The organism is Cytobacillus oceanisediminis (assembly GCF_003182355.1).
GTDB lineage: Bacteria > Bacillota > Bacilli > Bacillales > Cytobacillaceae > Cytobacillus > Cytobacillus oceanisediminis_A.
In genome coordinates this window covers 57,672-115,342 of record NZ_QGTW01000007.1, presented here as the reverse complement: position 1 = coordinate 115,342, position 57,671 = coordinate 57,672, and the positions used below count along the sequence as shown (strand labels likewise).

The 57,671-nt window shown below is 40.6% G+C and carries 53 protein-coding genes and 4 pseudogenes (2 of these 57 cut by a window edge); 38 read left to right on the top strand and 19 right to left on the bottom strand.

From position 1 onward, the window contains the following. Nucleotides 1-746, bottom strand: a pseudogene (locus DFO73_RS14355) (hypothetical protein); its annotated part reaches 307 nt to the left of the window's first position; the annotation flags it as partial. A gap of 86 nt (nucleotides 747-832) precedes the next feature. On the opposite strand from DFO73_RS14355, the gene DFO73_RS14350 reads away from it, so the two are divergent. Continuing rightward, complete coding sequence (locus DFO73_RS14350; protein ID WP_110065438.1) at nucleotides 833-2,314, top strand: recombinase family protein; 1,482 nt, start codon at nucleotides 833-835, stop codon at nucleotides 2,312-2,314. Nucleotides 2,315-2,331: 17 nt separating this feature from the next. Continuing rightward, nucleotides 2,332-2,580 carry a hypothetical protein gene (locus tag DFO73_RS14345; RefSeq protein WP_110065437.1) on the top strand — a complete coding sequence of 83 codons (249 nt, stop codon included), beginning with the start codon at nucleotides 2,332-2,334 and terminating at the stop codon, nucleotides 2,578-2,580. Nucleotides 2,581-3,372: 792 nt separating this feature from the next. On the opposite strand, the gene DFO73_RS14340 is transcribed toward DFO73_RS14345, so the two are convergent. Beyond that, on the bottom strand, nucleotides 3,373-4,119 hold the full coding sequence (locus DFO73_RS14340; protein WP_110065436.1) for a phospholipase D-like domain-containing protein: 747 nt from the start codon (nucleotides 4,117-4,119) through the stop codon (nucleotides 3,373-3,375). A gap of 673 nt (nucleotides 4,120-4,792) precedes the next feature. On the opposite strand from DFO73_RS14340, the gene DFO73_RS14335 reads away from it, so the two are divergent. From DFO73_RS14335 to DFO73_RS14310, 6 genes are all read left to right on the top strand, one after another. Further along, nucleotides 4,793-5,251 carry a replication initiator protein A gene (locus tag DFO73_RS14335; RefSeq protein WP_110065435.1) on the top strand — a complete coding sequence of 153 codons (459 nt, stop codon included), beginning with the start codon at nucleotides 4,793-4,795 and terminating at the stop codon, nucleotides 5,249-5,251. A gap of 16 nt (nucleotides 5,252-5,267) precedes the next feature. After that, nucleotides 5,268-5,540 (top strand): helix-turn-helix domain-containing protein, encoded by a 273-nt coding sequence (locus DFO73_RS14330; RefSeq protein WP_110065434.1) that lies wholly within the window; start codon nucleotides 5,268-5,270, stop codon nucleotides 5,538-5,540. A gap of 901 nt (nucleotides 5,541-6,441) precedes the next feature. After that, nucleotides 6,442-7,089 (top strand): hypothetical protein, encoded by a 648-nt coding sequence (locus DFO73_RS14325; protein ID WP_110065433.1) that lies wholly within the window; start codon nucleotides 6,442-6,444, stop codon nucleotides 7,087-7,089. A gap of 47 nt (nucleotides 7,090-7,136) precedes the next feature. Then, on the top strand, nucleotides 7,137-7,661 hold the full coding sequence (locus tag DFO73_RS14320) for a terminase small subunit (protein WP_181396026.1): 525 nt from the start codon (nucleotides 7,137-7,139) through the stop codon (nucleotides 7,659-7,661). Then, entirely contained in the window at nucleotides 7,658-7,915 is a 258-nt protein-coding gene (locus DFO73_RS14315; RefSeq protein WP_110065431.1) for a hypothetical protein, read from the top strand. Before DFO73_RS14320 ends, DFO73_RS14315 begins: the two co-directional genes overlap by 4 nt. Next, nucleotides 7,915-8,109 (top strand): hypothetical protein, encoded by a 195-nt coding sequence (locus DFO73_RS14310; protein WP_110065430.1) that lies wholly within the window; start codon nucleotides 7,915-7,917, stop codon nucleotides 8,107-8,109. The genes DFO73_RS14315 and DFO73_RS14310 overlap by 1 nt, the downstream gene beginning before the upstream one ends. Before the next feature lie 426 nt (nucleotides 8,110-8,535). Here DFO73_RS14310 and DFO73_RS14305 read toward each other — a convergent pair whose 3' ends face one another. From DFO73_RS14305 to DFO73_RS14295, 3 genes and pseudogenes are all read right to left on the bottom strand, one after another. Continuing rightward, on the bottom strand, nucleotides 8,536-8,757 hold the full coding sequence (locus DFO73_RS14305; RefSeq protein WP_110065429.1) for a hypothetical protein: 222 nt from the start codon (nucleotides 8,755-8,757) through the stop codon (nucleotides 8,536-8,538). 73 nt (nucleotides 8,758-8,830) lie between these two features. Further along, nucleotides 8,831-10,477: a hypothetical protein gene (locus DFO73_RS14300; RefSeq protein WP_110065428.1), complete on the bottom strand. Its 1,647-nt coding sequence runs from the start codon at nucleotides 10,475-10,477 to the stop codon at nucleotides 8,831-8,833. Between the two features lie 360 nt (nucleotides 10,478-10,837). Then, nucleotides 10,838-11,194: pseudogene (locus tag DFO73_RS14295) on the bottom strand (hypothetical protein); the annotation flags it as partial. Between the two features lie 257 nt (nucleotides 11,195-11,451). Here DFO73_RS14295 and liaF point away from each other — a divergent pair. From liaF to DFO73_RS14280, 3 genes are read left to right on the top strand one after another with little or no spacing between them, the layout of a single operon-like run. Further along, a complete protein-coding gene (gene liaF, locus DFO73_RS14290) occupies nucleotides 11,452-12,276 on the top strand; it encodes a cell wall-active antibiotics response protein LiaF (protein WP_110065427.1) in 825 nt (274 codons plus the stop codon). A gap of 10 nt (nucleotides 12,277-12,286) precedes the next feature. Then, complete coding sequence (locus DFO73_RS14285; protein WP_110065426.1) at nucleotides 12,287-13,324, top strand: sensor histidine kinase; 1,038 nt, start codon at nucleotides 12,287-12,289, stop codon at nucleotides 13,322-13,324. 1 nt (nucleotide 13,325) lies between these two features. Next, the gene (locus DFO73_RS14280) at nucleotides 13,326-13,964 is read left to right on the top strand and encodes a response regulator (RefSeq protein ID WP_110065425.1); all 639 of its coding nucleotides are present in this window, start codon (nucleotides 13,326-13,328) and stop codon (nucleotides 13,962-13,964) included. A gap of 41 nt (nucleotides 13,965-14,005) precedes the next feature. Here DFO73_RS14280 and DFO73_RS14275 read toward each other — a convergent pair whose 3' ends face one another. Beyond that, nucleotides 14,006-14,518, bottom strand: coding sequence for an antibiotic biosynthesis monooxygenase family protein (locus tag DFO73_RS14275; RefSeq protein ID WP_110065424.1), 513 nt, complete (start codon nucleotides 14,516-14,518; stop codon nucleotides 14,006-14,008). 603 nt (nucleotides 14,519-15,121) lie between these two features. Here DFO73_RS14275 and hemE point away from each other — a divergent pair. The 5 genes from hemE to DFO73_RS14250 all read left to right on the top strand — a co-directional run bounded on the left by hemE (nucleotide 15,122) and on the right by DFO73_RS14250 (nucleotide 21,669). After that, nucleotides 15,122-16,168, top strand: coding sequence for a uroporphyrinogen decarboxylase (gene hemE, locus DFO73_RS14270; RefSeq protein ID WP_110065423.1), 1,047 nt, complete (start codon nucleotides 15,122-15,124; stop codon nucleotides 16,166-16,168). 144 nt (nucleotides 16,169-16,312) lie between these two features. Next, a complete protein-coding gene (gene hemH, locus DFO73_RS14265; protein WP_110065422.1) occupies nucleotides 16,313-17,251 on the top strand; it encodes a ferrochelatase in 939 nt (312 codons plus the stop codon). Nucleotides 17,252-17,277: 26 nt separating this feature from the next. Then, a complete protein-coding gene (hemY, locus tag DFO73_RS14260; protein WP_110065421.1) occupies nucleotides 17,278-18,717 on the top strand; it encodes a protoporphyrinogen oxidase in 1,440 nt (479 codons plus the stop codon). A gap of 138 nt (nucleotides 18,718-18,855) precedes the next feature. Further along, nucleotides 18,856-19,428 (top strand): TetR/AcrR family transcriptional regulator, encoded by a 573-nt coding sequence (locus tag DFO73_RS14255; RefSeq protein WP_110065420.1) that lies wholly within the window; start codon nucleotides 18,856-18,858, stop codon nucleotides 19,426-19,428. A gap of 72 nt (nucleotides 19,429-19,500) precedes the next feature. Continuing rightward, on the top strand, nucleotides 19,501-21,669 hold the full coding sequence (locus tag DFO73_RS14250) for a YhgE/Pip domain-containing protein (RefSeq protein ID WP_110065419.1): 2,169 nt from the start codon (nucleotides 19,501-19,503) through the stop codon (nucleotides 21,667-21,669). A 42-nt stretch (nucleotides 21,670-21,711) separates the two neighbouring features. On the opposite strand, the gene yhfH is transcribed toward DFO73_RS14250, so the two are convergent. Then, on the bottom strand, nucleotides 21,712-21,846 hold the full coding sequence (gene yhfH, locus DFO73_RS14245; protein ID WP_110065418.1) for a protein YhfH: 135 nt from the start codon (nucleotides 21,844-21,846) through the stop codon (nucleotides 21,712-21,714). A gap of 415 nt (nucleotides 21,847-22,261) precedes the next feature. On the opposite strand from yhfH, the gene DFO73_RS14240 reads away from it, so the two are divergent. The 7 genes from DFO73_RS14240 (at nucleotide 22,262) to DFO73_RS14205 (ending at nucleotide 30,078) form a co-directional block, all read left to right on the top strand. Next, nucleotides 22,262-22,996, top strand: coding sequence for an MBL fold metallo-hydrolase (locus DFO73_RS14240; RefSeq protein ID WP_110065417.1), 735 nt, complete (start codon nucleotides 22,262-22,264; stop codon nucleotides 22,994-22,996). A 14-nt stretch (nucleotides 22,997-23,010) separates the two neighbouring features. After that, a complete protein-coding gene (locus tag DFO73_RS14235; protein ID WP_110065416.1) occupies nucleotides 23,011-24,000 on the top strand; it encodes a lipoate--protein ligase in 990 nt (329 codons plus the stop codon). Nucleotides 24,001-24,193: 193 nt separating this feature from the next. Continuing rightward, nucleotides 24,194-25,750: a fatty acid--CoA ligase family protein gene (locus DFO73_RS14230; protein ID WP_110065415.1), complete on the top strand. Its 1,557-nt coding sequence runs from the start codon at nucleotides 24,194-24,196 to the stop codon at nucleotides 25,748-25,750. 369 nt (nucleotides 25,751-26,119) lie between these two features. Then, nucleotides 26,120-26,896, top strand: coding sequence for an enoyl-CoA hydratase-related protein (locus DFO73_RS14220; protein ID WP_110065413.1), 777 nt, complete (start codon nucleotides 26,120-26,122; stop codon nucleotides 26,894-26,896). A 312-nt stretch (nucleotides 26,897-27,208) separates the two neighbouring features. Then, nucleotides 27,209-28,219 (top strand): ABC transporter substrate-binding protein, encoded by a 1,011-nt coding sequence (locus DFO73_RS14215; RefSeq protein ID WP_110065412.1) that lies wholly within the window; start codon nucleotides 27,209-27,211, stop codon nucleotides 28,217-28,219. A 58-nt stretch (nucleotides 28,220-28,277) separates the two neighbouring features. Beyond that, nucleotides 28,278-29,309, top strand: coding sequence for an ABC transporter permease (locus DFO73_RS14210; RefSeq protein WP_110065411.1), 1,032 nt, complete (start codon nucleotides 28,278-28,280; stop codon nucleotides 29,307-29,309). Beyond that, a complete protein-coding gene (locus DFO73_RS14205) occupies nucleotides 29,284-30,078 on the top strand; it encodes an ABC transporter ATP-binding protein (RefSeq protein ID WP_110065410.1) in 795 nt (264 codons plus the stop codon). The genes DFO73_RS14210 and DFO73_RS14205 overlap by 26 nt, the downstream gene beginning before the upstream one ends. Before the next feature lie 185 nt (nucleotides 30,079-30,263). On the opposite strand, the gene DFO73_RS14200 is transcribed toward DFO73_RS14205, so the two are convergent. Beyond that, a complete protein-coding gene (locus DFO73_RS14200; protein WP_110065409.1) occupies nucleotides 30,264-30,815 on the bottom strand; it encodes a helix-turn-helix domain-containing protein in 552 nt (183 codons plus the stop codon). Between the two features lie 138 nt (nucleotides 30,816-30,953). Between DFO73_RS14200 and DFO73_RS14195 the strand changes: the two genes are divergently transcribed. From DFO73_RS14195 to DFO73_RS14185, 3 genes are all read left to right on the top strand, one after another. Continuing rightward, nucleotides 30,954-31,682, top strand: coding sequence for an AzlC family ABC transporter permease (locus DFO73_RS14195; RefSeq protein ID WP_110065408.1), 729 nt, complete (start codon nucleotides 30,954-30,956; stop codon nucleotides 31,680-31,682). Continuing rightward, a complete protein-coding gene (locus DFO73_RS14190; protein WP_110065407.1) occupies nucleotides 31,675-31,980 on the top strand; it encodes an AzlD domain-containing protein in 306 nt (101 codons plus the stop codon). Before DFO73_RS14195 ends, DFO73_RS14190 begins: the two co-directional genes overlap by 8 nt. A gap of 480 nt (nucleotides 31,981-32,460) precedes the next feature. Continuing rightward, the gene (locus DFO73_RS14185) at nucleotides 32,461-33,750 is read left to right on the top strand and encodes a M48 family metallopeptidase (protein WP_110065406.1); all 1,290 of its coding nucleotides are present in this window, start codon (nucleotides 32,461-32,463) and stop codon (nucleotides 33,748-33,750) included. Nucleotides 33,751-33,848: 98 nt separating this feature from the next. Here DFO73_RS14185 and DFO73_RS14180 read toward each other — a convergent pair whose 3' ends face one another. Together DFO73_RS14180 and DFO73_RS14175 are read right to left on the bottom strand one after the other, a co-directional pair. Continuing rightward, entirely contained in the window at nucleotides 33,849-34,484 is a 636-nt protein-coding gene (locus DFO73_RS14180) for a Type 1 glutamine amidotransferase-like domain-containing protein (RefSeq protein WP_110065405.1), read from the bottom strand. Nucleotides 34,485-34,548: 64 nt separating this feature from the next. Then, complete coding sequence (locus tag DFO73_RS14175) at nucleotides 34,549-34,785, bottom strand: IDEAL domain-containing protein (RefSeq protein ID WP_110065404.1); 237 nt, start codon at nucleotides 34,783-34,785, stop codon at nucleotides 34,549-34,551. 200 nt (nucleotides 34,786-34,985) lie between these two features. Here DFO73_RS14175 and DFO73_RS14170 point away from each other — a divergent pair, with 200 nt between their 5' ends. Next, nucleotides 34,986-35,555: a competence protein ComK gene (locus DFO73_RS14170; protein ID WP_110065403.1), complete on the top strand. Its 570-nt coding sequence runs from the start codon at nucleotides 34,986-34,988 to the stop codon at nucleotides 35,553-35,555. A gap of 101 nt (nucleotides 35,556-35,656) precedes the next feature. On the opposite strand, the gene DFO73_RS14165 is transcribed toward DFO73_RS14170, so the two are convergent. Next, entirely contained in the window at nucleotides 35,657-36,046 is a 390-nt protein-coding gene (locus tag DFO73_RS14165; RefSeq protein WP_110065402.1) for a hypothetical protein, read from the bottom strand. Nucleotides 36,047-36,313: 267 nt separating this feature from the next. On the opposite strand from DFO73_RS14165, the gene DFO73_RS14160 reads away from it, so the two are divergent. From DFO73_RS14160 to lepB, 4 genes are all read left to right on the top strand, one after another. Continuing rightward, nucleotides 36,314-38,299: a S9 family peptidase gene (locus tag DFO73_RS14160; RefSeq protein WP_110065401.1), complete on the top strand. Its 1,986-nt coding sequence runs from the start codon at nucleotides 36,314-36,316 to the stop codon at nucleotides 38,297-38,299. A gap of 400 nt (nucleotides 38,300-38,699) precedes the next feature. Next, entirely contained in the window at nucleotides 38,700-39,635 is a 936-nt protein-coding gene (locus DFO73_RS14155; RefSeq protein WP_110065400.1) for an LCP family protein, read from the top strand. Nucleotides 39,636-39,792: 157 nt separating this feature from the next. Then, nucleotides 39,793-40,413 (top strand): TVP38/TMEM64 family protein, encoded by a 621-nt coding sequence (locus tag DFO73_RS14150; RefSeq protein WP_110065399.1) that lies wholly within the window; start codon nucleotides 39,793-39,795, stop codon nucleotides 40,411-40,413. A gap of 31 nt (nucleotides 40,414-40,444) precedes the next feature. Continuing rightward, a complete protein-coding gene (gene lepB / locus DFO73_RS14145) occupies nucleotides 40,445-40,999 on the top strand; it encodes a signal peptidase I (protein WP_110065398.1) in 555 nt (184 codons plus the stop codon). A gap of 579 nt (nucleotides 41,000-41,578) precedes the next feature. Here the strand turns inward: lepB and DFO73_RS14135 are convergent. Beyond that, on the bottom strand, nucleotides 41,579-41,908 hold the full coding sequence (locus DFO73_RS14135) for a hypothetical protein (protein WP_258309491.1): 330 nt from the start codon (nucleotides 41,906-41,908) through the stop codon (nucleotides 41,579-41,581). Nucleotides 41,909-42,706: 798 nt separating this feature from the next. Between DFO73_RS14135 and fabG the strand changes: the two genes are divergently transcribed. The 3 genes and pseudogenes from fabG (at nucleotide 42,707) to DFO73_RS14120 (ending at nucleotide 45,407) form a co-directional block, all read left to right on the top strand. Beyond that, nucleotides 42,707-43,447: a 3-oxoacyl-ACP reductase FabG gene (gene fabG / locus DFO73_RS14130; RefSeq protein ID WP_110065395.1), complete on the top strand. Its 741-nt coding sequence runs from the start codon at nucleotides 42,707-42,709 to the stop codon at nucleotides 43,445-43,447. Nucleotides 43,448-43,509: 62 nt separating this feature from the next. Further along, nucleotides 43,510-44,687 (top strand): annotated as a pseudogene (locus DFO73_RS14125) (thiolase family protein). Nucleotides 44,688-45,029: 342 nt separating this feature from the next. After that, nucleotides 45,030-45,407 (top strand): VOC family protein, encoded by a 378-nt coding sequence (locus DFO73_RS14120; protein WP_110065394.1) that lies wholly within the window; start codon nucleotides 45,030-45,032, stop codon nucleotides 45,405-45,407. A 310-nt stretch (nucleotides 45,408-45,717) separates the two neighbouring features. Here DFO73_RS14120 and DFO73_RS14115 read toward each other — a convergent pair whose 3' ends face one another. Beyond that, a complete protein-coding gene (locus DFO73_RS14115; RefSeq protein ID WP_110065393.1) occupies nucleotides 45,718-46,872 on the bottom strand; it encodes an MFS transporter in 1,155 nt (384 codons plus the stop codon). A 353-nt stretch (nucleotides 46,873-47,225) separates the two neighbouring features. On the opposite strand from DFO73_RS14115, the gene addB reads away from it, so the two are divergent. The 3 genes and pseudogenes from addB (at nucleotide 47,226) to DFO73_RS14100 (ending at nucleotide 55,138) form a co-directional block, all read left to right on the top strand. After that, nucleotides 47,226-50,732: a helicase-exonuclease AddAB subunit AddB gene (gene addB / locus DFO73_RS14110; RefSeq protein WP_110065392.1), complete on the top strand. Its 3,507-nt coding sequence runs from the start codon at nucleotides 47,226-47,228 to the stop codon at nucleotides 50,730-50,732. Next, nucleotides 50,710-54,477 carry a helicase-exonuclease AddAB subunit AddA gene (gene addA / locus DFO73_RS14105; RefSeq protein WP_258309490.1) on the top strand — a complete coding sequence of 1,256 codons (3,768 nt, stop codon included), beginning with the start codon at nucleotides 50,710-50,712 and terminating at the stop codon, nucleotides 54,475-54,477. Before addB ends, addA begins: the two co-directional genes overlap by 23 nt. Before the next feature lie 350 nt (nucleotides 54,478-54,827). Beyond that, nucleotides 54,828-55,138, top strand: a pseudogene (locus DFO73_RS14100) (HNH endonuclease). A gap of 46 nt (nucleotides 55,139-55,184) precedes the next feature. Here DFO73_RS14100 and DFO73_RS14095 read toward each other — a convergent pair. The 6 genes from DFO73_RS14095 to DFO73_RS14070 are packed head-to-tail and all read right to left on the bottom strand — an operon-like array spanning nucleotide 55,185 to nucleotide 57,122. After that, nucleotides 55,185-55,403, bottom strand: coding sequence for a spore germination protein (locus DFO73_RS14095; protein WP_110065391.1), 219 nt, complete (start codon nucleotides 55,401-55,403; stop codon nucleotides 55,185-55,187). Between the two features lie 57 nt (nucleotides 55,404-55,460). After that, the gene (locus DFO73_RS14090) at nucleotides 55,461-55,832 is read right to left on the bottom strand and encodes a spore germination protein GerPE (RefSeq protein ID WP_110065390.1); all 372 of its coding nucleotides are present in this window, start codon (nucleotides 55,830-55,832) and stop codon (nucleotides 55,461-55,463) included. A 5-nt stretch (nucleotides 55,833-55,837) separates the two neighbouring features. After that, nucleotides 55,838-56,014: a spore gernimation protein GerPD gene (locus DFO73_RS14085; protein ID WP_110065389.1), complete on the bottom strand. Its 177-nt coding sequence runs from the start codon at nucleotides 56,012-56,014 to the stop codon at nucleotides 55,838-55,840. Then, a complete protein-coding gene (gene gerPC, locus DFO73_RS14080) occupies nucleotides 56,011-56,619 on the bottom strand; it encodes a spore germination protein GerPC (protein ID WP_110065388.1) in 609 nt (202 codons plus the stop codon). The genes DFO73_RS14085 and gerPC overlap by 4 nt, the downstream gene beginning before the upstream one ends. A 30-nt stretch (nucleotides 56,620-56,649) precedes the next feature. After that, nucleotides 56,650-56,886: a spore germination protein GerPB gene (locus DFO73_RS14075; RefSeq protein WP_110065387.1), complete on the bottom strand. Its 237-nt coding sequence runs from the start codon at nucleotides 56,884-56,886 to the stop codon at nucleotides 56,650-56,652. 14 nt (nucleotides 56,887-56,900) lie between these two features. Further along, complete coding sequence (locus tag DFO73_RS14070; RefSeq protein ID WP_110065386.1) at nucleotides 56,901-57,122, bottom strand: spore germination protein; 222 nt, start codon at nucleotides 57,120-57,122, stop codon at nucleotides 56,901-56,903. A gap of 277 nt (nucleotides 57,123-57,399) precedes the next feature. On the opposite strand from DFO73_RS14070, the gene DFO73_RS14065 reads away from it, so the two are divergent. Continuing rightward, a protein-coding gene (locus DFO73_RS14065) for a long-chain-fatty-acid--CoA ligase (RefSeq protein WP_110065385.1) crosses the window boundary here: on the top strand, nucleotides 57,400-57,671 show its 5' portion. 1,321 nt of this gene lie beyond the right edge of the window; the window shows 272 of its 1,593 coding nt (coding positions 1-272); its start codon is at nucleotides 57,400-57,402; its stop codon lies beyond the right edge, outside the window.

Below are 57,671 nucleotides of genomic sequence, written 5' to 3'. Positions count from 1 at the left end.
ACTTCCTTGCTTAAAGGTACGACAGAGGCAAGTCCGACACCCAAATCATTGACGATTCCGTGAGAGCCTTTTGGCAGATGGTCTCCAATCATTTGAGCAAATCCAGAATCCCCTAAATAGAAAAAAGCTGCAATTGGAATAACGGGGCCAAATACCCTGAATCCAAACTGAAAGCCTTCAATTAAATAGCTGGTTGTTTTTTCAAGCCCTTTATTTCTATGGGCTGCAAGTGTAATGATTAGCAGGATAAAGATTGAAGTCCCGCCTACTAAAGCTGTTGCGTCTCCGCCTTTCAGGTCCAGTACAAACATGGATGCCACGTCTGCCGCAAATAAAACAGGAATTAATAGGGCAAAAATCCGTTTCTGATTATGAGAAAGCAATTGTTTTTCGCTGCTATCGGCTTGAAGTTCGCTTGGGGAGTCTTTGGTAAGGCCGGTAGTGGCTGTCAATTTGCCACTTTTCATATCTCTCTTAATTAAATAGAAAGCTGTTATCGTCGTAACTGCCCCCATGACGATGACAAGCGGAACACTCGCTGAAATAACATCCCCGACATGCAGTCCGGCTGCATCTGCGGTTAATTTTGGAGCAGCCTGGATAATGAAATCACCAGACAAAGCAATTCCGTGGCCAAAAAGGTTCATAGCCATTGCAACTCCGAGTGCTGGCAGTCCTACCCTAATAGCTACAGGAAGGAGGACTGCTCCCATTAGCGCCACGGCAGGTGATGGCCAAAAAAACCATTAAAAGCATCTATAGACACCACTCTTGAAATGTTGGTATTATTGGTTTTAGGGAATGATATTAACATCAAGGAGTTGACACCGAAGTGGTAACGAATAACATCATTAAGAACGTAGCGGTGTATTTACGTATTTCAAGGGATAAAGGGGAGAACGTAGACACCCTACAGAACCATAGAGAACGTCTTGTAAGACTATGTGAGGATAGAGGATATACTTACACCATATATGAGGAAATCGTTTCAGGGCAGGCAAGAATGGAAGCAAGGGAAGCCCTTAACAGTTTATTAGATGAATTAGAGAAATATGATGCTGTTGTAGTTACAGCTATTGACCGTTTAAGTCGTGATTTAGAATACAGTATCCATATATTCAAGCGATTAGAAAAAGTAGGTATTCCAGTTATTACACCTGAAAGGATTTACACCGAACAAGACTTTACTCTTTACGCTATTGAATCAACCTTGGCACATGGAGAATACAAGCAAATTAGAAAGAGGATGTTACAAGGTAAAAGAGATAAAGCCCTTAGAGGTGAAATCGTAGCAAGCAGACCGCCATACGGTTATGATTCTGTAATGGTTGATAAGAAGCGTACCTTTGTACCGAATAAAGATGCTAATACCGTCAAGAAGATATTTAACCTTGCTATAAATGGATACGGTGGGAAATCAATATCAGACATTACTGGAAAGCCTTATAAGTCAGTTCAAAACATTATACGCAATGAAGCCTATACTGGAACGATGATTTACAAGGATATTAGGGTAGATGATGCCTTTACCGCTATTGTGGATAAGGAAACTTTTAAGAAGGCTAACAATGCAATGAAAGCAAGATTTGCGGGGGATAGGGAACAGCGTACAAGAACAAAAGGCAAGGTGAGAACTATTCTAAAGGATTTAGTTTACTGTGATAATTGCGATAGGAAGATTAGCTTCCAGTTAAAAAGAAGAGAAGTCTATGAAGATGCAATGGTAACTAAGAAGTGTGAATGCGGTATGCCAGGGGTTAAAGAAGAAACCTTGTTAGCTGAATTTTACGCACAGTTCTACTGGGTTGAATTGCATTTCAGGAAAGAATGGCAGAAGGCACTTGAAACACCGCTAGAGGATAAAAAGGGAATTATTGAAGGACAGCTTACCGAACTAACAAAGAAGCAAGAGAAGCTAAATAGAAGGCTTAAGAATGCAAGGGAAATGCGTTTAGACGGTGAACTATCCAAGGCAGAATTTGAAGAAACCAAAGCAGAATCAGAGAAGGAACTTATTGCCCTTTCCAGTAAGATAACAGAGTTAAGTGATGAACTTTCTACACTGGATACCGCTAAGTTATCACAAGGCTATCAGGAAAAGTTAAAGCTTATAGGGATAATTAAGCAGGAGTTAAATTTGCCTGAGGGTAAAGGACAGCTTAACTATACCAAGATTGAAGAATGTACCAACAAGGAAGAAGCTAACCGTCTGTTAAAATTACTGATAGATAAGATTTACTATTTCAGGGGTATTGAAGCTAATGCCTTTGGAGAGGAAGAAGAAGTAATTAAGCTAACAATAGCACCGAGATAGAGGGGAAGGGCATCAAGATGCTTAACAACAAAGAATTAAGACGTTTTTATATGTATTATGCAGAGGGAAAAACATTTAAAGAAGTAGCTAAAGAGGAAAGAGTATCGGACACAGCAATCCAGTTATCACTTAAGAAAGCAGAGAAGGCACTGGGATTCACAGAGGAAGTTAAGAGGGAAGTCTTTAAGGAAGCCATAAGCCAGTTCTTAGAGAGTAAAGGAAAGCTTCTAACGGTACAGCAGGAACTATCAAAATATAGAGATTAACCTATTCTAATGGATGGGTTTTTATTTTGCCCAATTTATGTTTTGAAAAATAAAAAATTAGAACCGCCAAGTTCATTTTAGAAAATGTTTTATAGGTTAATGCCTTACCCCATAACTTTCCACCAATAAAGCACCCCTACCACTACCTTCCAGTACCGTTGTATTTTACCGATTATAACCTCATGGAAATTATTAACATTGACAACAACAACACAATAGCAGCAATGGGTGTATGGTGTTAAATGGAAGGTTGTAGTTATAGTTATACATAATTAAGTATAAACATTAAGGTTAAATGCAGATTTATTAGTAATTATTCTAATCGTTATACAATGTATATATTATGCAGTGTTATTCATGTTTCATTTGCTACATTAAATGCACTTATAGAGACAACTATTAATTAACAGTGGAGGATGACATTACCAATTGACTTAACCAGTAGGGGATTATTCCACCGATTGTTTAATGGTATTAATAGGTAATCACTCCAGGTCGTACCATACGGTAAATATGGATAAGTTTGGTAAAAGAGTGTGGGGATAATTGGTAGTTGACAAAGGAAATTGTTTGTGAAATTGGAACAATTCAATTACCTCTAATTTCTAGTTATTTTTCCAGAAATTTACTATTAGCATACCTCTGGCGGAATGTTCATTAGGTTGGACATAATTTGACCCTCTTCCTTGTGATAAACCTTAATCCAAAAGGATTTGTGGAATCAAAAGATAAAAAGTACTAGTGTAAAGAGTGGACAAAAGTGGACAAAAAAAAGACCCTAACCGTTTAGAGTCAGTATCTTTCATAATTGTTCACGAATAACTCCATAAATTCATCTGCAAATTTCTTTACAAAATCTCGGTCAAGTGCAGTTGCCCAAGTCTCATTATTGTTTGGTGCAGTATTACTCCAATTATAAGAACCATGCATTACATACTCTAAATCAATTATGCAGAATTTATTGTGAAGTCTGTTATACCTTTTTTTCGGTACTTTTACAACTTCAAAATTACGTTCAAAATCTGCTAACAAAGTTTGGTTTGTTGGTTCATCTGAGGTGATTATTCGGATATTTAAGCCGTCAATTTTTCTTAGAATCAATTCTCTATATATATCTATATCGGTAAACCAAGCTACCGCTACCCATATAGTATATTCAGCCCTTCGGATGCCTTGGATTATTTTATCCTTTATCTCGTCAAACACAACATCATGTTCCGCTTGTGGTGGGATATTTTCAAGTTCTACTGGTTTAGGTTTAATATTTAATCCGGCATATTCATAATTTCCTGGTGACCTATATACTAATGCTGTCAATTTTTCTAAATCGTCTCTTAAAAATTCAGCCTGTTCCAACATAGGCACTGGAACTCTTAAATCTATATATTCCTCAAAATGTCGATATTTACTTGCGAAGACACCAGTTTTATCAAAATCTATTTCTGAATTTCTCAATAGGGTAAGTAATTCATTTTTGTTTGGATTTTTTCCATATTTCACCGTTTCGACCATAGTTCTCAAAAATTGTTCTTCGTTCATTTATATATCCCCCTAAACCTTCCAATATTGATAACCATAATATACCACAATTTGTATAAAGCAGCGGTGTAATAGGTGGACAAAAAGTGTACAGAAAATATAAAGGCTAACCGTTCGGATAATCCCCACTAATCTACAGTAACGTTTTGTTACCCTTAGGGTAATATTTTGTTACCCTTGTAGTATCATTTTGTTACCCGAATAAGACTTAATATAATAAGACTTAATAGAATAATACTTAATAATTAAAAGACTGTCCTAACGGACTGTGTTACTTATTAATAGATAATCACTTATAAAGAATACACCGTTATAATTGAAGGGATAGAGAACGGTAAAGAACTATAAAAGAATATTAGTATTAAAGGGAAGCCCCTGCCATTGCGGTAGGGGCTTTTTCTCATTGATAAATTTTCTAAAAAACTTTTGGTTAGAGGGGTGCATATCTGACTACTTCACTTTATTTATAAGTATAAGGATTTAAAAAACCCTAAATAAAAATAACCTGATAGGGGTGCATATCTGATGCCTCACCTCGTTATATAAGTAGAGGGTTTAAAAAGACCTAAAAACTTCACTAACAATGGGTGCATATCTGACTGTATCACTTGTTATATAAGTATGAGGATTTAATCAATCCTTATAACTCAACTTAGAAAAGGATGTGTGTCAAATGGATAATAAGCTATCCATCTCGCAACAACAGTTTGTAAAACTGCCTAAAATATTCAAGGGTCATTCCGTCTATAAGGGGTTAAGTGATTCCAGTATCATTCTTTATTCATACGGACTGGATACCCTGCAAATATCGAAACAAAATGACTGGTTCGACCATGAAAAACAAGAATACTACATTCTCTATTCGATTGAAAAAATCATGGAAGATATGAACTGTAGTAAACCAAAGGCTATCAGACTACGAAAAGAACTAGAAAAATATGGACTATGGGAAATGATTCACCAAGGGGCTAATAAGCCTACCATAATTTTTATTAGGGAACTGATACACAGCCAAGAACCTAAGAAAAAGCTTAGATATAATGTCAAGCCAAGAAATGAACCGAAGCCAGTAAACAAGACTGACATGGTTACCGTTAACGGTAAAGAAATAGATTATACAGAAATATTTTAATAGGAGTTGATACGGTATGAACGTCATTAACATCAGTAAAGGACAAGCTAAAACACTTTCAACTATTATGGCTTTGCAACGTCAGGGAAATGTGTGTCCTTCTTATAAAGAGTTATCCGTAATCACTGGATACAACGTCAGGAACGTTAGGAAGCAGGTTAGTGACCTTGTAGAAAAAGGTGTCCTGATTAAGTACCAAATGAAGCTAGATAACGGTAGAAATGCACCAAATGCCTATGCCTTATCCGAAAAGCTAAGAATGGCTTGGGAAGATAGCTTTAAAGAATAGTTTAGTTTCTTGGACTGTCGGCTTTTAATAAAAGCTTAAAGATGATAGCCCTGCTTCACCTCTTTCGATATTTAGTTTTAGAGTCTATTAAGGTATCTTACCTCCACCTTAGTAGATTCAATAAGCTGTGTATCAGCAAATAAAATGACTATAAGCAAGCCAACTAGACAGCTTATATTCTGTTCCGTATCAGGTTGGGTAGGTTGTCAGCCTATCTGTAAAACGTTGACATACTCGTTTAGTGGATTTTACGAATCTCTTTATTAACCAGGTGAGGGCTATCTTGTGTGTAGGGTAGTCTTTACCACCCTTTTTGTGGAGATCCCATCTCCACGAATAATAAACATGGGAAAAATCAGGGGAAGAAATACTAGCCTGACGGTTAAGAAGAAACAGCCTTGAAAGTATCCCGCCATTTCTAATGTGACTACTTATCGAGTCAATGTTTTTCTTTCTGCTACTGTTCCTTTTCTTGTGGAAGGGTTGAGGTCAGTACAATTTATCTTGAGTTGTCTTTTCTTTAGAGGTAGGGAACTGACGTAAAACTCATACCAAAAAGTAGAGGGAACAAGAAACCGAGACACAGACATTCCCTCTATTGCACTTTACCCGTTACAACATGATTGTAATGGCTAACCCCTATTCTCTTCGGAGGGTGGGGGAAATGTTTTTATAATCGACAACAATATCAGGAGGTTAGGAAGTGATAGGAACCAGTTACAAGGAGAAACAATAACCGTCTTATCTAAGGAGAATGAGAAGCTAAAGAGAAAATATTTCTTTGCTACTAAGGATTAAACAAACAGCTAAAAGAAGCACTGGAAGAGAATGAGAAATTGGAAACAGAATACAAACGGTTAACCGCAATGATACAACGATATGACAAGGGGAGAATTTAAACATGGATATGCAAGCATTCTTAAATACAGCAGTAGGAAGACAAATGAAGGCAATGGCAGAAAAGCATGTAGCAGAACGCAAGACAGAAAGACAGGGTTACCAAGAGGAACTAAACACACTTCTAGCCAAAGGTGGAACAAGAACAAACATAGCACAAAATAGAGGAGAAACACGTTTTGTCAAGATGGAAGGTGTACTAAGCTTTTATTCGGTAGGTGATACTGGAACGGTTAAAGACCTAAAACCACTAACAATGGAGACTTTCCAATCTATGGATAAGTTAGACCAAATGAAGTTTAAGGAAAAGTATCCTGCTGAGTACATGGCAATAGAGTACGGTTCATTCAAACAAGACTTATCAAAGGAGTTCTTTGAGGGTGCAGTAGTAGCAAATAACACAGACTATAAGGAACTGGAACTATATCTTAATCGTCCAACGGTATCTAATGAATTTGATTATCATCAGAACTTGGAAGTATCCTCCGCTTATGATTCATTTGAGGACTATAAGCAAGGGCTAACAAAGGAACTCAAGACATACCGTCAAGATAATTCTGTAGAGGGTCGAATCGAAAGACAAAACCGTATCAGTGAACTTCAAGGGAAGATTAAGGAAATAGATTCAGAGGTTGGAGGAAGTGGGGAATAACATCCCTGCTTCTTTTTTTCAAATCATAAAGGAAGGGATAGATAAAAGTGGAAAAGCAGCTAAAGAAACACGATACACGAAACGGCAAGAGTAAACCTGATTATTTATCAGAACAGCAGGAAGCTTTTTGTTATGCCTATATAGCACATGGTCAGAACTTACAGAAGGCACTTGAAGAGGTGGGTATTAAGAGTAGAACCACTGGATACAAGTATTTAAACAATCCACTGGTACAAGCCAAGATACAGCAGATTCAGGATATACACATTAAACCGTTAGTTATCCAAACCACTAAGAAAATGGAACTTCTAACTAACATAGCCAAGGGTGAAGACTACAATTATTATCCAAACTTTAAGACTGGTGAAATCATTAAAGCCCCAGTTAATGCTAGTGACAAAATTAAAGCCATTGAGTTAATGAGTAAGATTGACGGAGACTTTAACGTAAGGCATACAATCGACCAAAATAAAACCGTTTTTGTTATCGGTGGAGAAGAACTGGAAGAGGGCAGGAAGCGGAAGATAATTGAAGCAGAAATTTCCTATCTTACAGAGGGGGAAGAAGAATGATTGAAGTCTTTAACGTTTTCCCTGATGGTAATTATTCATTATCTAAAGTACCAAGGTATAGAATTAAAGCTGTTTTTAAGAAACTGGATACCAAGCCTGAAATGGTTATAGAGGGCATACCGTACAAGGTGAATCATTACACTGGAATCGGTACTAACATTTTAACGGACAATGACTGCATTAAAGTCTACTTGCAGAATTTAGAAGGGGAAGTATATCCGTACTTATTTTATCCAATTGGAGATGGTGAATAATGTACAAGGTAGTTTTCTATAATCAGTACAAAGAATACCTTTGTTTCTTTATAGTGGATGATACAAAGGAAGCTGTAACACAGTTTAAGAAAACAAGGTACTTTGTAAATCAGGGTACTTTTGCAACTGGAACTGTATATCGTCAGGATTCTAACGGGGAACATACCATAAAAGAAGGCAGGATTTTAATATAGAGGGGGATAGCCTTAATTGGTTATCTCCCTTTTCTTTAGTTATATAATTACTTCTTCTTTTTATATGGAGATACCAGTAATAAATTTGTTATTGGTTTATCTGAAATAATAAACGTTTCTTTGTAATTAGGATACTTATTAACTACTTCTTCATATGTTCCAGTATCTTTTACATATTCAGGCTTATACATAAAGCATTTAGCGTGCTGGATTTGTGTAAACATGCTGTCGGTGTTAAACTTTATCTGTTCTTTTAAAAGGCTTTAAACAAACCTGGCAATGCGGTTGTATTTTTTCCTTTAACATATAACACCTCCCTCCCCAACTTTAAAATACAGCATACGAGGGCAGAATACTTTAAAAAATCTAAATGTTCACTAACTATTCACAAAAAAAGACTTCCCTAAGGAAGCCCGCAATTTATCGTTATTTCAAAGTAGCTGTACCTCTCCCGAAAGTGTACTTATCATCGCACTCTTTACAGTTAGTATAAATATCGCTGTCTCTAAAACCTGGGATAGCATCTTTTTCATAAAAGACTTTACCTTTTCCACAAGGGCACTCGTATTCTTTATTGATTACTTCTCCACTACCTGCCCCATAGCCCTTATGGTAATTTGAAGAACTGCTAAGTTCTTTTAGCTGCATACTTTTCCACCTCGCTTTCTATTAATTATATTGTGAGATAACCAATATTTACTACTAAAATATCTGACTATTATTAAGCATGGGTTAAGACAAAGTTACTACCTTCATTAGTTTGGATTTTACGAACAATCCCTTGAACAACAATATTATCTAACTTTAAGCATGTACTCAGAATTTTATTTTTGGTTGCGTTATCATTGTTGTTTAAATGTAATCCGTCATTATACAGGGGTTGAAGTAAGAAATAATCTTCAGGTACATTTACACCTTGTCCAACAGCATAGTTCAGCTTGTTTATTGTTTTGTGTGTTTCAATATATTTCGTTCTTTCCTCATCAGTAGATAGCAAATCATATACTAACTTTTCTATCTTTACCCTAATCGCACATATTATCTTTAAAGGGTCGTAGCTTTCATCATTTAAAAATTTTTCAGTTTCATTATGTATCATTTGATAAAAAATTGAAGAATCATGGTAGTCATTATTATTAATTAAAGGTTTATCACTTGCAGAAAATTGGAAGACTTCAGGATGATAATGTAAATAATACTTCGATAAGTTATCTCCTAACTCTTGATGGGCTTTATTACTTCTAATTTTAAGAAATTCTAACATGGTCCTATCTTGGGTATATGGGTAATTTTTTAAATAATGGATTTTAGGTCTATTAAAATAATAGTTATTGAAAAGTGTTGGGTCTAAATGGGTTAATATTATTGGAAACAACACCTTACCGTTTTCTCTACATTCTTCAATCATCTTTGATAAATAATACTGTACAATCAACATGTTAGAACCATCAAGATAATCAAAGATTTCATCTATAATTAGAATTCCTATATCTTTTGTGAAATTAACCCTAAACTTGGAAAGGTTAGATATAAAACTTAAAACATCTCTTTCACCGTTAGACATTTTATTAGCAGCTAAAAATTCAATAACAAGTTTGTTTCTTGTTTCACTTGTTCTAATATTTCTTCCAGTTGTATTAAATATTTTTAGTTTATAGTCTATATCTTTACGAGTCTCAGCATATTCTAAATATGTTTTAGCTTTTTTTATATCACTACCCATTTCCTTAATTACTTCAATAATTTGGATTGCGGTTAATATTAAATCTTTTTCGTTTTCTTCTTTTAACTCGAAAGGTAGGTTTTCTAATTCCACTACAATATTTATTGCTTCTGAGAGTATTGTATTTTCTTTAAATGATGTTATTGAATCATTTGAAATACTACTTTTTATCCTTGAAGCTGAACCACTTTCCACCATTTGTTCAAAGAGTTGGTTAATTGTGTTTTGCGGTCTTACCTGTTTTGAACATTTTTTTAGAATGTCAAATTTATCACAAATTATTGTTAAATTCTTTACACTTTTAAATACTTCTACAATGTTTAGAAAAACTTTGCCTTTTCCCTCAAACTTCCCTCTAAATTCACTTATCTTATAAGGGATTTCAACTTTTGCTGGTACATTTTTATAAATTTCTAAATCTCGCACACCTAAACTTGCTGTTCCTGTAGAAAAACCTCCATGCCTTCGAGAGGTGCTTTTTGCATAGACTGGATTGTTAATCACATATGTATTAACTAACGGACTGATTTGATTCTTTGTTGTATCAGCTTCAAGAGTTTGTCTGCCAATACCATCTAGCTGAAGTTCAAGTGTTAATGACGGAAGGTTTGTTTCGTCCCCCTTATAAAAATCATCTTTATCCAATTCAATTTTGCTGGTCTTGAGTGCTTTAAAAGCCGTAGCAAGGGTGCTTTTACCAAATCCATTAGGTGCTACAAATAAATTAGGGAAATTTGCATGTAATTCATTAAAGTTTAGTTCATATAAATCCTTACCCTTAACATTTTCTATTTTTATACTCCTAATCTTATTAATTGTTCTCAGTCCTCCCCGTAGTAAATCCTTCCATTATATTACCATATGCTGGATGGTTAAGGGCAGTAAATTTATAATATAAAGTAAAGTAGATAGTTGACGCTAAAGGGTTTGATGGACAATTATTAAACCCCTCCGTTTAATTATGTTGGGGGTTAATTGGTTTTGGTATATGTAAATGCACTTAATCCACGAAATAACCATCATTAAAATTCCGATCGTCCAATAAGCCAGTGCAGGTGTCCTGATAAACCTGGCAAAAGGTGAGATCATGACATCATTGATACCGGTTGTTGTCAGCGTCCGGCTCATTGCCACTATAATTGAAATGACCAGTATAGTAGAAAGAAGCTCTGTAATGGCAAATATGAAACTTGTAAAAATGCTGCTGACCGAACTGCTTAAGGAGCCTGTTGCCGTGATGGCAATTAAGAAGATTCCTGCAATACAAACGAGTGTTGTGTCTCTTCTCATGGCCATGAAGCCAATAATAAACAAAATAAAAAGAACGTATATCCAATGTATAGCTGTTAATTCTACTCCCATTCTTTTTCCTCCTTTCATAATTCCTTAAGAGAAGCGCAGTCTAGGCGAATCACCCGGTTCGGAATGTAATACAGAATATGATGGAATGAAAAAGTTGTGATATATGATCAATCAGTCTGGAGGCGGAGACGGAAACACTCCGGGGATAGTTTCAATAAAATAGACGTTTGATAGAATAAAAGTACTTATAGGTTAAAAGGAAATAGCTTGTGGCTCAGCGAATATTAGAATAGGAGAATAGAAGGAAGGGAACGCCATTGAGATACAGATCAGTCAATCAAATACTCTTCGCGGTAAGTTTATCGGCAATTGGAGTTTTACTTCTCCTCATGAATATCGGTGTCATTTCCTTGGAAATAAAAGAGGTATTTGTCGTAATTTATCCTTTCATTATTTTTATTTTTGGTGCCCATTCCCTGATGTCAGCCATCTTTAAGAAAAATCGCAGCGGAATGTTTCCAGGTTTTTTTCTGACTGTCTTTTCTTTTCTGTTGATCCTGGATCGTCTGAAAGTGATTGAGTTTAAATTTATGGACTTATGGAAGCTTTGGCCGCTGCTTCTTGTTTTTATAGGAATAACGACTTTATTGAAAAAGGATCGTTTTAAGGTTCATTTCGAACAGGATTTTCCTTCAGACATTCATGAAAAAAGCAGAGATCAGGGCGAAAGGAAAGTCATTCATATCTCAAAACCCGAAAGCCCTCAGCCGTTAAAAAACATTAGAGGATTTTCTATTGGTGATGTTGACTTTAAACAGCCAAACTGGGCTTTGGAGCCTATGGATCTATATACCATGATCGGCGATTATTTCATTGATTTCAGCAAGGCGTTCATCCCTGAAAAAGAAACACAGGTCATTGTGCGGGGATGGATCGGGGACGTAAAAATGATTATCCCTGAAAATGTTCCCGTAATGATTCAATCCACAATCAATGTTGGAGATATCCGGATTTTTGACCAAAAAACAGGTGACATAAACAGGAGCCTTCATTATAAGTCTCCAGGTTATGATGAAGCATCAAGAAAACTAAAAATAGCTGTCCAAATAAAAATAGGGTCCATACGGATCGATAAAGTTTAGAGGTAATATCATGAAAAAAACCGGAATCAGGTATTGGTTTGTACAAAGCTTTATCATGATGGCGATTATTAGTTCACTGATTTTTTTTGTCGGTCTTCAGGTTTATTTATTTTATAATCCCGATGCACTTCTGACTATACAAAGTACATTCTGGCTTTTTTTGTACGCATTATCCATTTTATTGCTTACTGGTGGATATTTCGGGCTGAAGGGCAGCTACTTAATCAAAGGGCGGCTAGGGGATATTTTATTATTTGTCTCCACATTAAGAAGCGGAAAATATACAGACAGAATGGAATCATATGAAAAAGATGAAATAGGCTTAATATCAGAAGAACTTAATCAGCTGGCGGAAAATATTCAGGAGCAGGTATTTTCCATGCAAAGGCTGGCAGATGAAAAATCCGTACTGGCACAAACAGCCCACTCTGCCGCTGTAATGGAGGAGAGACAGCGTTTGGCAAGGGACCTCCATGATGTGGTAAGCCAGCAGCTTTTTGCTCTAAGTATGATGTCTTCAGCTGCACTTAGGGTTTTTGACCTCGACAGTGACAAAGCCAGGGAGCAGTTAAATGAAATATCGGAGATCGCCGCCAAAGCCCAGGGAGAAATGAGAGCTCTCCTCCTTCACCTGCGGCCTGTCCAGCTGAGTGATGACAAGCTTTGTGATGGAATTATTAAGTTAATACAGGAATTAAAGGCTAAGACAAATATTGATTTTCAGGCAAGCATTGATGAAATTGAAAACCTTTCGAAAGCGGCTGAAGAGCATTTGTTCCGCATTGTTCAGGAGGCATTATCAAATGTTCTCCGACATGCTGATGCAGGAAAAATAAAAATAACCCTAACAGAGGAAGAAGATTATATTTATCTTTTTATTGCAGATAACGGAAAGGGCTTTAATCCTCATAAAGAGAGAATGGCTTCCTATGGGCTGAAAACAATGAGAGAACGCTGTGAGGAAGTTGGCGGGATATTCAAAATCCGTTCCAAGGAGAATGAAGGTACCTATATAGATATCAGAATTCCAGCAAAGGGGAGGGCTTAAGGTGATTCATGTTGCTGTTGTTGATGATCATGAAATGGTAAGAAAAGGGATTATTTCCTATTTGGCAACGGAAACGGGAATAAAGGTTATTGGGGAAGCATGCAGCGGAAATGAAGCCGTACAGCTGGTTCTAAAAGAAAGGCCGGATATAGTCCTTATGGATCTGCTTATGGAAAACGGGAACGGAATTGAAGCAACCAGGGAGATATTAAAAAGCTATCCCGGCTGCAAAATCATCATCATTACAAGCTACTATGATGATGAACAGGTTTTTCCGGCCATAGAAGCGGGTGCATTCAGTTACATGCTTAAAACAGCAAATGCCACTGAAGTAGTAGCTGCCATTAAGAAAGCATCACAAGGGGAGCCTGTTATTGAATCAAAGGTAGCGAATAAGATGGTGGACCGTTTCCGTGCGCAGGAAAAAAAGCCGCATGATGATTTGACTGAACGAGAGTCAGATGTCCTCATGTGTATTGGTGAAGGAATGACAAACCAGGAAATCAGTGATGAATTATTTATTGGAATCAAAACGGTTAAAACACATGTCAGTAACATCTTGAGCAAATTGGGCGTTTCTGACCGGACTCAGGCAGCCGTATATGCCAACCGAAATGGAATCATAAAAAAGCAGGCATAAAAAAGGATGAGCGGTTCTAGCTCATCCTTTTCTTTGCACTATTATTCATCCTCCTCAGGAATATAGTATTTTGTAACATAAGAAGGGCTTGAGAATATTTGCGGCTGCTTGTCAATGCCGCTTTCAGTCCCCCGATTTTCGTGTGCTTTTTCGTAAGCTTTGGAGCTCTGCCAGTCTCTAAAGAATTTCTCATCTTTCCACAGGGTCAGGATAATATAAGTATTCGATTCAAGCGGCCGCAGTACCCGGATTGCTGCAAACCCTGGTTCATTCTCTATAAGTCCTGCCCTGTTTTTAAAGCGGTGCTCAAAAAGAGGCCTGCCTTCATCTGTAACAGGAATGTTATTCAGAACTGCAAAACCTGCATGGTCAAAGGATCCTGAAGAATCAATCACTTCATAGGAACGCGGCTCTTTAAAGAGGGTTCCGGCCGATGTTTCATGGATTAATACCGCAGTGTCAGGATTCTGCATGGTAACCATCGTTTCATTTGGATGCTTATCTTCGATCTTCTTCAAATAATCATATGTTCCGCTGGTCATATATAACTTCATTTTTTTCACCTCAATAAGCTTAGTTTTACCATTATATGCAGAGGGCAGCAGTTAAATTTGGCAATGTTAAAGCGCGGAAGGTGCGGATCCTCGTAAATGCATTCGCATTTCTTCGTGCGGTGTTAATTCGGGGATGTTGATTCAACCTCCAGTGGAAAAACGGGTCATGCCCCGAGAAGGCTTCCGGATCGCCCGCGGTTTGCACTTGGAGCGAAAATCAGCAGGCAAGTTTAACAGAGCCTAAAATTTAATTGTGGTTATAAACTTCCAATCTTTTAATTATTTCCCTTATATCAACAGTAAAAACGTCAATTTTTTGACATTTGGCCAGCAAATCTATACAAGAACAGTGAAAAAAGGATATATTCATTAAGGATAGACAATAGCGTGTTTCTAATTTGTCGCAGTCTAACGTCCAGTAAGACTCCCACTTAAGAATCAGAGGAATCGAAGGAGGATAAGTGGGATTCAAACTGCCCGTAAAGGCCCAATTGGTTCAACTAACAATCAGAGGGGGAAAACCTCCTCCGATTGAAGTTTCACTTTATGAACATATATATTACAATAAAATGCAGACAAGTCTTGAAAGGTGGATAAAATTTAATGACCAAATCATTTAACGATACATTCCTGAGGGCGGCCAGAGGTGAACAGACTGAACATGTCCCTGTATGGTATATGCGTCAGGCTGGCCGTTCACAGCCTGAATATAGAGCAATAAAAGAAAAGTATTCCCTTTTTGAAATTACCCATCAGCCTGAGCTTTGTGCTTATGTGACTAGATTGCCGGTTGAACAATATAACAATGATGCCGCGATTCTTTATAAAGATATTATGTCGCCGCTTCCGGCCATTGGCGTTGATGTGGAAATAAAGTCAGGAATTGGCCCTGTGATCTCAAACCCGGTCCGTTCCCTGGCTGACGTGGAAAAGTTAGGGGAAATAAATCCTGAAGAGGACGTGCCATATGTACTGGATACCATTAAGCTGCTTACACAAGAGCAGTTAACCGTTCCTCTAATCGGGTTTGCCGGCGCTCCATTCACTCTTGCCAGCTATATGATTGAAGGAGGACCTTCAAAAAACTATAACAAAACAAAAGCTTTTATGTATGCAGAGCCTAAAGCATGGTTTGCTTTAATGGATAAGCTTGGTGAAATGACGATTACTTACGTAAAATCCCAAATCAATGCAGGTGCAAAAGCGATCCAGATTTTCGATTCGTGGGTGGGTGCATTGAATGTTGAAGATTATCGTTATTTCATCAAGCCGGTTATGAATCATATTTTCTCTGCATTAAAGGAAGAAAATGTACCGCTTATCATGTTCGGTGTTGGAGCAAGCCACCTGGCAATGGAGTGGCATGATCTGCCGCTTGATGTGGTAGGGCTGGACTGGCGCCTGCCAATTCAGGAGGCAAGAGCAATGGGAATAACCAAAACTGTACAAGGAAACCTGGATCCTGCTATATTGCTTGCTCCTTGGGGTGTCATCGAGGAAAAAGCCAAAGCTATTTTGGACCAGGGGATGGCACAGCCTGGCTATATCTTTAATCTGGGGCACGGTGTTTTTCCTGAAGTTAACCCTGACACATTGAGAAAATTAACAGCGTTTATCCATGAATACTCTTCATCGAAACTGAGCAAGTAGCCCTTTTTCACTAGAAACAGGCTGTCTGTTAGAACAGCAGCTGCGTACCGGATTGGCACATTTCCATGAGCATTAGTTTTGGTAATCCGGCTGTTTTTTGGCACAATAAGGGACTAGAGACAGAAAAAAATAGAGGTGAATAACATGGGTAAAAAGACAGTGGGTTTACTTGTAATGGCTTATGGAACTCCTTATAAGGAAGAAGACCTGGAGCGTTACTATACACACATCCGCAGAGGGAGAAAGCCGTCTGAGGAAATGCTCGAAGATTTGCGAAGCAGGTATGAAGCAATCGGCGGGATATCTCCGCTTGCAGATATTACGAAAGAACAGGCAGAAAAGCTTGAACAGCATTTAAATGAAATCCAGGATGAATATGAATTTAAAATGTATCTTGGCTTGAAGCATATTGAGCCCTTCGTGGAAGATGCCGTTAAACAAATGCATGAGGATGGGATCGAAGAGGCTGTCAGCATTGTCCTTGCCCCCCACTTTTCTACTTTTAGCGTGAAGTCCTATAACGGAAGAGCAAAAGAGGAAGCAGAAAAGCTCGGCGGCCCTGATATAAGGTCTGTTGAGAGCTGGTATAAAGAACCTAAGTTTATTAAATACTGGGCTGATAGGGTGAAGGAAACGTTTGATAAGATGCCTTCTGAGGAAAAAGATTCCGCAGTATTAATCGTTTCTGCCCATAGCTTGCCGGAAAAGATTCTTCAATCAGGGGATCCGTATCCGAATCAGCTGCAGGAAACGGCTGACATGATTGCAGGGCAGGCTGGAGTCAGCGACTATGCTGTCGGCTGGCAAAGTGCTGGAAACACACCTGAACCATGGCTTGGCCCTGATGTTCAGGATTTGACGAGAGAACTATATAAGAAGAAGGGCTATAAGGCATTTGTGTACACTCCTGTTGGCTTCGTATCCGACCATCTGGAAGTACTCTATGACAATGATTTTGAATGCAGAGTCGTTACAGATGAACTGGGTGCAAGCTATTACCGTCCTGAAATGCCGAATTCCAAGCCTGAGTTTATTGATGCTATGTCTGATGCCATTTTTAAAATGCTGAATGGGAGCGAGTAAAAATTAAGTAAAGAAGGCGATTTATCGTGCAGGGAGAGAGACAGAAGGTTGTTATTATCGGCGGGGGAATTACCGGGCTTACTGCAGCGTACTATTTGCAGAAGGAAGCCAAAGAAAAAGGAATGCTCCTGGATGTAAAGCTTGTGGAAGCAACGCATCGTCTGGGCGGCAAGATTCAAACGGTAAAAAGAGACGGCTATGTCATTGAAAGAGGCCCTGATTCATTTCTGGCCCGCAAGCAAAGTGCGACCCGGCTTGCCAAAGAAGTTGGCATGGAAAAAGAGCTTATCAGCAATACAACAGGAAAATCCTATGTACTTGTGAGGCAGCGCCTTTATCCAATGCCAGGGGGATCCATTATGGGCATACCAACTAAAATCGCTCCTTTTATAACAACCGGACTATTCTCGTCTGCTGCAAAGGCAAGGGCAGCAGCTGATTTTGTACTTCCGCGCTCCAATCCTGCACAGGATCAATCGCTTGGCGAATTTTTCCGCAGAAGGCTGGGGGACGAAGTGGTTGAAAACTTGATTGAGCCGCTTCTATCCGGCATTTATGCAGGTGATATAGATCAATTAAGCTTAATGTCAACGTTCCCGCAGTTTTATCAGGTAGAGCAAAAATATAGAAGCCTGATCTTAGGAATGAAAAAGTCCACAGGCTTACAGGCGAAAAAAGCAGGAAGCCCCAAGAAAAAAGAGGGGATGTTCCTCACGTTTAAATCGGGGCTGCAATCGCTTGTCGATGCGATTGAAACCAGACTGGAGCCTGGCTCTGTGCTTAAAGGATACCGTGTGGAATCTATCCGTAAAAACGCCAGCCACTATACAATTGATGTATATGGGGGAGAAAAGCTGCAAGCAGATAGTATTGTTATGGCAGCTCCCCACCATGCGGTACACACCATATTTTCTGGCTGGGGACTGTTTGGCCAATTTAAAGAAATGCTGTCTACTTCCGTAGCGACTGTAGCTCTTGCTTTTCCTGAGGAAGCAATTGAAGAGGATATTGATGGAACTGGTTTTGTCGTTTCGCGGAATAGCGATTACACCATTACAGCATGTACTTGGACACACAAAAAATGGCCCCATTCCACGCCTAAAGGAAAGGTGCTTCTCCGTTGCTATGTAGGAAGAGCGGGTGATGAGGCCGTTGTTGATTTGTCAGATGATCAAATTATTAAAATTGTACTTGATGATTTAAACAAAACAATGAATATCACAATGAATCCCGACTTTGCTTACGTAACAAGATGGAAAGATTCGATGCCGCAATATACTGTAGGGCATAAAGAGCGCATCGAAGATGTCAAAAAACAGGTCAAAGAATATTTACCGGGTGTTTTTCTGGCCGGAAGCTCCTATGAGGGATTAGGGGTCCCTGATTGTATTGACCAGGGGGAAGCGGCAGTTAAAAGCGTTTTAGACTATTTATCTAGCAACAAGGAAGAAGCTGTCCATACGTGACAGCTTTTTTCTTGTTGAATCACCTAACGCTGCATAAGAGGTTATGTATATTGCTTTTTTAAAATAAATATGTTAAATTATTTTTTGTGCGATATGACTAAAATGTTCATTTGGTCATAATTGAAGTGAGGTGAAAAAATGTCAATCGATCGGAAACAGCAAATTCTAGAAGCAGCTACAAAATCTTTTTCCTTGTTCGGCTATAAAGCAACAACTATGGACCAGGTTGCAAAGCTTGCAAATGTGGGAAAGGGTACAATTTATACTTTCTTTAAAAATAAAGAAGAGCTCTTTGATGAAATAATCCATTCACTTATTGCAGAGATGAAGGCTGCGGCAGATGAAGCGATTGACCCAACCCTATCATTTCACGAAAATGTTCACCGGGGCCTATACAAGATATTGGAGTTTCGCTTAAAACATCAGCTTACTATTAAGCTTTTCCAGGAAGAAAAAGAAATGGGAACTCCTGCTGTAATGGAAGTCATGAACCAGATGGAGGATGCCATTTTAAATTATTTAAAGGAAAAGGTAAACCAGGCAATTGAAAAAGGCGAAATCCGCGAGTGTGATCCAGAGTTGACCGCATTTGTTATGCTAAAGCTTTATATTGCCCTGATCTTTGACTGGGAAAAGCGCCATGAGCCTTTGGAGAAAGAAAATATAGCCATGCTTTTTGAACAGTATATTATGAAGGGATTATCTAATTAGATAGTCCTCTATTTTTTGAATTTAATGACCGAATGAATAATTTGGTCATATAGTTAATTGGAGGCAGAAATCATGAAAAGCAGTCTTTTAAAAAAAGAGTTATCAGCGATAGTAAAAAATAAAAAGCTCTTAATTCCGATCATCGCCGTTTTGTTTATCCCAATTTTATATAGCGGCATGTTTCTTTGGGCATTTTGGGATCCATATGATCATTTGGAGGATTTGCCAGTTGCGATTGTCAATGAAGATACAGGTGCCATTTTTGAAGATAAAGAACTGAAGCTTGGCAATGAACTTGTAGAAAAGCTGAAGGAAAGTAAAGATTTTGATTTTAGATTTGTCGAAAAAGAAAAAGGCTATAAAAATCTCGAAAATCAGAAATATTATATGCTTGTTGAAATCCCTGAGGATTTCTCTAAAAATGCTACCACTTTATTAAATGATAGCCCGGAAAAAATGAAGCTGATTTATGTACCGAATGAAAGCTATAACTTTTTATCAGCTCAGATAGGGGGTACTGCAGTTGATAAAATAAAAGAGTCCCTATCTGATAAAGTAACAGAGACCTATGCAGAAACCATGTTTGAAAAAATTGGAGAACTCTCCGATGGACTGGGGCAGGCCAGTGAAGGAGCGAATAAAATCAGTGAAGGTGCAGCCGAGTTAAAAGCCGGTTCACTTACATTGCAAGAAAAATTAGCACTTTTGGCAGACAAGTCAATAGAATTTCAGGGCGGTATTAGCAGTGCTTCCAAAGGATCACAGGAAATAGCAGCTGGTGCAAGGTCCCTATCTGATGGGATGGGGCAGCTTGAGGAGGGTCAAGTTAAACTGAGAGAAGCTTCAACTGGATTGGAGTCAGGAACTGAAGAGCTTTCAGCTGGAATTTCTCAGGTGAAAGAGGGGATTTTCACCATCAATGAAAAATTTCCAGTCGTGATTTCCGGAACTGAACAGCTCCAAACTGGAGCAAAAACACTATCTTCTTCACTCGAGCAATGGGAGTCCGAGGCACAGAAGCTTAACTCAGGTGCTGCACAGCTCGAGCAGAAACTGCAAGGGTTTATTTCACAGCTTCCTGAAGAATCTGAAGAAAGAGCTGAGCTCACAGCCGTTCTAAATCAGCTTAAAACCGGCTCTGCACAGCTTGCGCAATCTGCAGGCAAGCTATCAGCCGGCGGAGAGGAAATTTCCCAAAAGGCGGGACAGCTGAATGATGGTCAAAAACAGCTTCAGCAAGGAGTGCATCAGCTGACAGTAGGAAGTTCAGAACTTGAAACCGGTTCACAGCAGCTCGTTAAAGGACACAAGGAATTCCAGACAGGCATGGATATGTTTGGCCAAAGATTCAAAGAAGCCAGGAAAGGTGCTGACCGGCTTGCGGAGGGAACGGCTGAATTATCAAGAGGACTGGGCCTATTAAGCCAAGGATCAAATGCTTTTGCAGGCGGTGCAAGGCAGCTTGAAGACGGGGCAATTTCAATAGCTGAAGGAAACTCAAAGATTTATGAGGGATCTTCTGAATTGGCTGGAAAACTCGCTGAAGGCGCAGAAAAAGCTACTTTGGCAAATGCTAATGATGAAACTTTTAATATGATGGCAGATCCTGTAAAAGTAGATAATGAAAAAATGAGTGAAGTTCCAAACTACGGCACAGGATTTGCTCCTTATTTCTTATCGCTTGGTCTATTTGTAGGGGCTTTATTGCTGTCTATTGTGTTTCCAATGAGAGAGCCTGCAGATATACCCCGCTCAGGTGTTAGCTGGTTTTTAGGAAAGTTCCTTATCCTATGCGGGGCAGGGATCATTCAAGCGCTAATTGCTGCATTTATTCTGCTATGGGGACTTGGTCTTGAAGTTCAAAGTGTACCATTATTTATTTTATACACGATTATAACAAGCCTAACGTATATATCCCTTATTCAATTCCTCGTGACTGCGTTTGGGGATCCAGGGCGTTTTGCAGCGATTATCATATTAATCTTGCAATTAACAACTAGTGCTGGGACATTCCCGCTCGAGCTTATTCCAAATGCGCTGCAGCCAATCAATGCCTTTTTACCGATGACTTATTCAGTCTCAGGATTTAAAGCAGTAATTTCTAGCGGTAACTTAGACTTTATACGAGAAAACGCTATGATTCTATTACTTTTCACTGCACTGTTTATAGCCGGAACATTTATCTACTTTATTGCTATGCATAAAAGAAGATTTTCCTCTGTAGTAGAACAGGTGAATTAAAAATAAAGCCAGCCTTTTTGGGCTGGCTTTTAGTATATTAACTTATAAATCTGTCATTCCCATACATTTATCACATTTGTTTCCGTAGCACTCATGCTGCTCTTCAATTGACTTCCCACACTCTGCACATTGTTTCGCCGGTAAATTTCTGAAGAATTCCATAATGTTTTGAATCATGTTGAAGCCTCCTAATTATTTGTTGGTTTGTTCTAAATAGTTTGATTATTTAATGCCATTGTATTATAACAGTTTGTTTATGTCAACTGCTGTTTCAATACAATTTTAAAAAAGTGAAAAAATAGGCATAATCGAGTATATTGGACTTAGGAAATGAGAGCTTATTTAGGCGTTTTGAAGCTTTGCAAGTTTTGATCCCTGAACCTAAATAATTTTCAAACTCGGGCGCCTTATGCTTTTATTTGGAAAAGATTTTACATTTTTATAATTTAATAATTGTCTAGCTCCAGGCGCCATCGGCTCGAGGTCATAAGCCAATCGCTTCTGAAGGCAAAGAACGCCTTCTGACAGCGCTCGTCTTATGCTTGTCGCCGATAAGCGGGCGCCTTGCGCTTTATAATTAGGAGGAATAGTGATGAAGTTAACAGTAATCGGGGGCTGGGGCGGTTATCCTAAAGCCGAAGGGGCAAGCTCAGGCTATTTGCTGGAGCATGAAGGATTTCACCTGCTGATTGACTGCGGCAGCGGGGTTCTGGCAAAAATGCAGAATTTTTTCCAGCCGGAAGACCTGGACTCAGTGATCATTTCACATTATCATCCAGACCATATTGCGGATATTGGGGTGCTGCAGCATGCCAGGCTGATTCAGGGTTTTTTGGGCAAAAAATCAGGTACACTGCCGATCTATGGACATACTTTGGATCAGCAGGAATTTGCCAAGCTTACATACAAAGATATTACCAAGGGAGTAGCCTATAATCCTGAAGAAGTTCTGTCAGCAGGACCATTCCTAATCAGGTTTTTAAAAACAAATCATCCCGTTCCTTGCTATGCAATGAGAATTGAAGCAGGTGGAAAAACGTTAATATATACTGCTGATACTTCTTATAAAGAAGAATTGGAGACATTTAGTGATAATGCGGATTTGCTCGTTTGCGAATGCAATTTTTATGGGCATCAAAATGGAAAAAACGCAGGACATATGACAAGCCTGGATGCGGGAATATTGGCAAGCAAAGCAAATGTTAAAAATTTATTGCTGACGCATTTGCCGCATTATGGCGAGCTTCAGAAGCTGAAGGAAGAGGCCGCAAGTAAATATAACGGACCCATATCAATAGCGGACTATCAATGGTCACACACTTTTTAAGGAGTGAAAAAAGCATGTTATTTATAGACAACCGGGGGATAACGGATCCAAGAATAAATCTTGCAATAGAAGAATATGCGCTGAAAAACCTTAGCATTAATGAAACCTATTTGCTGTTTTACATTAATGAACCATCGATTATCATCGGGAAAAACCAGAATACCATTGAAGAAATTAATACGGAGTATGTAGAAAGCCATGGGATTCATGTAGTTCGGCGGCTATCAGGCGGGGGTGCCGTATATCATGATTTAGGGAACCTGAACTTCAGCTTTATTACAAAAGATGATGGCGAGAGCTTCCATAACTTCTTAAAGTTTACCGAGCCAGTTATTAATGCTCTAAAGAAACTTGGTGTTAATGCTGAACTTAGCGGAAGAAATGACCTGACTGCAGAAGGGAGAAAAATCTCCGGTAACGCCCAATTTTCTACTAAGGGCAGAATGTTCAGCCACGGAACACTCCTGTTTGATTCGGAAATTGAAAGTGTGGTTTCCGCGTTAAAGGTAAAGAAAGATAAAATCGAATCAAAAGGAATTAAATCCATTCGAAGCAGGGTCGCAAACATTTCTGAGTTTATGGATCAGAAAATCACAATAGAAGAGTTCCGTTCAATGGTTCTTAAAAATATTTTCGGAGATTTGAACGAAATCCCTGAATACAAGCTGACAGATGAAGATTGGGAAAAAATTCACCAGCTCTCCAAAGAGCGATATCAAAATTGGGATTGGAATTATGGGAAGTCACCTAAATTTGATCTGCAGCATTCCCACCGCTTCCCAGTTGGGCAAATTGATATCAGACTGAATGTGGCAAAAGGGAAAATCGAAGACTGCAAAATATACGGCGATTTCTTTGGGGTAGGCGATGTAACCGAAATTGAAAACAAGCTCACAGGAATTCGCTATGAAAAAATAGAAATTGAAAAAGCGCTAGAAAAAGTCGACATTAAACATTACTTCGGAAATATAACAAAAGAAGAATTTATCAATCTTGTGTATTAATTTAGAAACCGGCAATATGCCGGTTTTTCTATTTTTGTATAAGGATAGGCAAGTAAAGTGAAATCCAGGCAAAAGAAAATTGTGAACAATTCGCTTTCCTACTTGAATACAAAAATTTCTTTTAATATAATAAATTTAGAAAATTTTTAAAATAAAAATGAATGACTATTCATTCATTAGAGGGGGATTGAAGGTGAATTTAACTCAGCAGCTGCATGAAACTGCCAAGAAAATGGGAAATAAACCAGCCTATTATTTCATGGACCAGTCCAGTACATATGCCGAGCTTGATGGTGCAGTAACGAAATTTGCAGATGGACTTTCAAAATTGGGAGTGAAAAAAGGAGACCATGTTGCCTTGGTGTTGGGAAACTCGCCGCATTTTGTCATCGGACTGTATGGCGCACTGCGCCTTGGGGCTACTGTCATTCCGATTAACCCGATTTATACACCGGATGAGATTGGCTATATTGTCAATAATGCCGATGTTAAAGCAGTGGTAACACTTGATTTATTAGTGCCATTGTTTGAAAAAGTGCATAAAGCACTTCCAAAGGTAGAGCATTTCATCATTTGCGATACTCCTCAGGGACAAGCTTCAGAATTGGATTCGGCTTCTTTATTGGTTTATTCAAAAATGAAATCGTTTACACAGCTTGTGGCTTCTGGCGATTTAGAATTTCGGGGTCCAGAGCTGGAGGAGGATGAAACCGCGGTTATCCTTTATACTTCCGGTACCACAGGCAAGCCAAAAGGTGCCATGCTGACCCATAAAAACCTCTACAGCAATGCGAAGGATGTCAGCGATTATCTGCACATAAGCGAGGACGATAGGGTTATTACAACTTTACCAATGTTCCATGTTTTTTGTTTAACAGTTGCCTTAAATGCACCGCTGATGAATGGGGCTACTATTCTCATAGACCCTAAATTCAGCCCGAAGGAAATCTTTAGGATCGCCCAAAAATATGAGCCTACCGTTTTTGCGGGTGTGCCGACCATGTATAATTTCCTCCTTCAATATCAAGATGGAAATCCGGAGGACTTGCAGTCATTGCGCCTTTGTATTTCAGGGGGGGCTGCCATGCCGGTTGCGCTTTTGCAGGGCTTTGAAAAGAAATTCAATGTTATGATTTCTGAAGGGTATGGTCTTTCCGAAGCTTCTCCGGTTACTTGTTTCAATCCCCTCGACAAGCCGAGAAAAACAGGATCTATTGGACAATCAATCGTAAATGTTGAAAATAAAGTAATAAATGAGCTTGGGGAAGAAGTTCCTGTAGGAGAAGTAGGGGAACTGATTGTCCGCGGTCCAAACGTAATGAAGGGGTACTACAAGCTGCCTGAGGAAACAGCTGCGACAATCCGTGATGGCTGGCTTTATACAGGAGATTTAGCGAAAATGGATGAAGAAGGCTACTTTTACATTGTTGACCGCAAAAAAGATCTTATATTGGTTGGAGGATACAATGTTTATCCAAGAGAGGTAGAAGAGGTTCTTTATAATCACGAGGACGTTGTTGAGGTCGCTGTACTGGGCGTGCCGGACCCGAACCTTGGCGAAGCAGTCAGAAGCTATGTTGTTTCGAAAAACCCGAAGCTTACAGAAGAACAGCTTTTAATATATTGTGCTGAGCATTTAGCAAAATACAAAGTGCCTTCCTCAATTGATTTCCTGGATGAGCTTCCGAAAAATACTACCGGAAAAATATTGCGAAGAGCATTGAAGAATCAAGTACTTCAGACAAAATAAAAGCAGCGGCAGACATCACCAGGTGTCTGCCCCTTTTTCTTTTGACTGTTAAAGCTCATTGTTGATTTTAGTGCCCTGTTGATTGGAGCGGAAGGTGCGAGATCCTCGAACGTGTATTCGCTTTTTCTTTGTGCGGTGTTTATTCCAGGATGCCCATTCAATGTCCTGCCGGAGAAGCGAGTCAAAGGGCGACCCCGCAGTCGGAAGTTTGCCGAGGAGGCTCCCTGACTGCCCGCGGCTTGCTGAGCACCTGGAGCGCAAATCGGCAGGCAAGTTTAAAAGAGCCTTTCTTTTTAGTGTTTGAAAGGGTTTTCAAAAAGCTTGTCGAATTGAAACATATAGCAAAGTAAATGAAGGAGAGATGTACATATGAGTTCTATTGACGTTGAATTAAAAGAACATATTGCGGTCGTTACAATTAACCGCCCTGATGCGCTGAACGCGTTTAATTATGAAACTTTATCAGAACTCCAGGAGTCGATTGAAAAATTCCGCACCAATCCTGGCGTGCGGGTGGTTATTTTTACAGGGGCCGGAGAAAAAGCGTTTAGTGTTGGAGCAGACTTAAAAGAGCGCCGAACTTTATCGGATGAAGAAGTCCGCAGAAATATCTATAAGATCGGAGAAGTGTTCTCTTTAATCGACCAGCTTCCGCAGCCGACGATCGCAGCTATAAATGGATTTGCCTTCGGGGGTGGAATGGAACTTGCCCTATCATGCGACTTCCGAATTGCTGTTTCCGGTACTTTAATGGGGCTTACGGAAACAAGTCTTGCAATTATCCCAGGAGCAGGAGGTACTCAAAGGCTGCCGAGATTAATCGGACAGGCAAAAGCGCTTGAATTAATTTTAACGGCTAAAAGGCTTACTTCCGAGGAAGCGTTCGAGTATGGAATCCTGACAAAAGTAACCGATCGAGATAATTTGTTAAATGAATGCTTCGAATTTTCGGGTGGAATGCTTGCAAACGGACCGCTGGCACTGCAGCAGGCAAAGTTTGCGATTAAACAGGGAATGGGGGTAGATCTGCAAACCGGCTTGCAAATTGAAAGAAAGGCCTACGAAGTCATTATCCCGACTAAAGATAGAGTAGAGGCTCTCGCTGCATTTGCTGAAAAAAGAAAACCGGATTTTAAAGGGAAATAGGAAAATAGGTTACTAATAGAAAAAACACGGCAAATTAGAGTGACCCAGGAAAATGAGACAAGGAAAAAACACCCCCTGAATCGTATTTAATATCTATACGATTTTGGAGGTGTTTTTCTTATTGTCTCAAAACCGTGGGTCAGTCCAAATTTCTGCCGTGTTTTTTCTATTAAATTATCAAATTTTTAGAAAATAATAAAAAAGGTCTTGAATATGGAGAGTGTTAACTATATAATTTAGTGAATAAAAGCATGAAAGCATAAAAGTATTGAAGTGGAAGAGAGATAGAGAATAAGAGGGGGATCATCTAAAATGCTGGAAAAATTAAAATCATTCAAAGCTATAGCTGCAGCAGGTGTAATGGGAGCTGTGCTTCTAAGCGGGTGCGGCAGTGAAAGCACTAATGGAGGCAGCAGTTCTTCAGATAGCGAAAAAGAAGATTCATTTAAGGTAGGGGTGACACAGATTGTTGAACACCCTTCATTGGATGCGGCACTTGAGGGCTTTAAGAAAGCATTGGAAGAAAAAGGCCTCGAAGTAAGCTATGACGTACAGATCGCCCAGGGCGACCAAAATAATAACCAGTCCATTGCGAATAATTTCGCGGGAGACGGAGTGGATTTGATTTTTGCCAATTCCACGCCAAGTGCATTGAGTGCACTTAATGCAACAAAGGATATACCGATTGTGTTCACTTCAGTAACAGATCCAGTAGGGGCCCAATTGGTCAAATCCATGGAAACTCCGGACGGAAATATAACAGGTACAACTGATACTCATCCTGATGCAATTCCAAATATGGTTAAATTTATTAATGAACAGTTTGATACGGGCACAGTGGGCGTTATCTATAATTCTGGTGAACAAAACTCAGAGGTGCAGATTGAAAAGGTGAAGGAAGCTCTGTCAAGTACAGATATGAAGCTTGCCGAAGCAACTGTATCCAATTCATCAGAAGTAAAACAGGCTGCCGAGTCACTTGTTGGCAAAGCAGATGTTATCTACATCATTACCGATAATACAGTCGTTTCTGCATTGGAATCGGTTATTCAGGTTTCAAACGACAATGACATACCTTTATTTGTAGGGGAGCTTGACTCTGTAAAACGCGGAGGATTTGCCGCTTACGGATTTGACTATGAGGATATCGGATATGAAGCAGGAGAAATGGCTGCGCAAATATTAAAAGAAGGTAAAAAGCCATCTGAACTTCCGGTTCAATATCCGCAGAATTTAAAGCTGGTTATCAATAAAAAAGCAGCTGAAGAGATGGGCATTGAACTGAAGGACGAATGGAATGACCTTGCTGAGTTTGTTGAGTAAATAATATAAGGACTTGGAAACAACCTTTAAAATAAAAAAGTCAGAAAGGAAGATTACTATGCCAACAGCCATCTTTGGTTCCATCGAGGCGGGAGCGATTTATGCCTTAATGGCGCTGGGCGTTTACCTATCATTCAGAATACTGGATTTTCCTGACCTGACGGTTGATGGAAGCTTTGTCACGGGTGCATCTGTAGCAGCTGTCATGATTGTAGGAGGATATAATCCGTTTTTGGCTACAATTGCAGCCATGCTTGCGGGATTTGCAGCAGGCTGCCTTACCGGGCTGCTTCATACAAAAGGAAAAATCAATGCACTCTTATCAGGAATTTTAATGATGATCGCATTGTACTCTATTAATCTCCGGATAATGGGAAAGTCCAATGTGCCTCTTTTGTCAGAGGAGACGGCTATGACGAAGCTTACAGAATTCTGGCAGGGACTTGGGATTGATCATGCTATCCAGAGCATGACGGCTGCGCTGGGAATGAGCTTTGTACCGAAAACCTGGGGGATTCTTATCTTAATGCTTATTTTAGCACTTGCTGTGAAAGTCCTGATCGACTTCTTCTTGAAGACCGATGTCGGTTTGGCGATTCGCGCGACAGGTGATAATGAAACGATGATCCGCAGCTTTTCCGCTGACACAGACATTCTGAAGATTTTTGGATTGGGCATTTCAAATGCACTGGTTGCTTTTTCGGGCGCATTAGTGGCGCAGTACAACGGGTTCAGTGACGTCGGTATGGGAATTGGCATGATCATTATTGGCCTTGCATCCGTTATTATCGGTGAAGCGATTTTTGGTGCAAAAACAATTGTTAGGGCTACGTTGGCAGTAATCGGCGGAGCCATTTTATACCGGATTATCGTAACGCTGGCTTTAAGGGTTGAGTTTCTGGAAACGGGTGATATGAAGCTGATTACAGCGGTAATCGTGATTAGTGCGCTTATCCTTCCAAAGCTGATCCAGCAGCAAAAAGAAAAGCAAAGAAAGCGTCGGAGACTATTAGAAGCAAAAAAAAATCAGGCATCTAATGCTTACGGGAAAAGTGGTGAACAGCTTGCTGCAATTAAATCAGATTCATAAAGTGTTTAATGAGGGAACACCTGACGAAAAAATCGCTTTGCACCGTATTGACCTGCAATTAAAGCCAGGCGACTTTATGACGGTTATCGGCAGCAATGGGGCGGGAAAATCAACTCTTATGAACATGATTTCAGGAAAATTGATTCCTGATATGGGGGATGTTCTGATTGATGGGTCCGATGTTACCCTTGTAAAGGAGCATAAAAGATCAAAGCTAATTGGGCGGGTTTTTCAGGATCCTATGGCAGGTACGGCTCCATCCATGACGATAGAGGAAAATCTGGCCATTGCATACTCCAGGACAATGACTCGCGGCTTGCGTAAAGGCGTTTCCAAGAAAAGACGTGATTTTTTCAGGGAGAAACTTGAAATGCTGCACCTGGGACTAGAGAACAGGCTTTCGGCCAAAGTCGGGCTTCTATCTGGAGGAGAGCGGCAGGCATTATCATTGTTGATGGCTACTTTTACTGAACCAAAAATCCTGCTTTTGGATGAGCATACAGCTGCACTTGATCCATCACGTGCAGAACTAATTACCAACCTCACAAAAGAAATTGTGGAAACATACAAACTTACAACCTTAATGGTTACCCATAATATGCAGCAGGCACTCGATCTCGGCAACAGGCTGATCATGATGGACAAAGGTCAGATTATCTTTGAAGCAAATGAACAACAAAAACAAAATCTGACTGTGGAAAAACTTTTGGAGGAATTCCAGAAAATCCGCGGCGAAAAAATGAGCAGCGACAAAGCTGTGCTTATTTGATTGGCGGACCGGACAAGGCGTTATGCTTTGTTCGGTTTGTTTTTTCGTTATGGGGTTATCTGAAGTCAGCTTCTGCGAAGGCAGTTTTAATAACTTTTTAACTGGTTTTTGTCCATCAAGCCCTATATAAAGGACTTTTCCAAACAAAAAGCATATCGCCCGCCGGCGATATGCAATTTTATTTTTCACGGATAATACATAACAGCTTGATACCGGATCAATTCCTTGCCAATATTTGAATAAGTGTGGGCTTTGTTCGCCAGGAATTTAACGGAGTTGCCTGTACGGACTGTAATCCGCTGGTCACCGATTTCCAATTCAAGTGTGCCTGACATGACGGTGATATATTCTTCAACGCCTTCATTATGCTTATCAGATGTATGCTGGCAGCCGGGTTCAATTTCTACAGTAAAGATTTCAAATTTCTTGCGCGGGTCAAACGGAAATACGGGATATACTCTGTAATTGCCCATGCTTTCCATAATCGGGGGAACCGTTTGTAATTCAATAAAATGTACATCAGAGGACTCCTCATTTATAAGTGAGGAAAATGAGACTTGGAGACCGCTGGCGATTTTCCAAAGGGTAGTGACGGTTGGATTGGATTCTCCCCGTTCAATTTGCCCTAGCATTGCTTTGCTGACACCAGTCAATTCTGCAGTGGCATCAAGGCTGTATCCTCTTGTTTTTCGAATATTCCTCAGGTTTTCCCCAATACTTTTTTGAATATTCTCCATTATATCCTCCGAAATCATTGTGTAATATAACGTACGTATGTATAATATGTTATATTAAATTTATCGTACTTTATATTATGTCTATTATAGTATAGTTTCAGAACCTATTATCATATTTTTTTTTTGGTGGTGAACGAAATGGCAGAAATTGCAGTCAACAAGCCCGCTTCTGAGTACAGGAAAGGATTCCAGTCAGGGATCAGCATCGCGATTGGATATGCACCAATAGCTTTGACATTCGGGCTGCTGGCAAAAGCAACCGGGCTTTCAATTGGGGAAACAGCATTAATGAGCTTGCTCGTGTTTGCAGGTGCAGCGCAGTATATATCTCTGAGCCTCCTTTCATTGGGAACAGGAATTTTTGAAATTATCCTGACGACCTTTATAGTGAATATCAGGCATTTTTTGATGTCCACTTCCCTTAACGAAAAATGGGAAGACGACCAGATAGTGAATAAAGCTATCCTATCTTTTGGAATTACGGACGAAACCTTTTCAGTTGCGGCCGTCCGTGATGAAAAGGTAACAAGCGGGTATATGCTTGGACTCATCTCTATTTCTTACTCCAGCTGGGTGGTCTGCTCGGGGCTTGGGCACCTGATTGGTGCGAGTCTTCCTCAAACCTTGCAGGAAAGCATGTCTGTTGCGCTATATGCCATGTTTGTCGGCCTTCTCGTTCCTTCGATGAAAAAAAGTGCTAAGGTAGTATTCCTTGCTGTGCTGGCCGCATGCTTTAATATTATTTTTACTTTGACCAATGCTTTATCAACAGGCTGGGCAATTGTATTAGCAACACTTTTATCTGCTGTAATTATAGAATTGATTGAAAATGTGAAAAACAAGCAAAGGGGGCAGGAGCATGAGTAGCCAAATGGTGTGGATGATAGTTGGCATGGCATTGGTTACCTATATCCCCAGACTCTTGCCTTTCGTGCTATTTAAAGGCAAAGAACTGCCGGGCTTTGTACAGGGAGTCTTAAAAAATGTTCCCTATGCCACATTAGGGGCACTTATTTTTCCTGGAATCTTATTTATAAATGAGGATATTTGGTTCGGGCTGCTGGGCGCTGGTGCCGCTTTTATTGCCGCCTTTTTAGGGGCAAATGTCATTGTAGTCGTTTTAGGATCCATTGCTGTTTTATCCGTATATTCGTTCCTGATTTAGATATGATAATGATAGATCGTGCATTAAACCGGTTCAGGATAATAGAGCCGGTTTTTTCATTAGAAAATTTATTTTATGGAAATGATTTTAAATGAGCTATGGACATAACTTAAACCTGCAAAAAATATCGTTTGGCCGGTAAATCCCGCTATTTGGCCGGTATTTTATTAAAGTTGGCCGGTATTTGGATCGACTTGGCCGGTAAATTCTAATGATCAGCCGGTAAATGTCATTTTCACCTGCTGATCCGGGGCCGGAAAACCGTAAAATTAACATTTGGCCGATAACTATCGAGAATTGGCCGAAAAATCATGATTTTAGACCGATAAATCATGGCAGCGGCCAGGCTGGAATATTTGGAACCGGCGGCAGGCAATACCGGTCCTAATCATTGAATGAATGTCCCACTAAAATAGTTCTAATTACAGATTTTTATACTAAACTAATTATAGAGAGGTTGTACCAAAAGGGGGGAATCGGATGGCAAGAAAATTAGGCTTTTACGGCGCGTTAGCCTTTTGCTTATACGGCTTATTTTTTTATTGGTATTTATTTTACTTTGCTGATAACAGTCTGCCGTTTGAATATGAAGGCTCACGGGCAGACCCGGCAACATTCCTGAACGGCAGGGAGCTGATGCTGAGTGAGGAATATTCAAAAATAAGAAATTTATTGTTTTTCATCTCTACACCCTTTGAATGGATTTTTTATTTATTCATTCTTCTATTCGGCTTGTCAAAGGCTTTTAAAAAATGGGCGGAGCAATCAACACCCTATAAGTTTCTCCAAACGGCGATTTATCTAATTTGGCTTTCATTTTTTGCGTTTATTGCTACGATGCCATTAAGCTACATTAGTTTTTCGTTATCGAAAACTTATAATATCTCGACTCAAAGCTTTAGCGGGTGGATGAAGGATGAACTCATTGATTTCTGGGTTAATTATGGAACGATGGTCCTGATTGTGTCTGTTTTATACTGGCTGATTAATAAGAGCAAGAAAAGATGGTGGCTTTACGCATGGCTTTTATCCATTCCTTTCACATTATTTATGATGTTCTTGCAGCCTGTTGTCATTGACCCTCTTTATAATGATTTTTATCCTTTAAAAAATAAAGAACTCGAAACCAAAATACTTGAATTGGCGAATCAGGCCAATATTCCGGCTGAACATGTTTTTGAGGTCGATATGGCTGAAAAAACAAATGCGCTGAATGCATATGTGACAGGTATCGGCTCTAATTCCAGGATTGTTCTATGGGACACAACCCTGAACAAATTAAATGAAGACCAAATTCTGTTTATTATGGCGCATGAAATGGCCCATTATGTTGAAAAGCATATCTACATCGGAATCGGAGGCTATTTGCTTCTGTCCCTGCTGGGTCTTTATCTGACCGCCAAATTAATGGAGAAGGCAATTGATAAATGGGGAAGGGCGCTTAAAATCCCTGCTGTGAATGATATTAGATCTTTACCATTATTCCTGATGATTCTTTCAATGCTTTTGTTCATTTCAAGCCCGCTGACAAATTTGGTTTCGCGTTACCAGGAAACAAGGGCTGATCGTTATGCTATTGAAATGACCGAGAACTCGGATGCCGCAATCGAAACATTTCAAGAGCTGACACGCGCAGGCTTAAGCCAGGTGAATCCGCCGCTTCTTGTTAAAATATTCCGATATGGCCATCCAACTATGCTGGAGCGGATCTCTATGCTGGAGGAATTTGAAATTAAGCAGAGGCAGAAGGAAAGAGAACATGCTCAATAAGGGATGCCCGGCCTGATGTTATTCTCAAATGCAGCAATACTTCCTTAAATAACACGCTTCTTATTACTAAAAAGCAGGCCCAATAGGTCTGCTTTATTTCATTCTTTTTTATATATGCTTCCTTCTGTAAAAGCCGGTCTTTCATTTTTAAAATAAATCCCTGCATGATCATCAATCCCATAGCCAATCAAAGAACCAGTCTTTTTCATAGCTGCTATTAAGTTTTCCTTTTCATTCCATTTTGTAAAATGGACACAGATAGCATGATCACTGATTAATCCGAGCCCATTAAGAAAAAGATGCTGTTTTTTCGGTGTGTCAACGGGAGGGATTATGCAATGCTCCGGGCAAATTAAAGCCCCTGCCGAAAAGCCTGCTACGGGAATACCTTCCCAATACATCTTCCTGATAGATTCCCCAAGTGCTGTTTCCACTATATAGCTCCTGTATTTTTCTGTTTCGCCGCCGCCAATAATGATTCCGGAGCAGGAGAGCAGTTCTTCAAAAAGTGAAGCTGGCGGAGAAAAGGACAGCGGAAGATAGGTGAAATCTTTAACTCCGTATTGCCTTAAAGGCCCAGTATACTTGTCCATATAGTTTATCCAGCCTTCCCTTTCCAAAAAGAGTACCGCTACTTTACTTGTAGATAAAGTAGAGAGGCCTGCAAATTTTTTTCCTAAAATTTCTCCGAAAGGCGGGCTGCCGCCCATTAAAAATAAATGCCTGTTACTCAAGAGCCATTCTCCTAACTGTAAAAATAAAATCCCCCGCTTTGTTGGCGGGGGTCAACTTCAATTGCTAAGTACCGAAACGTTTGGAAAGTTCTCTGTACTGGTTTGATAAATGGATAAAAGCCGGCTTGTTTCCTTCGTCAATGGCTGCGTCCACTTTTTTCATTAATTTTTCTTTTTCTGTGTTTAGCAGGATCTCCGAAATCAGCATGTCAATGTAAAGGTCAAGAACAAAGGACTCTTTCTGCTGCTTGCGCTTCATGGCGCTTGCTTTCATTAATTCGGTGTATGATTTTTCCTTCATGGAAATCACCCCTGATGCTTTTTAATATTATATGGAAATCCTTCTGAAAATTCAACCAAGTTTTTTAAATTTTTAGAAAATATTTTTATGGATGTCGAAAATGTGAACAATTTAGCAACTATTATCGAAAATTAGTAATTTTTAGATTAATTGGTGCTATTATGGAAAAGAGGCGGTATACAAGAAAAGGAGATGAAAAAATGAGAAGCCTAAATACTCAACTGATCGAAGAATATGAAATTAATCCAAATACGATGATTATCAAGCCTCTCCCTTATGGTCTTAAGGTTTATTCACAAATTTGGGAGCTTGATGAAGAATTGACTTCCCCCTTTAAACCCATCGATATTATTAAAAAAAGCTGCAGGTTTTTCGGTTCAAGCTATGAAGGCAGAAAAGAGGGTACGCGCCAATTGACCGGAATAACCCACAAGGCTCCGATAACAATTGACCCCACAAACTTCATTTATTTTTTCCCAACAACCTCTCCAAGCAATCCTGAATGCATTTGGATCGCACAGGAGCATATCCTCTATTACAAACGGACGGATGACGGAAATACCCAGGCGGTTTTCAAAAATAAGCAAAGTTTTATACTTCCAGTGTCTTATAATACTTTTAATAACCAGCTGCTGAGGACAGCATTGCTAAAAACAACTCTAATAAGCAGGATAGAAGAATCAGAGAGAAAGGCACTTTACTTTTTAAATGGTTCCAGAAGTTTGAATGCTTCGGAGAGAGCGGGAGCCTATGGTGCAAGAAGGGATTAGGGTTAGAAGGATAAGCGAGAAGCATGCATGTTTTCATGCTTCTGTTTTTCCGTGTATATTACAATATTAAAAGCATGCTCTTCCCATTACAAATTTAGCAATTAATTTGCTTTTAGGTTTTTGCCTGTTCCGGTCACATGCCTTTTAAACAGATAATATACCATTAGCTCCTGAACTTTGTTGCGGATGCGGGGATTAAAGTAATTATGGTGCTCCTCGTAGCCTTTATAGAGAAACATGAACATGGTGAACGCGTCATCCCGTTTAATTTCATGGACCTTAAGCTGGTTTTTGTTCATATAGCGTTTGACTTCTGACAGTTCGTCTTGTATGACTTTCAAGGTTTCTTCAACTAAATCCAGATAAGGCTGTTTTAGTTTGAATGGGCTTTTATTAATAACAATCAGATCACGGTTTAAAATGGTTAATACCATTGGCAAATAGATAGCCTGTTCCATTACGTTACGGTCTTCCTCAGGAATTCTCGTCATAATCTTTCTACTCCCTTAATCAAAAGTTGCCTGCTATTTACACGAGCTTGCAAGTTTTATTCTAATGAGAACAAACGTTCCTATTTAATTTTACAAAGGAAAGGTTCTTCTTGCAAGAGCCTTTATTTGTCGAATAAATCAAAAGTAGCTGCTATCCTTCATCATTTCCATTTTGCAAAAAAAGTTTCACCTATTCGCAGAATGAGAAGGGATTTTATTTCTGATGTCGAAATAAGTAGAACAGCATAGTTAGGAAGGATGAAAGAAATGACACAAAAGAGAACGATAAAACCTGAAGATCTTTATGAGTTAAAATCGGTTGCCGACCCGCAGCTATCCTCGAATGGCTCCAATTTGGCATATATTGAAACAAGCATGCTTGAAGAGAAAAATACATATAGCTCGAATATATTTTATATTAATACCAGCGAAAAAAGCCCGCCAGTCCAGTGGACGTATGGCGATTACAAAGACCATTCACCGCGCTGGTCTCCAGATGGGAATGCGCTTGCATTTGTTTCCGATAGAAGCGGCAAACCACAGATTTATATTATGAACATAACAGGCGGTGAAGCGCGCCAGCTAACCCAATGTACAAATGGCGCTACCAATCCGGTTTGGTCACCGGACGGAAAGAAGCTTGCTTTTAATGTTTCTATAAAGCCTGATGAAGAAGCTGATGCAGCTGACAAACAGGAAAAGAAAAATGAGAAGCCAGTACCGCTTGAAATTGATAAAATGAAACACAAATCGGATGCCCAGGGATTTTGGAGCGGCAGATACAGCCAAGTGGCAGTAGTGGATATAGAGACTGGGAAGATTGAGCAGCTAACCTCTGGTGAGCATGACTATCAGCTGCAAAGCTGGTCTCCGGATGGAAAGTCGGTTGCTGTAACTGCTGATTTGAGCGAAGAAAAAGATTTTTCTTTCGTAAGCGATGTTTATCTCGTCAATCCGGATACAAAAGAAATGAAAAAGGTAACGAATGGAAAAGGTTATTTTGGTAGCGCCACATGGTCACCAGATGGTAAATATCTAGGCATGTTCGGACATGAAAGAGAATATGAAAATGCCACACATACAAAAGTCTGGGTTTATAGTCTTGAAAATGAAAACATCCAGTGCCTGACTGCAGAATCTGACATTTTAGCAGGGGATTATGCGATTGGAGATTTCCAGCAGGGGGTAGTGACACCAGGAATTCTTTGGGCGGAGGACAGCAGGAGTTTTTATTTCCTGGCAACAGACAATGGCAATACAGTTGTTTATTATGGTTCTATGGACGGTCAATTGTACCCGGCGCTGCTGGATCAACAGCATGTGTATGGTTTGACTACCGGCGGGAACATTAACCAGGCAGTCGTAGCCATCAGCAAGCCTTCATATCCGGGAGATTTATATTTGCTGGACGTCCCAACTGGGGAATTAGAACAGCTGACAAATGTGAACGAAGAGTTTTTAGGCAAAGTAGAGCTTGCAGATGCAGAGCCGATTCAGTTTAAATCTTCAGATGATTGGGATCTGCATGGATGGATTATGAAACCAGTCCATCTGCAGGATGGTGATAAAGCACCGCTTGTTGTGGAAATTCACGGCGGGCCTCATGCGATGTATGCCAATTCCTATTTCCACGAATTCCAATGCCTTGCTGGAAAAGGGTATGCAGTATTATTTATAAACCCGAGAGGAAGCCATGGATACGGACAGCAGTTTGTTGACGCTGTAAGGGGAGATTATGGCGGCAAAGATTATGAAGATATTATGGATGCAGTCGATTACGCGCTGAAAAGCTATAGTTTTATCGATAAAGACCGGCTTGGCGTAACAGGGGGGAGCTATGGCGGCTTTATGACCAACTGGATAATCGGCCATACAAACCGCTTTAAAGCAGCAGTCACACAGCGCTCCATCTCCAACTGGATTAGCTTTTACGGAGTCAGTGATATCGGCTATTATTTTACGGACTGGCAAATTAAAAGTGATTTGAGTAATATTGATAAGCTATGGAAGCATTCTCCGCTTGCCTATGTGAATGAAATGGATACACCATTGCTCATTCTCCATAGTGAAAAGGATTACCGCTGTCCAATTGAACAGGCAGAGCAATTATTCATCGCCTTAAAACATCGCAAGAAAACAGCTAAATTTGTCCGTTTCCCTGAATCGAACCATGAGCTTTCAAGGAGCGGTAAGCCTAACTTAAGAATCAGCCGCCTCAACTATATTGCAGGCTGGTTCGATCAATACCTATAAAAAATTTGCCGCAGGCCTTCGGGGTTGCGGTTTTTTAGTTTGTTTTGGACAGGCAGCCTTTTGAACTAAATGTATAGAAATCAACGAAAAAATGGATATATCAACGGACTTTTCAATATTTCAACAAAAAAACCTGAATATATCAACGAAAATGCCGATATATCAACGAAATTAAAATTTACCGGCTTCAGGTTTCAGCTAGCAATGTTAAAATAAATTGCAAAGAAAGTAATTCATCTGCAAAATATAAGGGTATACAGGATATACCAGTATCAATATCGAAACTTTTTAATAAGAACATCAGTCAAATATATTTGAAGGTTTGTTTAACATATCTTCAAAACCCGGCTTGCCAGACCAAAGGGACTATCATTTTGCTTTAAAGAAAGGACTTATTTTTATGAGATCTGAAAGACATGAATATAAAAAGCAGAAAAAAAAGAGAAAATGGAAATCGTTTCTCTTAATTCTGTTTCTGTTGTTTGCCGGAACACTTGCTTATTCTTATTATCAATTCAAGCAGGGAGTTTCCCAATCAAAAGGTGAAGCAAATATAGAGACAGAAGAATTTGAATTTAATGGAGTAAAGGATCAGTACGGTGGAACTAATATATTGGTACTAGGAAGTGACGCCAGAGGGGAAGAGAAGTCAAGGGCAGATACGATTATGGTTGCCCAATATCATCCTGATAAGGGCACATATAAGCTTATTTCTTTTATGAGGGATATGTATGTAGACATCCCGGGCCACGGGCAAAATAGAATAAATGCAGCACTTGCATATGGCGGGCCAGAGCTATTAAGGCAAACGCTGAAGGAAAACTTTGATTTAGATACTCAATATTATTCAATTGTTGATTTCGAGGGCTTTGTCCATTTGATTGATGAAGCTTTCCCAAGAGGGGTGGAAATTGACGTTGAAAAAAGAATGTCCGCCAATATTGGCGTTACTCTTGAACCGGGACTGCAGCGCCTGGATGGCGAGCATCTTCTCGGCTATGTAAGATTCAGGCAGGATGCAGTGGGCGATTTTGGAAGGGTAGAACGCCAGCAGAAAGTGATGAAAGAAGTGGCCAGCCAGTTTACAAGCTTCCAAACCATTACAAAGCTGCCGAAACTTATAGGGGTTGTAACACCTTTCGTAAATACCAATATGGATACAGGAGATATACTTTATATTGGGAAAGACTTTGTTTCTAAAGATAGCCGGAATGTGGAAACTCTGCGTATTCCTGTTGATGGCACATTTGAAAATCAGAGAATCAATGGTGCTGCTGTACTGGCGATTAATCTGGAAGAAAACAAAGCAGCTATTCATGAATTTCTTTCAAAATAATATAAATAGCTGGGAGTTCGATATACTCTTTTTTTGCTGATTAGGTGTACAATAAAAGGGTAAGTGGTAAAAATAGAAGAAATTGCCCCTTATTAAAACGTGATTTGTGCGACGATTATAAATAGCTGCTTGCCGCATTTGTACAAGGAGATACTAAATGGATTTTGAACTGTTCAAAGATTGGTTTACATTGGAAAATATAATGGATCTTATTCAGGAATATCGCTCTTTTGGCCCTCTCCCAGGCATCCTGCTGCCTATGCTTGAAGCCTTTCTGCCCTTTCTGCCGCTGTTCTTATTTGTGATGGCAAACGCAAGCGCATTCGGTCTCTGGCTGGGATTTTTGTATTCCTGGATTGGTGCGGTTGCAGGGGCGGTACTTGTTTTCTTGCTGGTCCGCAAATACGGACAGAAAAGAATACTGCGGGTTTTGAAAAAGCATCAGAAGGTTCAGAAGCTGATGAGCTGGGTTGAAAAGCATGGATTTGGTCCTTTGTTCATTCTGCTTTGCTTCCCATTTACTCCATCGGCTGTTGTAAACATTGTTGCTGGGCTTTCAAACATCAGCATTGCTCAATATATGCTGGCTGTCCTGACAGGGAAAATGGTTATGATTTTTACAATCAGCTTTGTTGGCTATGACATAAAGTCATTAGTGACGCAGCCAATTCGGACAGCCATCGTTGCACTGGTTATTTTTATTCTTTGGTATGTCGGCAAAATCATTGAAATAAAGATGAATATGAGCGTAGAAAAGGATCGCACTCATAAAGATTAGCGATTCTGGAAAGCATTGGGGGAGATGCAGTGTGAAGGAAGAATTGAAAAAAGAAGGGGCAGAATGGTTAAAGGCTTTTGCCATCGGCATTATCATCTTTGCTTTTATACGGACTTTTTTCTTCTCCAATTATGTAGTGGAAGGTGAATCCATGATGCCTACACTTCAGGATGGAAATAAGCTCATTGTCAATAAAATTGGCTATCAGGTCAGCGATTTGGACCGTTTTGACGTGATCGTTTTCCATCATAATGATAAAGAGGATTTTGTGAAAAGAATTATTGGGCTTCCTGGAGATAAAATAGAATACAGCAATGATGAATTGTATATCAATGGAAAAAAAGTGGATGAGCCATATTTGGAAAAATACCGCAAAAGTGCATTTGGCGGCAGGCTGACAGGCGACTTCACGCTTCAAGAGATGACAGGCGTGGAAACAGTGCCGGAGGGAAAGCTGTTTGTAATGGGAGATAACCGCCTGGGAAGCTGGGACAGCCGCCATTTTGGGTTTATTTCAGCGGAGCAGGTAGTTGGAAAAGTCAACCTGCGCTATTGGCCGCTTAATGAAATGGATGCTTCATTTTAAATATAATATATACTGTTGCAAGGGACTCGATAAAATTCGAGTCCTTTTTTATAATGGTTAAGAAATTCATAATATTAAGCAAATGGGAGGAGGTCCAAGATTGAATCCATGCCAATTATAAAAACAAAATTGCTTGTTCCTGCGGTGAAGGTAGAATCGCTTAGAAGAGCAAAGCTGACAAGAAAAATGAAAGCGATTTCCCAACACACCCTTACACTCATGCATTCTGGATGCGGTTATGGAAAGGGCACTGCTCTTGCCTTGTTTGTGCAGGATGAAAAAAAGGTATGCTGCTGGTATTCAATTTCTTCCAACAGATGATGAAATTCTCCCTTTCTTAACTTATTTAATTTACAGCATCAGAACTCGTTTTCCGGATTTTGGCCGGGAGCTATTTTACTATATAAAAAACTTGGAACGATACATAAGGGAAGAAGAACTCGGTGGGTGTACCTCCACTGGAGCCTACCCGCCATATGTATGAAATGATTTTGGAAGCGGATAAAAACATGCAGATATTGGAGCAGCCCTAATGGCTGCACTTTTAAAAATAATTTATGCGGTTTTTAAAAAAATTTTTTAGATAACATGAAAATTAGGATTTTCCTTATATTCAGGCTCACAATTTACACATACATTTTCATCATAATCAGTCATATTGACATCTTCGCGATTGTAATCAATTCCGCAAAGGGAACAGGCAACCATTTCGTCTTCTTCGATTTCTTCTGGTGAGATCGGTATAGGATCATTGATTCTAATCGGCTCTACTGTAATTCCGCGCGTATTGGCCATTTCTGTATTTAAATATTCCCTGGCGGATTCTTCGCTTTCCCAAAATCCCAGATCCCATAACAATTCCTGGGCATCACCGTTTTGAGCCATTAAGCCATAAACAATCTTCATCATGATTGCTCCTTTCACCTTGCCGTCATTTGTTTTATATTTCTTAGCCTTTTTTAGCGGCTATTAAACCGATTCAAAAAATTACCATAATCCGTTTGGGGGTGTAACCGCCCTTTTTTGTGATGGATTCAAAGCTAAATGGCTTTTATTTTTATATGTTAAGAGGAAAGAGATGAAGAGAGTGGGCAGAAAAATTGAGTTTATTGTGGAAGATACGGAAACAAAGCCTGAAGTTGCGGTTCAAAAAGCAACGCCTTAGAGATTTCTCCATCGTCGGCTGGTCTTTGGGAGGACCTGTATGCATGCAATTTGCAGCTGACTATCCGGGTTATTGCAAGAAAATGATCTTGCACCGGGGTCTACAAGGGGATACTGAATCTATGAAACGAATGAATCCGGGCAGCCGGATCCCACTAGGAGGAGCAGCACCTTGGAGCAGAAAAAAGTGATCCGTCAAAAGTAGTACCAACTGAACAGGCATATGCTTCAGAAAACCGCGGCTTTCTAAAAATGGTTTACAATGCGGTTATTTATACAAAATACAACCCGGAGGCCGAGCGATATGAAGAGTATATTGACGATATGCTTACCCATAGAAATTACGCTGAAACGGTACCTTTTTAGGAGACAGGGATTTGGTCATTCCAAAACAAATGGCTGAAGAAATTATCGAGGACATAGGAGAAAATGCAAGCTTTGTCGAATTAAGAGATTGCTGACATTCGCCGCCGATCGATGATATAGATCAGCTGCTTCATTGAATGTCAGAATTTTTAAATTAATATAACGGGGGTGCAACAGATGAGGCTAAAAGGGAAAACAGCCATTATAACCGGTGCCGCCAACGGTATTGGCCTTGCAGCGGCAGAAAGGTTTGCCAGTGAAGGAGCCGCGGTGGCTATGGCAGATTATAATGCCGACCTTGGACAAACAAGAGCACAGGAGCTAAAAGATAAAGGATTCAACGTAGAATTTTTCCAGGTGAATGTGGCAGACAGGCAAAGCATAGACGAGATGGTTGAAGCCGTAAAAGAGGCATTCGGAAAAATTAATATTTTAGTAAATAACGCAGGAATTACAAGAGATGGCATGCTGTCGAAACTGTCAGCTGAAGATTTTCAGGCAGTTATGGATGTCAATCTTTCCGGTGTGTTTCACTGCACGCAAGCTGTCCTGCCGGCCATGCTGGAGCTGGGAGGAGGAAAAATTATCAACACTTCATCCGTTTCCGGAGTCTATGGAAATATCGGCCAAACAAACTACGCTGCAGCGAAAGCAGGGGTAGTCGGCATGACTAAGACTTGGGCAAAGGAATTGGGGAGAAAAGGAATCAACGTGAATGCAGTTGCTCCTGGATTTATCAAAACCGGTATGACAGCAAAAGTTCCAGAAAAGGTTATCGGGCAAATGAAAGGAATGGTCCCGCTTGGCAGGCTTGGAAATCCGGAAGACATTGCTAACGCATATTTGTTCCTTGCTTCCAATGAATCCGATTATGTTAACGGAACTGTCCTTCATGTAGATGGCGGGATTATGATGTAACGGCCTGACTTCGAGCGTATGTTCGGAAAAATGGCTAAGGAGAATAAATGAGGTGAAAAGGTATGAGAAATGTTGTTATAACATCAGCAGTTAGAACCCCGGTCGGAACATTTGGCGGAGTTTTTAAGGATCTTCTTCCGACTGATTTAATTGTTCCGCTTTAAAAGAAGCTGCGGAGAGAAGCGGACTGCAAAGCAACGAGGTGGATGAGGTCATTTTAGGCCACTGCATTCAGCGCACGGATGAGCCAAATACGGCTAGAACAGCTGCTTTGCTTGCAGGCTTTGATGATACGGCTGCCGGATTTACTGTACAAAGACAATGTGCTTCCGGTATGCAGGCGATTATTTCAGCGGCTTTACAAATTCAATCCGGAATGTCAGATATCGTCATTGCCGGCGGAGTGGAAGCGATGAGTTCCAGCCCCTATGTATTAAAGCAGCATCGCTGGGGCGCCCGCATGCAGCATGGACAGGTAACTGATACAGTTTGGGAAATTCTTGAGGATCCGATCCATCATATTATGATGGGGGAAACTGCGGAAAACCTGGCTGAAATCCATGGCATTACAAGAGAAGAACAGGATGAAATTGCATTGCTTAGCCATCAAAGAGCTTTGCATGCAATTGAAAACGGTTACTTTGACTCACAAATCGTTCCAATTACTGTGAAGTCCCGTAAAGGAGAGGTTGCTGTTACAAAGGATGAAAATCCGCGCGGTGATTTAACTGCAGAAAAACTTAGCAGCCTGAATCCTGTATTCAGAAAAGGCGGATCCGTTACGGCAGGAAATGCATCCAGCCTGAATGATGGCGGAGCAGCGCTTGTCCTAATGCCGGTAGAATTGGCACTTGAAAAGGGGCTAAAGCCGCTGGCTAAAATAGTTGGTTTCTCAGTAGCAGGGGTGGACCCCAAAGTTATGGGAAGAGGACCGGTGCCAGCTGTCAAAAAAGGACTTGCCAATGTAGAGTGGTCCCTTGAAGATGCAGACTTAATTGAAGTTAATGAAGCTTTTGCAGCCCAATATTTGGCAGTTGAAAAGGAACTGGGCTTGAACCGCGAAAAGGTAAATGTAAACGGAAGCGGAATCAGCTTAGGCCACCCAATTGGCTGCACAGGAGCGCGTCTTGTTGTAAGCCTTGTCCACGAATTGAAAAGAAGAGGCGGACAAAAAGGAATTGCATCTTTGTGTGTCGGCGGCGGCATGGGTGCCACAGTTTTTGTGGAAACATTTGAATAAAGGGTTCCTTTGGGAGCTCTTTTCTTTTTGAGAGGGTGCTCAAGTTTAGTGGAAGAGGCTTAGAATTTCTCAAAACAAGTAATAAGGCGTCCAATCGTGTCCTTGAAGCGGGTAAAGCGGAGAGGAAGGGAACGAAAGAGATGCAATCTCGCCCTGAATTTAGGCACTCTCCGTAAATATAGGGAAAAAGCACCTGAACCATGCTAGCAGACAAGCAAACGCAAGTTTTTTGGACAAGAGAATGGGATATCCGCGAAAATTTCCGTTTATCCGTGAAAGGATTTGTTAAAGCCTTTCTCTGATGGTTTCCAAAGATACAAAATTAAAAATAGGAGTGATATTATGAAAAGCCCAGTAAAAAATCATGTGGGTTCTATTTTTATTCATGTAAAAGATATGAACAGAGCAATCGCTTTCTATTCGGCATTGCTCGGACTTCCGAAAAAGGACACGGCCCATGAAGGTACCATTTATGATTTGCCGGTATCAGGCGGATCTGGTATTATTCTCGATGCCAATAAAGGGGTAGTTGCCAAGCAGGATGCAAAGCCGCTTTTCTTTTTCGATACGAATGATATTTACCAATCCTATGACCACGTCAAATCTATAAATGCAGAAATTTTTAGCGAGATTGAAGAGCATGGGGATATTTCCTTTTTTAATTTCCGGGACAGTGAAGGCAATCTGCTGATGATTTGCGAGGATAAAAGAAAAATATAATGATCATTCACTGTGAAATCCCGCCAAACTCTTAGTCCGGCAGGATTTTCTCGGGTATGTAACTATGTTGTAACTCCTCCTTTATACAATTAGTTCATCTTGTATGAAGGAGATTGTTGCGGGGCGGGAATTCCACTGGCTGGAGAATACAGAGCAGTGTCCCTGTATGAAAGCCTTGGATTCCAAAGAGAAGGCAGCTACAGAGACTTTCTTGAACGCGTTGGAAGCCGGCATTATATGTATTTATACGGCTGCTTCGACCAGAATGGAGAGAGTAAAAGAAGCCCGATATGAATCGGGCTTCTCTTATTTATTCCGACTGGGGGGAAAGAGCAGTTTCTTTTGATAAAAAATAACCAAGAACCATGTTCATAAGGAAGAAGGCAAGGAGCAGCTGCAATACATATTCATATTGAAGGACCATTACAACAGGAGAAGCAAGGCTGGCTCCGGTTAAAAGGATAAATGAATAAAGAGAAAGTGCTTTTGCCCGATCCGTCCCTGCGATCAAGCCAATGAGTGTAATGACTGTCGGGACAAGCAGGGAAATGGAAGCCACAAATAGTATGGAAAAGGCCATTAAAGCAGGTGTACTGCGGAATACAGCCATATTAATAATGCTAAAAATGCCCAAAATGAATCCGAGCTTCATGTTTGCGTAAATGCCAATTCGATCGATTAGCCTGCCGGTAAAAAGAGACAGGACTGCCCCGAATAAACCAACCGCTCTTAAAATATACAAATCCTCCCTGGTTCCCTGAAAAAATCTTCCTATCGCATCGTAAAAAGCTACAAAAGAAAACAGCAAAGTAAACGTAATGGCGTAACATTTTAACAGGCTGCCGTTTTTTAATAGATTTTTCATAATGTGAATAACGGAAACTCTTGATTTAGATGGAAGTGAAGTGCTGGGCAAAATTTTGTATGATATAAGAAAGAGTACAAAATAACAAATGGCAAAGAAATAGAAAGCATGGCTCCACTGATAATAAAAAGTGATTGTTGAACTGAGAAGCTGTCCAAGAATACCGGCAACTAGAAATCCTGTGTTAATAAATACAAGCAGCAGGGTCCGTTTCTTTGGCGGAAAAAGGTCAAAGGAATAAGCAAAAGCAACAGGTGCGAAGCTGCCAAGTGTCAGCCCCTGAATCGACCTGGTTATATAAAGCGTCTCAACACTTGATGAAAGCCCCACAGCAAAAGTGGACAATGCTGAGGCGAGCAAACCGATAATGATAATTTTTCGCCTGCCGAACGTATCAGAAGCAGGGCCAAAGTATAATAAGCCGGCTGCATAAAAAAAGGCAAAAAGACTGCCTCCCCCGACAATATAATTTTCATTTACGTTAAATGAGTCAGCTATGTCTCCATAAATAGGAATAAGCGTATAAATATTGCTGGCAACGAAAATGCCTGTTACAGTCAAAATAATGGAGGTTGCAAGCAGAATTGGTTTTGAAATCATTAATATCACCTGCCACCATAACTTATGCAGGATAGCCTGTAAATGAAAGTTGTTTTATTTCCACATTTTTGAAAGACCCCATACGAAAAATTGAACAGCTTATATGATAAAATAATTTTTAGAGAATAGATAAAAACGGCAAGCTTGCCGGGAGATGGCTATCGGTAAGCATTTGCGTTTTCTATTAAGATAAGGATTTATTAAATTTCGATAACTGTCTAGCTTCAGCGCCTACCCCCTCGAGGTCACAAGCCAATCCTCTCAGAAAGGTAAAAACCACCTTTCCATGAGGCTCGTCTTGTCATGTCGGGGGTGACCAAGGCGCTTCCGCTTTTCTATTAAGGAGGAAAAACATGACCGTACGTTTATTGATAGGCCGTTCCGGAAGCGGCAAAACGGAGTACTGCCTGAATGAAATCCGTGATGAACTGCGGTTCAGCCCGGATGGCGATCCGATTATCTATTTAGTTCCGGAACAGATGACGTTTCTATCAGAATATAAATTAATTACAACACCAGGTTTGAATGGAATGGTTCGTGGCCAGGTGTATTCTTTTACGCGCCTAGCCTGGAGAATTCTTCAGGAAACTGGAGGTATGAGCAGATACCATCTTAATAGTGTTGGCATCAGCATGCTGATCCGCAAAATCATTGAAGATAAAAAGGATGAGCTGAAGCTTTTCCAGCGGGCTGCCGATAAGAATGGATTTATCCAGCAAATCGAACAGATGATGACAGAATTTAAACGTTATTGTGTCAATCCTGATGAGCTGGCAGAGCGGCAGAATCAGCTTTCAGCCGGCGGGGAATCGAACAAAGCACTGCAGGATAAGCTTCATGATCTTGAATTAATCTATAAAAACTTTGAAGAATCCCTTTCCGGAAAATATACAGATTCTGAAGATTATTTCCGTTTGCTTGCGGAAAAAGCCGCGCAATCACAGTATCTAAAAAATGCAGAAGTTTATATAGATGGCTTTTATAGCTTTACACCGCAGGAATATATGATCGTTGAGCAGCTTATGAAACTGTGCAAAAAGGTAACCATTACACTCACGCTTGATCGACCGTTTAAGCAAAGCACTCCTGATGATCTTCATTTATTCAGGATGTCGGGTGAAAACTATCAAACGATCTTTGAAATGGTTTCCCGGAATGGCTTGGATGTGGAAGAGATCAAGCTTACTGATCAAAAAAGGTGGAACACGCATTCCCTGAGGCATCTCGAAGCCAATTTTGACAGCAGGCCTGCTGTCGCTTTTTTAGGAGAGGCAGACATTCATATTGGACAGGCTGTCAATAGGAGAGCCGAAATCGAAGGTGTCGCCAGAAAGATAAACCAGCTCATCCGCATCGAAGGATACCGTTACAGAGATATTGCGGTCCTCGCAAGAAATGGACAGGATTATCATGACATGATTGAAACCATATTCCATGACAATGATATTCCTTATTTCATTGACCAAAAAAGGACAATGCTGAATCACCCTCTAGTGGAGTTAATTCGCTCGACCTTGGAAATCATCAATGGGAACTGGCGATATGAACCGATCTTTAGAGCGGTTAAGACTGAGCTGATCTTTCCGTCCAAGTTAAATCAATCCCGATTGCGGGAGCAGATGGATAGGCTTGAAAACTATGTTCTTGCCTATGGCATTCAGGGGGATAAGTGGACGAAGAAGAAAAGATGGATTTACAGAAGGATTAGAGGGCTGGAGTTTGAAGCAGTTGCCCAGACAGATGCCGAAAAGAAAACCGAAGATGAATTAAACGATCTTCGGGAAATGATCACCGGCCCGATTTTAAGACTAACCCGCCGTCTTAAAAAAGCTGATAATGGCCGTAAATATTGTGAAGCATTGTTTTTATACCTTGAAGAACTTGATGTTCCATTAAAGCTCGAACAGTGGAAAACGGCTGAAGAGGAAAAGGGGAACCTTGTTAAGTCAAGGGAACATGGCCAGGCATGGAATGCCATTATGGACCTTCTCGATCAATATGTTGAAATGCTGGGTGAAGAAGAAGTTACACTTAAACGGTTTGCTTCTATCCTTGATGCCGGAATGGAATCGCTGCGCTTTACACTTGTTCCTCCTGCCATAGATCAGGTTATGGCAGCAGATTTGGAGAGATCCCGTTTAACTGACATTAAAGCTGCTTTTGTCATTGGCCTTAACGAAGGAGTACTCCCAGCCAAATTCACGGAGGACGGTGTGCTTGCGGATGAAGACAGGGAAAAGCTGCATGGAAATGGCATGAAGCTTGCCCCAGGGAGCCGCACCCGCCTTCTTGATGAGGAATTTTTAGCCTATAAAGCCTTTGTGACCCCATCAGAAAGGCTCTTTATCAGCTATCCGCTGGCAAATGAAGAAGGCAAGGCACTCATGCCATCTCCTTTCATTAAAAGAATGGGAGATTTATTCCCGGAATGCAGGCTGCATGCCTTTATGGCCGATCCGGCGGAATTGCCGGAAGCTGAACAGCTTGAATATGCGGATAATGTTAATACTGCACTTTCTTATCTGACTTCACAGCTGCAGCTGAAGAAGCGAAACTATCCGATTTATGATTTGTGGTGGGATGTTTACAATTTTTATTTGGAAAATGAGCAATGGAGAAGGCCGGCACTAAAGGTCCTTTCCAGCCTCAATTATGAAAATCGCACACAGCAGCTTGGTGAAGACATTAGTAAAGAGCTGTATGGCGACCATATCCAGGCAAGTGTATCGAGAATGGAATTATTTCACAGCTGTCCGTTCTCCCATTTTGCCCAGCACGGCCTAAGGCTGCGGGAAAGGCAGGTATACCGTCTGGAGGCGCCCGATATTGGAGATTTATTCCACGCTGCATTAAAATATATTGCTGAAACAGTAATGACTCAAAAGCTTTCATGGACGGATATGACCAGGGAACAATGTGAAATTCTCGCAAAAGAAGCAGTCGAAATGCTTGCCCCTAAATTGCAAAATGAGATTCTCTTAAGCTCAAACAGGCATCACTATATTAAGAGAAAACTTGAACAAATCATCAGCCGGGCATCATTTGTCATCAGCGAGCATGCCAAATCAAGCGGATTTTCGCCAGTCGGGCTTGAACTGGGATTCGGCCCGAAAGGAGAATTGCCTTCGCTCGTTTTCCCACTTAAAAATGGGTCGAAAATGGAGCTAGTCGGCAGAATTGACAGGGTGGATAAAGCCCAGGACACAAACGGAACATTTTTACGAGTAATTGACTATAAATCGAGCTCCAAAGACTTGAATGTCAGCGAAGTCTACTATGGCATTGCCCTGCAAATGCTTACCTACCTGGATATTATTATTGCCCATTCCAATGCTTTGATTGGAACGGACGCAGATCCTGCGGGAGTTCTGTATTTCCATGTCCATAATCCAATTGTAAGCACATCAAAAATGCTGACATTGGAAGATATAGAACAGGAACTCTACAAAAAATTCAAAATGAATGGACTAATGCTTGGGGATGAAAATGTCATCCGGTTAATGGACCAGACGCTTGAAACAGGGGATTCATCAATCATTTCCGCTGGGTTCAAGAAGGACGGGTCCATTTCAAAACGGTCCAAGGTTGCCAGCAGGCAGGAGTTTGACTATTTACGGCGTTATGTAAGGAAAATGTATACAAGTACCGGGAACCACATTACAGAGGGGACTGTCGATATTGCCCCTTATAAGATGAAGGAAAAAACGCCGTGTACGTTTTGTGCATATAAATCAGTTTGCCAATTTGATGAATCGCTTGAAACTAATGATTACAGGCTGTTTGTTCCCAAGGCTAAAGAAGACGTTATAGAAACCATCAAGAAGGAGGTGGAGGAAGATGAAAATGGCCATACCGCCTAAGCCGGCAGATGCAACTTGGACAGATGACCAATGGAAAGCCATTATGGCAAAAGGCCAGGATATCCTGGTTGCCGCCGCAGCAGGATCCGGAAAAACGGCTGTTCTTGTTGAAAGGATCATCAATAAAATTATCGCAGCAGAAGATCCCATCAATGTCGATGAACTGCTGGTTGTAACCTTTACGAATGCATCAGCAGCCGAGATGAGGCACCGGATCGGCGAGGCTCTTGAAAAAGCCATCAATGTTAATCCAAAGTCCGTCCACCTCAGAAAGCAGGTAAGTTTATTAAATAAGGCATCCATATCCACCTTGCACTCATTCTGTCTGGAGATAATCCGCAAATATTATTATATGACTGATATTGACCCGGGCTTTCGGATCGCTGACGAAACGGAAGCTCAGCTGTTAAGGGATGAAGTTCTCGAGGATCTTTTTGAAGAGGAGTACGGCAAGGAGGGGAATGATGCTTTCTTCGCCCTTGTTGATACATTTACAAATGACAGAAGCGATACCGCCCTTCAGGATATTATCCGGGACTTATACGATTTTGCCCGTTCTAATCCTTCTCCAAATCAATATCTCGACTCAATAGTTGAGATGTATAATGTGGATGGAACTTCAAGCCTTGAACAGCTGCCGTTTGTCCGTTCCCTCTTGAATGACGTTGATCTGCAGCTGAAAGGAGCCAAGCAGCTGCTGGAGTTTGGCCTTGAACTGACCAAGCTTCCTGGCGGACCGGCTCCGAGGGCTGAAAACTTTATTGCAGATTTGCATGTTGTTAATATCCTTATTGAAGCGAAAGGTGATTCATGGTCATCTCTTTATGAAGCCATGCAATCATGGTCATTCGGAAGGGCAAAGACTTGTAAGGGCGATGACTATGATGAAGCTTTGGTAGAGAAAGCAAAAAAACTGAGGGATCAAGCAAAGAAGATTATATCTGATCTTCAGGAAGAGCTATTTGGACGGCGCCCGGAAAGCTTCATCAGGGATATGGCGGAAATGAAGCCCCATATTGAAACGCTGGTTTCCTTAGTTAAGGATTTTTCCGTCCGATTTGGGCAGGTAAAAACGGAAAAAGCCCTTGTTGATTTTGCAGATCTTGAGCATTATTGTCTGGAAATCCTTGCAGCAACCGGTGAAGACGGCAGACTGTTGCCATCAGAGGCTGCTCTAGCCTGCCGAAATCAGTTTAAAGAGGTGCTGGTGGATGAGTATCAGGACACAAACATGGTTCAGGAAGCCATTTTACAATTAGTTACGGCAGATTCTGAAGAAAACGGAAATCTTTTTATGGTGGGAGATGTGAAGCAGTCGATCTACCGTTTCCGCCTGGCAGAACCCAATTTATTTTTAGGCAAGTATACCCGTTTTGGCCAAAATGGCGGAGAAACAGGGCTGAGAATTGATTTGGCACGAAATTTCAGAAGCCGTAAGGAAGTGCTTCATGGCACCAACTATATTTTTAAACAAATCATGGGTGTTGCTGTTGGTGAAATTGAATATGATGAGCCAGCTGAACTGGTAAAAGGAGCTCCTTATTCAGAGGATCAGGGACATCCAGTGGATTTGGCCATTATCGATCTGGAAGGAAACGACCGGGACGAAACGCAGCCTGAAGATCTTCATGATGGCTTTGACAGCACTGAGTTGGCGCAATCACAGCTAGAAGCAAGATATATGGCTGCTAAAATTAAAGAAATGATTGGGGAGCGCAAAGAAGTTTACAATCCGAAAACCCAGTCAGGGCGTCCTGCCATGTACCGGGATATTGTGATCCTGCTTCGGTCTATGACATGGGCACCGCAGATTATGGAGGAATTCAAGCAGCAGGGAATTCCTGTCTATGCCAACCTTTCAAGCGGTTATTTTGAGGCAACGGAAGTCGCGATTATGATGTCCCTTCTTAAAGTGATTGATAACCCATACCAGGACATTCCGCTTGCTTCAGTTCTAAGATCTCCTATATTGGGATTGACGGAGGAAGAACTGGCTCAGATCAGGATCCATAACAAAAGAGGTTCTTTTTACGAAGCGCTGATCTCCTTCTGCCGGATTGAGCCAAGTCTTGAGACAGGCGAATTATATGAAAAAGTCCGTCCGTTTTTCGATCAGCTTAAAGAATGGCGTGTAATGGCAAGACAGGGCTCACTTTCCGAGCTTATTTGGCATCTGTACAGAGAAACCCGCTTCTATGATTTTGTCGGCGGCATGCCAGGCGGAAAACAGAGGCAGGCGAATCTTCGCGCTTTATATGACAGAGGCAGACAGTATGAAGCAACTTCCTTCAGGGGATTATTCCGCTTCCTGAGATTCATTGAGCGGATGCGGGATAGAGGGGATGACCTTGGTGCTGCCCGTGCATTGGGTGAACAGGAAGACGTTGTGCGCCTAATGACCATCCATAGCAGCAAGGGACTTGAATTTCCGTTCGTTTTCATAGCGGGGCTCGCCCGTAATTTTAATACGATGGATTTGAAAAAACCATACATGCTGGACAAGGAATTTGGATTTGCTGCTAAGTATGTGAATGCTGAAAAAAGAATTTCTTATCCATCACTTCCGCAAATTGCTTTTAAACGGAAAAAGAAGATGGAAATGCTTGCGGAGGAAATGCGCGTTCTATATGTGGCCTTAACTCGGGCGAAGGAAAAGCTATTCCTGGTCTCCTCCGTAAAAAGTGCAGAAAAGAGACTGAGCCAATGGCTGCAGACTGCTGAACATAGGGATTGGCTTTTGACTGAGTTCGACCGTGCCTCTGCAAACAGCTATCTGGACTGGATCGGTCCATCCCTGGTCAGACATAGAGATTGTGAAACATTGCGAGGGGAAACGACACAAGTAAGCCCACTAGTCCCATCAGATATTTTTGAGCATCCTTCATGCTGGAACATTACGATTATGAAAAGCGGAGAAGCTGCCATGCTGTCTTCAGAACCAGATGAGAGTTCAGAAGACTTACTGCAATTGGTTTATGAAGGCAAGCAGGTTACTGCAGAATCGGATTATAAGGAAAAAGTACAGGAACAACTTTTATGGAAATATTCCTATAAGCAGGCTGCCCAGCACCGCTCCAAACAATCCGTTTCAGAAGTGAAGCGGCAGCGGGAAATTTTTTCTGATGAAGATAGCGGCACGGAATTAATCCGTAAAATAAATAAACCGCTGTTAAGCCGCCCTCGGTTTATGCAGGAAAAAGCACTTTCGCCGGCTGAACGTGGAACCGCCATGCACGCAGTGATGCAGCATATTGATTTCAGCAGGGCGGCAACATTGGATTCCGTTTCAACTAAGATGGATGAGATGGTTCATACCGAACTGTTGACGGAAGAGCAGCGGGAAAGCGTCGATCCGCAGCTGATCGTGCAGTTTTTTGAAAGTGATCTTGGACGGAGAATGGTCCAGGCAGCATCAATCCGAAGAGAAATCCCATTCAGTTTATCGTTTCCTGCACGCGAAATCTATCCTGACTGGCAAGGAGAAGATGAGCCGGTTTTAATCCAGGGGATTGTAGACTGTGTGTTTGAAGATGAAAAGGGCCTGGTGCTCCTTGACTATAAAACGGATGGAATCACCGGCCGATTCAAAGGCGGCTTTACCGAAGCAAAACCGGTTCTTGAAGACAGATACAAAGTGCAAATCGATATGTACACAAGAGCACTCGAACAAATTTTAAAAAGGGAAGTCAATGAAAGGTACCTATTTTTCTTTGACGGTGCCCATTCTATTAAGGTAGAGAAATAGGAAAAACCGACAGACTATGGTCCTGCCGGTTTTTTTAATTTTGGGGAGCGTTTTTAATGAAATGTGAGGACAGTAAAACCGGAGAACGAGCAAAGACTGTGGACATTGACGTAATTTTGAAGGAAGTGAAGCAAAAAGGTCTGGTCTAGACGCAAGTAATGTAAACTGGTTGGAACTCTGCGCGTAAATGAAGAAAATGCTCACATAAACAAGGTAAGTCTGCGCATAAAAGGATGAACCCCGTACGAAAAAGGCATCGCCCGCGACAAGAGGGATTCTCACGCGCACTCAACAAACATGCTTCTTTATCACCCTCCGATTAGGGTAATCTAAAAAAAGGAGGCTTCCCCATGGGAAAAAAGAGGACGGAAACAGGAGCATGCGAATTGTGTTTAAGGGAGGAAGTGGAGATTACAATACATCATTTGACACCGAAAGAAATGGGAGGAACCTTCCTGCCGACTGCAAATTTATGTATCCCCTGCCATAAGCAGATCATGCTTTATATACAAATGTTGAGCTCGGAGCAAGGCTGAACACAATCGAATTATTGCAGAAGGACGAGAAAACAGGAAAGTATCTGAAGTGGATTAAGAAACAGCCTTCTTCCAAGCTAACAAAAGCAAGGAAATCGAACGAAATAAAATCAAAAGGACGATAACACTAGGCTATCGTCCGGATTAAGATTAATGTTTTCAAAATCCTTATTAGTTATTCCCGACGGTTGGCTGGTCAATTAGGTTGGTATCCAGCACATTGCTGGCATTTAGGCCATTGTTAGTAATGATAAATCCGCCGGTGTTCAAGGCTCCCTGTCCTGAGGTTGATTTGGAATTGCTTTTAGGTGAGATATATAGCGTGTCACCAAATTGTACAACTCCCCCTCCGACATTTATAATTTGTACCGGTCCAATTATAGCTGGCATGATAAACATCCTTTTTTAAAATTATTTATAAGCATACTTTATGCTCTTCCAGATTTATTATTTTTTTGGAAAGAGCTGGCGTATATGCTTCACACGTGTTTCCATTGAAATATGCTTGCTGCTGCCAATATGGATAATGGAAGAGGAAGAAACACCAATCACATCGATATTTTGCACTTTTATGACTGGATTCATCTGAGTTGTCTGGATTGATATTTCTTCTTCAATGGGCAGGAAGGGAATCGATTCGCTGAATATCGGATAAACAGAAAAATTCCCTTCCCTGGCGTTAAAAACCTCTGCTTCCCGCTGTACCGCTATAGCCCTGGAGAAACCCTGAATATAGGAGGAATCTCCAATCTCAAAGATGGAAGAAAATGCAATGGTATCAATGTTAATTTTATCTACGGCTGAAATTCTCTGCAGCATGATCCTTACTCCGGTGTAAGCGGCACAAAAGGCCCTACTAAGAGTGATTCTGCTGGTGTATCAAATGTAGCCGCTAGCTGGATCGTTTCCGTATCTCCTACCATAAGGACAGAGGAACTAGATACACCCAGTACTCTGATATTTCCTACGCACAAATCCCTGTTATATACTTGATAGTTCATTCTTTATTCATTCCTTTCATATTCTCAGGCAGATGAGAGATAAAGGCATAGACCCCGTTTTGAATTTCCTTTTTTAAATGCTCAATAACTTCGGCATTATCGTTTTCCTGTGGTCCCCGGCTTGCAGCCTGCTGCTTAATGTAGAAATCAATTCTGTTCGGTAGCTGCTTCTTAATGTCCTCATTGATAAACGCAATATAAGAATCGTCTGCAGATACATTTAACTTTTGTTGAACAGTGGAGACCATTTCCGGCAATTCGCTTTCTAAATATTGATAGATGGCATCTTCAATTTCCATCGTTCTTTTCATGTGGTTTTTTGGCGATATAGGTGCTTTGATATTTTTGTTATCGACGGCAAAATCTTCAATGTTTTGCAGCTCGGAAGGATTAAGTCCTATGTTTAAGGTTCCTTCAAGAGACTCCACCTTAAGCTGGTCGAATTTATATTCAATCCGGTCCACCTGCATAGGGGGGCGGCTTTTAAGAGCCGCAGTTTCTCCCTGAAGCTTCTTGACCATTGCTTCCAGGCTGCGGATTCTTCTTTCCTGAGCCTCTACGAAAGCATGCAATTGCTGAAGATAGGAATGAAATTGCTGGTTCATGCGCACCACCTCGCTTTTATTATTCAATCCCTATGCTTGGGTTGTGCCCCCCAAGGGAACTGCAGGGGTAGTTAATAAAGATCCGGGGGGACCTGGAGGCCCAGGGGCTTCTGCTTCCGGTGCAGGTTCTGTAAATCCCCCTGTGTTATATAAATAGGAGGCCGGCCTGATAATCCCTGCACTTCCGATCTGCATAACGGAAGAGTTTGTGATCCCGCCTATTTTTATAAAATTGATATGGATCGATTGCTGTATATAAAAATTCATGATATCACCCGTTTTTAAGCATTAAAATAGTTTCCCTGGTCAACGCCATCTGAATCGTACGTATTCGTTGAGCTCCGATTATTATAAACATTCAGCCCGTCACCTGTGTTAAAAGACCCAGCGCCAGAAAATGTCTTAGCATTTGATACAGGCATGATTTTGTAAACATCCCCTATGTTAAAAACCGCGCTGCTTCCGATTGATATAACCTGTGCGACTCCAACAATAGCTGGCATATATAACACCCTTTTTCATTATTTCTTGTATATCGTATGTGCCTAAAAGCTGAGTGTGATTAATTAGCCCAAATATCTTCGGCTGGTACGCTTCAATTAAATCGGGAGCTTTTGATAAAACTTGAAAGAAAAGCAACACAAAACTCCACTCCCAGTTCACCAAATTTTCGAATTTATGTTCTATAACAGACGAAAAATCTGACAAACTGTCTCATTATATGTGATAATATAGAAATAAATACAGAATTAACGAAATATTCAGTGAGGTGACTGTAAAATGAATGTACCTTTAGTATTAACTCAATTTTTAGATCGCGCTGTTGCTCTTTACGGTTCTAAAAAGGCTATTTTTGCAGATGACAGAGCTTTTACATACGAAGAATTAAACAGGAGGGTCAATCAGCTTTCCCATGGTTTGAAAGCGCTTGAAGTCCAGAAGGGGGACCGGGTTGCATATCTTGCGCCAAATTCAGTTGAGATGCTTGAAGGGTTTTATGGAGTTTTTCAGCTAGGCGGGATCATGGTTCCTTTAAATATACGTTTAAAGCC

Bases quoted from the DNA above. Each gene is read 5' to 3' on its own strand.
- DFO73_RS14150 (WP_110065399.1), top strand. From the start codon at position 39,793: ATGGATTTTGAACTGTTCAAAGATTGGTTTACATTGGAAAATATAATG.
- yhfH (WP_110065418.1), bottom strand. From the start codon at position 21,846: ATGATTCAAAACATTATGGAATTCTTCAGAAATTTACCGGCGAAACAA.
- DFO73_RS14310 (WP_110065430.1), top strand. From the start codon at position 7,915: ATGTACAAGGTAGTTTTCTATAATCAGTACAAAGAATACCTTTGTTTC.
- DFO73_RS14210 (WP_110065411.1), top strand. From the start codon at position 28,278: ATGCCAACAGCCATCTTTGGTTCCATCGAGGCGGGAGCGATTTATGCC.
- DFO73_RS14285 (WP_110065426.1), top strand. From the start codon at position 12,287: ATGAAAAAAACCGGAATCAGGTATTGGTTTGTACAAAGCTTTATCATG.
- DFO73_RS14160 (WP_110065401.1), top strand. From the start codon at position 36,314: ATGACACAAAAGAGAACGATAAAACCTGAAGATCTTTATGAGTTAAAA.
- DFO73_RS14335 (WP_110065435.1), top strand. From the start codon at position 4,793: ATGGATAATAAGCTATCCATCTCGCAACAACAGTTTGTAAAACTGCCT.
- DFO73_RS14085 (WP_110065389.1), bottom strand. From the start codon at position 56,014: ATGAACTATCAAGTATATAACAGGGATTTGTGCGTAGGAAATATCAGA.
- gerPC (WP_110065388.1), bottom strand. From the start codon at position 56,619: ATGAACCAGCAATTTCATTCCTATCTTCAGCAATTGCATGCTTTCGTA.
- addB (WP_110065392.1), top strand. From the start codon at position 47,226: ATGACCGTACGTTTATTGATAGGCCGTTCCGGAAGCGGCAAAACGGAG.
- DFO73_RS14170 (WP_110065403.1), top strand. From the start codon at position 34,986: ATGAGAAGCCTAAATACTCAACTGATCGAAGAATATGAAATTAATCCA.
- hemE (WP_110065423.1), top strand. From the start codon at position 15,122: ATGACCAAATCATTTAACGATACATTCCTGAGGGCGGCCAGAGGTGAA.
- DFO73_RS14325 (WP_110065433.1), top strand. From the start codon at position 6,442: ATGGATATGCAAGCATTCTTAAATACAGCAGTAGGAAGACAAATGAAG.
- DFO73_RS14250 (WP_110065419.1), top strand. From the start codon at position 19,501: ATGAAAAGCAGTCTTTTAAAAAAAGAGTTATCAGCGATAGTAAAAAAT.
- DFO73_RS14240 (WP_110065417.1), top strand. From the start codon at position 22,262: ATGAAGTTAACAGTAATCGGGGGCTGGGGCGGTTATCCTAAAGCCGAA.
- DFO73_RS14090 (WP_110065390.1), bottom strand. From the start codon at position 55,832: ATGCTGCAGAGAATTTCAGCCGTAGATAAAATTAACATTGATACCATT.
- DFO73_RS14135 (WP_258309491.1), bottom strand. From the start codon at position 41,908: ATGATGAAGATTGTTTATGGCTTAATGGCTCAAAACGGTGATGCCCAG.
- DFO73_RS14115 (WP_110065393.1), bottom strand. From the start codon at position 46,872: ATGATTTCAAAACCAATTCTGCTTGCAACCTCCATTATTTTGACTGTA.
- DFO73_RS14315 (WP_110065431.1), top strand. From the start codon at position 7,658: ATGATTGAAGTCTTTAACGTTTTCCCTGATGGTAATTATTCATTATCT.
- DFO73_RS14215 (WP_110065412.1), top strand. From the start codon at position 27,209: ATGCTGGAAAAATTAAAATCATTCAAAGCTATAGCTGCAGCAGGTGTA.
- hemH (WP_110065422.1), top strand. From the start codon at position 16,313: ATGGGTAAAAAGACAGTGGGTTTACTTGTAATGGCTTATGGAACTCCT.
- DFO73_RS14095 (WP_110065391.1), bottom strand. From the start codon at position 55,403: ATGCCAGCTATAATTGGACCGGTACAAATTATAAATGTCGGAGGGGGA.
- DFO73_RS14235 (WP_110065416.1), top strand. From the start codon at position 23,011: ATGTTATTTATAGACAACCGGGGGATAACGGATCCAAGAATAAATCTT.
- DFO73_RS14220 (WP_110065413.1), top strand. From the start codon at position 26,120: ATGAGTTCTATTGACGTTGAATTAAAAGAACATATTGCGGTCGTTACA.
- DFO73_RS14075 (WP_110065387.1), bottom strand. From the start codon at position 56,886: ATGAATTTTTATATACAGCAATCGATCCATATCAATTTTATAAAAATA.
- DFO73_RS14340 (WP_110065436.1), bottom strand. From the start codon at position 4,119: ATGAACGAAGAACAATTTTTGAGAACTATGGTCGAAACGGTGAAATAT.
- DFO73_RS14155 (WP_110065400.1), top strand. From the start codon at position 38,700: ATGAGATCTGAAAGACATGAATATAAAAAGCAGAAAAAAAAGAGAAAA.
- DFO73_RS14200 (WP_110065409.1), bottom strand. From the start codon at position 30,815: ATGGAGAATATTCAAAAAAGTATTGGGGAAAACCTGAGGAATATTCGA.
- fabG (WP_110065395.1), top strand. From the start codon at position 42,707: ATGAGGCTAAAAGGGAAAACAGCCATTATAACCGGTGCCGCCAACGGT.
- DFO73_RS14345 (WP_110065437.1), top strand. From the start codon at position 2,332: ATGCTTAACAACAAAGAATTAAGACGTTTTTATATGTATTATGCAGAG.
- DFO73_RS14275 (WP_110065424.1), bottom strand. From the start codon at position 14,518: ATGAAGTTATATATGACCAGCGGAACATATGATTATTTGAAGAAGATC.
- addA (WP_258309490.1), top strand. From the start codon at position 50,710: ATGAAAATGGCCATACCGCCTAAGCCGGCAGATGCAACTTGGACAGAT.
- DFO73_RS14255 (WP_110065420.1), top strand. From the start codon at position 18,856: ATGTCAATCGATCGGAAACAGCAAATTCTAGAAGCAGCTACAAAATCT.
- DFO73_RS14195 (WP_110065408.1), top strand. From the start codon at position 30,954: ATGGCAGAAATTGCAGTCAACAAGCCCGCTTCTGAGTACAGGAAAGGA.
- DFO73_RS14190 (WP_110065407.1), top strand. From the start codon at position 31,675: ATGAGTAGCCAAATGGTGTGGATGATAGTTGGCATGGCATTGGTTACC.
- DFO73_RS14070 (WP_110065386.1), bottom strand. From the start codon at position 57,122: ATGCCAGCTATTGTTGGAGTCGCACAGGTTATATCAATCGGAAGCAGC.
- DFO73_RS14305 (WP_110065429.1), bottom strand. From the start codon at position 8,757: ATGCAGCTAAAAGAACTTAGCAGTTCTTCAAATTACCATAAGGGCTAT.
- DFO73_RS14185 (WP_110065406.1), top strand. From the start codon at position 32,461: ATGGCAAGAAAATTAGGCTTTTACGGCGCGTTAGCCTTTTGCTTATAC.
- DFO73_RS14175 (WP_110065404.1), bottom strand. From the start codon at position 34,785: ATGAAGGAAAAATCATACACCGAATTAATGAAAGCAAGCGCCATGAAG.
- DFO73_RS14120 (WP_110065394.1), top strand. From the start codon at position 45,030: ATGAAAAGCCCAGTAAAAAATCATGTGGGTTCTATTTTTATTCATGTA.
- DFO73_RS14165 (WP_110065402.1), bottom strand. From the start codon at position 36,046: ATGACGAGAATTCCTGAGGAAGACCGTAACGTAATGGAACAGGCTATC.
- DFO73_RS14330 (WP_110065434.1), top strand. From the start codon at position 5,268: ATGAACGTCATTAACATCAGTAAAGGACAAGCTAAAACACTTTCAACT.